Source organism: Micromonospora sp. DT63 (assembly GCF_049841615.1).
Lineage (GTDB): Bacteria > Actinomycetota > Actinomycetes > Mycobacteriales > Micromonosporaceae > Micromonospora.
In genome coordinates, this window is the sequence record NZ_JBNCKQ010000012.1 from 57672 (window position 1) to 114619 (window position 56948).

Consider the following 56948-nt stretch of genomic DNA (forward strand, 5'->3'; position numbering starts at 1 on the left):
TACCGGGAGCCAGAACGTCGCGAGGCGGTAGATCAGGGTGCCCGCGACGGCGGTGTCCAGCGGCAGCCCGTAGAGCAGCAGACCGGAGACAAGCGCGGCTTCGGTGGCGCCGAGCCCGCCGGGGGTGGGCGCGGCGGATGCGACGCCCTCGCCGACGACACAGACCAGGATCACCGGCGGCAGGTGCACCAGCGGGACTGGCCCGGTAGCGAGCAGCCCGAAGTAGAGACAGAGGCCGTACGTGAGGGTGAGCGCCGTCGACGCGGCGACGAGCCACCGCAGCCCGTGCTGGTGACGCAGTTCGCGCAACGCGGTCACGATCTGGCTGGCCATCGAGCGTCCGCGCCGGCGGATCCGGGGTACGGCGAGCACCGCGGCGAGGACCAGCAGCACGGCCAGGGCGCCCAGCAGCAGCGGCAACGCCCTGGTCGCATCGTGGGTGAGGATACGGGCCGGCTGTCGGGCGAACGGCAGCAGCACCGGCAGGAGCAGGACCACCGAGAACACGCCAGCGGCGCGGGAGACGGCCACGGCGGTGCCCGCGTCGGCGGCGGCGAGTCCCTTCTGATGCAGGTACCGCAGACTGAGGGCGGCGCCGCCGAGGCTACCGGGAGCCAGCCGGTTGGCGAACGACGCGGCGACCTGAACCAGGGTGGCCTCGCCCAGCGGGACCCGGTCGGCTGCGGCCAGCCGGAGCACGACGCCGCTGAGCAGGTAGGTCAAGGCGGAGCCGAGCAGCGTCGCGGCGACCGCGACCGGGTTGGCGTGCACAATCAGACGCACGGCGGTGCGGATTTCGCCGATCTGGGGAAGCAGCAGGTGCACGATCAACCCCAGGACCAGCACTTCCAGGACCGTGCGGCGGCTGATCCGGACCACCTTTGCCGCCGGGCGGTCACGGCCGGAGCTGCGCCGCAGGATCTCCTGACGTAGGCAGGTCAGCATGTCTGGCCGGCCGCGCAGGGCAGCCCGGCCGGCGCGGGACAGCACCGCAGGTTGCAGGTACGGCAGGCCGTCCGCGACCGACGCGACGCCCAGGCGGTCGGCCGCGGCGGCGACCACGCTGGCCGGGTCGACCCGGGTGGACAGGGCGACCATCAGCTCGACGACGTCGCGGGCCCGCTGCTCGGCCGAGGCGTCGTCGGCGCCGAAGCCCAGGTCCACCAGGTGGGTGCGATCCCGGCCGACGAGCACGTTCGCGGCGCGCAGATCGCGGTGTGCGATGCCCGCCCGGTGCAGGCGCGCCACCTGTTCCCAGGCGTCGCGTACGGCGGCGAGCGGGACCGGCCCGACGAGGGCGTGCAGCGGTTCGGCGTCGATGAAATCCTGCACCAGGACGGCGTCGCCGCCGGACATGGCGGCGGTCGTGACAACGGCCGGCATCCGGACGCCGGCGCGCTCGGCCAGCAGGGTCAGACAGGTTTCGTGTTCGCTCTGCTGGCGAGCGCTCAGGTAGGGCGGCGCGTCGGCCACGTGCCGGTAGCGCATCCGCCGGTAGAGCTTGTAGACCCAGTCCGCGTCCCGTTGCTCGCCGCCGGTCACCTTGACGAACAGCCGCCGCCCGTCGGTGGTGACCGCCTGCCACGGCTGCGAACCACGGGCGTCGCCGTGGATCGGCGCCAAACGTGCCACCTCGAATCCGCGCCGCCGCAACGCCGCCCGTAGCGCGGGCACCGACCGCTGCGGCCCGACCTCGCCGACCAGGAGCCGGGTCAGACACACCGCGAGCCAGCCGACGAGGAAGCCGCCGACCACGTCGACCGGCAGGTGCGCGCCGACATGAATCCGTGCGACGGCGACCAGCGCGATCACCGTCCAGGCCGCGTGGCGCCAACGGGGGCCGCCGGTCCGCGCGGCGACGAGCGCCAGGGCGGTGGCGACCGCGACGTGTCCCGACGGGTATCCGTACCGCCCGGTAATGGTCTCTCGGAGGAGGACGTCGGTGAGCAGCGCTGCGGGCCGCTGCCGGGCGACCGCCGCCTTGGCGGCGACCGCGAGCCAGTACGCCAGGTTCCCGGCCAACAGGAGGCTCCACGCCGTGCCGATCCGGCGCGCGACGACGGCTGCCGCGGCGGCGACGAACACCGCTGGGTACGAGCCGAGCTGCATGACCAGAACCAGGACCGGAGTCAGCCCGCTGGGAAGGTGGTTGAGTAGGGCGAACAGGTCCCGCTCCCAGGACGGTACCCGGCGGCTGCGCACGGCCGCGCTCAGCGTCGCCAGCAGGCCGGCCGAGGTGCCCAGGCTGACCAGTAGGGCGGGCGACGGGCGATGTGTGCGCGCTGCCACCGGTCCTTGACAACCCCTCTAGTCCGCGCAGATGCCTGCTGTCGACCCGAACCCTACGGATCGCCGACGCACCGGATGGTGCTATTCGCCACTGGTCAACCTGCCGAGGGCGACAATCGGCGGGTGGCGGACAGGGTGGTGGAGACGCTCGTCGGGCTGCCGCCGATCCTCGTCCTGACCCTGGTGATCGTCCTGCCGGCCCTGGAGTCCTCGACGCTGCTCGGGTTGGTCGTGCCCGGCGAGACGGCGATCCTGCTCGGCGGGCTGGTGGCCCACAGTGGTTCGCTGCCGCTGTGGGCGGTGGTCGCCGCCGGGACCGCCGGGGCATGCCTCGGTGACCAGGCCGGGTACGCCCTGGGCCGCCGGTACGGCCCAAGCGTGCTCGCTCGCGCCCCGCGCGTGCTGCGGCGGCGCCTCGACCTCGCGCGGGCCCGCCGCCTGGTCGCTCGCCGCGGCGCGTGGGCGGTGGTCACCGGACGCTGGGTGGCGGTGTTGCGGACCGTGGTCCCCTTGATCGCGGGCGCCGGTGGGATGCGGTGGCCTGTCTTCCTCCGGGCGAACCTGACCGGCGGGCTGGCCTGGGCGACAGCCGTGGCGCTGCTGGGCTACGTGGGTGCGGCCTCCTACCGCTATCTGGAGCGGGAACTGGGCATCGGGGAGTGGGCCCTGCTGGCCCTGGTCAGCGCAGTCGTGGCGCTGCGGGTGTGGCGGCGGCGCGGCGTTGACCGGTCGACCGGTGAGCGGCACCGCCAATCGTCCGCGCGCGGTAGGGCGGATCGGTAGCGTCACTCGCGGGGGTGGCCGGCGACCGCGGAGTGCGCAGTGGGGCGAGCAGAGGGTGAGCGCGCGGCCTTTTGGGCCGGCCCGCTGCCGGAGGCCATGGCCGCTGTCGGGGCGTCCGCAGCCGGCCTCACCGGCGAACGCGCCGCCGACCTGCTGCGTGAGCACGGACCCAACCAGGTCGATGCGGGCGCCAGGCGGGGGTGGCGACTCCTGCTGTCGCAGTTCACCAGCCCGATCATCCTGATCCTGATCGCGGCGACCGTGCTGTCGATGGCCGTCGGGGACCTGATCGACGGTGCGATCATCCTGGTCATCGTCGCCGCCAGCGGCGGCCTCGGTTTCTGGCAGGAACACGCCGCCGGGCGGGCCGTCGACGCGTTGCAGGCCCGGGTGCGGGTGAACACCGAGGTGATCCGCGACGGGCGTGAGGTGTCCGTACCGGTCGAGGAGGTCGTCGTCGGTGACCTCGTGGTGCTGCGCGCCGGGAACGTCGTCCCCGCGGACTGCCGGATCGTTGAGGCCGGACGTCTGCAGGTCGACCAGGCGGTGCTCACCGGAGAGTCGTTCCCGGCGGCGAAGTCGAGTGACCCGTCCCCGCCGGGAGCGGAGCTGACCGCACGCGGCAACGCGTTGTGGATGGGCACGCACGTGGCCAGTGGCACCGCCCGCGCGGTGGTGATGCGCACCGGCCGCGACAGCACCTTCGGGGCGGTGTCCCGCCGGGTCGCCGCCCGCCCGGCCAGCACCGGCTTCCAGCGCGGGCTGACCCGCTTCGGGCTGCTGCTCGTACGGATCATGGTGGTCCTGCTGGTCGGTATCTTCGTCGCCAACCTGCTGATGCACCGCCCGGTCATCGACTCCCTGCTGTTCTCCCTCGCCCTGGCCGTCGGGTTGACCCCGCAGATGCTGCCGGCGATCGTCGCGGTCAGCCTCTCTGCCGGCGCCCGCGCGATGGCCGCGCATCGGGTGATCGTCAAACGCCTCGATGTCATCGAGGACTTCGGCGCCATGACCGTGCTCCTGACCGACAAGACCGGCACCCTCACCGCTGGCACGATCACCCTCACCGGGTGCCTCTCGGTCGACGGCGAACCGAACGCGGAGGTGGCGCGGTTCGCCCGGCTCAACGCCGGCCTCCAACGAGGGTTCCCCAACCCCATCGACGCGGCGATCATGGCGGGGCAACCGGCGGCCGATCCGCAGGCGCGCGTCGCCGAGGCACCCTACGATTTCACCCGCCAACGCCTGTCCCTGCTGGTGCGCGACGGCGGCGGGCCGATCCTGGTCACCAAGGGTGCCCTGCACGCGGTGCTCGACGTCTGCACCACCGCACGCACCGCCGCCGGCGTGGTGCCGCTGGATGAGGTGCGCGACCGCGTTCTGCACCGGTTCACCGAGCTCAGCGACCAGGGAAACCGGGTGCTCGGCCTCGCCGTGCGGCCCATGCCCGGCGCCACCAGCGTCGCCGTCAGCGACGAACGGGAGATGACCCTCGTCGGGCTGCTCGCCTTCCAGGACCCGGCACGCGGCGACGCCGCCGCCGCGATCCGACGGCTCGCCGACATGGGCATCACGGTCCGCCTGGTCACCGGCGACAACCGGCACGCGGCCCGACACGTCGCCGCCGAAGTCGGCCTCGGCGGCGAACCGCTCGTCGGCGCCGACCTCGCCGCCTTTCCCGACGACCAGCTAGCGGACCGGATCGCTGACGTCAACGTCTTCGCCGAGGTGGACCCGTTGCAGAAGGAACGGATCCTGACCGCGCTACGACACCGCGGCGACGTCGTCGGGTTTCTCGGCGACGGCATCAACGACGCCCCCGCACTGCACACCGCCGACGTCGGGATCTCCGTCGACACCGCCGTCGACGTCGCCAAACAAGCCGCGGCGATCGTGCTGCTCGACAAGAACCTCGACGTGATCGCCGACGGCGTCCAACTTGGTCGCCGTACGTTCACCAACACGCTGAAATACATCCGGGTCAACACCAGCGCGTCCTTCGGCAACGTCGTCAGCATGAGCATCGCCACCCTCATGCTGCCCTTCCTGCCGTTGCTGCCCCGTCAGGTCCTGCTACTCAACTTCCTCTCCGACATCCCGTACATCACCCTCTCCACCGATCACGCCGACCCGGAGCAGCTCCAGCACCCCCGCACCGTCGACGTCCGCACCATCCGCGGGTTCATGCTGGTGTATGGGTCGATCAGCATCGCGGTGGACCTCCTCGTGCTCGTCGCCCTGCACTGGTGGTGGCACGTGCCCACCGACGTGTTCCGTGCCGCCTGGTTCGTCCAGTTCACCGCCACCGAGATCATCGTGCTGCTGGTGCTGCGCTCCAACCGGAGCGTCCTGCGCAGCCGCCCCTCCGCGGCGTTGGCCGGCACCGGGCTGCTGCTCATCGCGGTCACCGTCGCGCTGCCGTTCAGCCCCCTCGCCGCGCCACTCGGCCTCGCCCCACTCCCACCGGTCGTGCTGGCGACCCTCGCCGCGCTCACGGCCGTCAACGTCGCCGCCAACGAGACCGCCAAACACCTCGTCCCGCCCGACCCGACCGGTACACGGCGGATGCCCGGGTCGCACTGAAAGACCAGACCGGACGTAGGAAGCGGCCCGAGCCGTCGGCGGGGCAAAGGCCGCCGCGCACCTGGTCCGGGCCGCGAAGGAACAGAGCCTGTCGTTGACAGGCGCCAAGCAGACGATCGTACGCTGCGGTTCACCCCCGGGAGTTGGCCCTAGGCGTGCAGATGCGTCCCGCCGCGGCCGAGTACCAGCAGCAGGTCGCGACCCAGTTGGATCTCGACCTGTCCGTCGCCGAGGGCACCAGGCAGAGCTTCGGTCACCGGCGCCCCCTCGGCCCAGCTGCCGCCCGTGAAGTTCGCTCGCGCCGCAACGCCGCCGCCAGCCGCTACCCGGACGGCTGGTGCCCAAGGTTCGCGGTGGCCCGAGCGCGAACCCTGGCCTGGTGACGGGTGGTGGGGCCGCGCCCCCCGTTCGACAGTGGTGACCTCCTCCACTTCACGCAGGCGGCAAGCGTCCAATTCTCCCGCCCGTTCCTCTTCCGGCTCATCCGCGTCCTGGCCGACCGAATCACGTACGACGGGTGGCTCTGGATCGAGGGGTACGAGTTGGACGCCCGGGGCGATGTGGTGGTCCGGCGGCAACTCTTCCTCCAGCCGGCCGGTCTCCGGAAGCTCTCGACGGGCCGGAAGCCTGCCTCCCGCTCTTAACGGATCTCGATAATCCAGATCATCGCAGGGTGGGCGGCAGACGCGCCGCCGGCAACCTTGCCCATTGATCCATGTCCATCTATCCTTTGGCAACCCATCGAATGCCAACGCAGGCAATCGAAATATCGTCGAAGCGCTTCGACAACCCAGCGTGACGGTTGGCTCGAAGACAGGAGATTCTGGTGAAATCCATACTCAGGAAGGTTCAGCTTGCCCTGGTCTCCGGCGTACTGGCGCTGGCCGCATCCGCGACCATGCTGACAGGTTCCGCGTCGGCCGACAGCATGGCCCAATTGAACGCCACCCAGCTCGTCGCCGACATGGGGGCGGGCTGGAATCTGGGGAACGCCCTGGAGGCCAACATCAACGGAATCCCCAGCGAGACGGCATGGGGCAACCCGGTCGTGACGCAGGCGTTCATCGATCGGGTGAAGGCGGCGGGATTCAAGACGATCCGTATCCCGGTCTCCTACCTGGGAAACATCGGGTCGGCACCGGACTACACGATCAACCCCGCCTGGCTGAATCGGATCCAGGAGATCGTCGACTACGCCTACGGTCGCGGCCTGTATGTGCTGATCAACATCCACGGTGACGGCTTCAAGACCGTCACCGGCTCGTGGTTGATCTGCGACTCGTCGAATCAGACGACGATCAGGGACAAGTACCAGAAGGTCTGGCAGCAGATCGCGACCAGGTTCCAGAGCTACGGCGAGCGCCTCATCTTCGAGGCCATGAACGAGGAGTTCGACGGGCAGTACGGCAATCCCACCCAGCCGTGTTACTCGAACATCAACGCGTACAACCAGATCTTCGTTGACACGGTCCGGCGGACCGGCGGGAACAACACCTCGCGTTGGCTGCTCGTCGCCGGCTGGAACACCAACATCGACTACACCGCAGGTAATTACGGCTTCGTGCTGCCGACGGACCAGTACCGATCGCCGTCAGTTCCCGCCGACGAGCAGCGGCTCATGATTTCCGTGCACTACTACGACCCCTGGGACTTCGCCGGCGAGGAGAACGGCACCATCACGCAGTGGGGACCGGCCGCCACCAATCCGGCCCGGAAGTCGACCTGGGGACAGCAGGACCACATGGACGCGCAGCTCAAGAAGATGCGAGACACCTTCGTCTCGCGTGGATACCCGGTGTTCGTCGGTGAGTACGGTTCGGTCGACAAGATGTCGGCCGACTCAACGAACAACAGGTACCGCGCGGACTACGCACGCACGCTGGTGTCCACCGCCAAGAAGTACGGCGCGGCCACCGCCTACTGGGACAACGGCTACAACGGGGCGTACGGGTTCGGGCTGTTTAACCGCAGCAGCGTCACCGTCACCCAGCAGGGCATCATCGACGCCATCATCAGCGCCGTGGGCGGCACCACCCCGACGCCGCCGCCAACCACCGCCCCGCCAACCACCGCCCCGCCAACCACCGCCCCGCCGACCACCCGGCCACCGACGACTCCGCCGCCGTCGAATGGGCGGTCCTGTTCGGCATCGTACTCGGTGACCGGTCAGTGGCAGGGCGGCTTCCAGGCCGAGGTGCGGGTGACCGCCGGTGGCTCGGCGATCAACGGTTGGACGGTAACCTGGACGTTCGCGAACGGGCAGCAGGTGACGCAGGCGTGGAGCGCGACGGTGACCAGCAGCGGCACGACGGTCACCGCCCGCAACGTCAGCTACAACGGTTCGATGAGCGCCGGCGGTAGCACGACCTTCGGTTTCCTGGGTTCGTCGAGCGGCACCAACGGCGTACCGTCGTTGTCCTGCGCCGCGAGCTGAGCAGGCCGTGAGCCGACGGGCCGGGCGTCACGGACGCCCGGCCCGACTCGTGCGGGTCGCCAGCCAGCCGAGCGCAGCGGCCCAGCGTTCGGCGAATCGTCAGAAATATGCGGCTTGATCAATTTGAGCGAACCGCGCGGCGATCCTCGCCAACCCTCGCTACACCGGCCGGCAGGTCTGGAACCGGCAATTCGCGCACAACCACACCGATGCCAGCCGCTCGCAGCGAGAACCCATCCGGCGGAACCCGACCGCGGACTGGGTGGTCTCCACGCAACAGGCCCACACCGCGCTGGTCAGTGAGCAGGACTTCGTCGCCGTCCAGGCCGTCCGCTCCCACCGGAGCGCCCACGACGGCACCACCCGCCGCTACCTGTTCACCGGTCTACTGCGCTGCGGACCCTGCGGACGACGATTGGAATCCCGGTGGATCAATCAACGCCCCGGCTACCGATGCCGCCACGGGCACACCAGCACGCAACCAGCCCTCTAATCACCGGCGCAAGATCCTCTATCTCAGAGAAGACCACATCATCGCAAGACTCGCCGACCATCCCCGCCTCGCCAGCGCCATCCAGAGCACACGACCTGGTCACGCTCCTGCGCAGCAGCAAGATCACCATCGTCTGCGACCAGGAACACTGCACGCCAATCACAGAAAAATCCGCGCAGGGCACCCAGCGCGGATCATGATCTATATGTGCCAATGATGTGTCCGAGGGCAACACGACCCACTGCCCCACCGACGTTGACGCTCGGCGCAACTCTCCAGCTCGCGCAAGCCCAACCGTGGAGGTGACCTCTTCGGGTTCGCCGAGGAGGTCACCAGGCTGCAGGCTGGACAGGCGTTGCCCGTGGGACCGCTGTCCCAGATCACGCCTTCAGCAGGCCTCCACGGGTTCTCGACCGGACCTGGTGACCATCGGGGTATGCCGACACTTTTCGAGCCGGTTCAGCTGGGTCGCCTGCGGCTACCCAGCCGGATCGTGATGGCGCCGATGGGCCGCGGGCGAGCCGACCAGCGAGGGACGCCACTGCCCTACGTTGCCGAGTACTACGCCCAGCGTGCTGCGGCCGGCCTCATCGTCAGCGAGGCCACCAGTCCGGCTCCACGCGCGGCCGGTCACGCGTACGGGGTGCAGTGGCACTCCGCCGCGGACACCGAGGCCTGGACCGCGGTGTCCGCGGCCGTGCAGGCAGCCGGCGGACGTATGGTGCTGCAGATCATGCACGCCGGCAGGATCGGTCATCCCGGCCTCTACGGTCACCAACCGCTGGGCCCCTCTCCGGTGGGCGCTGCCGGCATGGCTCGGACGTACGACGGTCCGCGCCCATACCCTGTACCCAGAGAGATGTCGCCGGCCGACATCGCGGACGCGATCGAGGACGTCGTCCGGTGCGCCCGCGCGGCGATCGCGGCCGGCTTCGAGGGCGTCGAGCTGCACGGCGCCAACGGGTACCTGGTCCATCAGTTCCTCTCCGCCACGGTGAATCGACGCACCGACGGCTACGGCGGTCCCCCGCATCACCGGGTACGGTTCGCCGTCGAGCTGCTGGAGGCGGTCGCCGCCGCGATCGGCGCGGACCGGGTCGGACTGCGGCTGTCCCCCGGGTTCGGCCTCAACGACATGAGCGAACCTGATGCCGAGGTCGTCTACCCGGCCCTGCTCGACGCGCTTCGGCCAATCGATCCGGCGTACCTGCACCTGGTCCATGGCTCTGATCCCGCCCTGGTCCGGGCGGTTCGGGCGGGGTGGGCCGGACCGATCATCGTGAACCCGGGCACGGGTGACCTCGATCCGGACGCCACCGCGAGCGTCGTGGCGGACGCGCTGGCCGCCGGGTTCGACGCGGTCTCCTTCGGCAAACAGTTCCTCGCGAACCCCGACCTGCCGCGCCGCCTGGCCGACGGCACGGGCCTGAACCGGCCGGACCCGACGACCTTCTACCAGGGCGGCCGGCAGGGCTACGTCGACTACCCGACCGCCGACATCACCCAAGGAGAGGCGACACCATGGTCGTTTTCGTCAACAAGCTCACGCTGATCGGTGCCGCGGAGGATCTGGAGAGTCGCTACGCCAAGGTCGCCGAGTACATGCGGACCCGCCCTGGGCTGGTGAGTTACGTCTTGAGCCGTTCCCAGAAGGATCCGTCGACGTACTACAACATTGCCGAGTGGACCGACGAGGAGTCGTTCCGCAAGGCGCTGCAGGAGCCGGAGTTCCGCAGTCGGCTGGACCGGCTGACCGGCATCATCAAGGGTGAACCGCACCTGACCGAGCCCGTCCTGCGTTACGACGCGACCAACTGACAGCACACGCGGCGGCCGTCCGGGGCACCTTTCCCGGACGGCCGCCGCGTGCGGACGGTCGACGATCAGTAGTTGCCCAGACCACCACAAACGTTGACCGCCTGGGCGGTCATCGAGGCTGCCGTGTCGGTGACCAGGTAACCGACGAGCCCGGCAACCTCCTCGGGCGTCGAGTAGCGCCCGAGCGGGATCTTTGCCTGGAAACGTTCCAGCACCGCGCCCTCGGTCACACCCCAGTGCGCGGCGTATCCCTGACGGACCCGGACGGCCATCGGCGTCTCCACATAGCCCGGGCACACCGCGTTGACGGTGATCCCGCTACCAGCCAGTTCGAACCCGAGCGCCTTGGTGAACCCGACCACGCCGTGCTTGGCGGCGGTGTACGGAGCGGCGAGCGCCACGCCCTGTTTGCCGGCGGTGGAGGCGACGTTGATGATGCGTCCCCAGCCCTGCTCCCGGATGCCACCGGCTCGAAGCACTTCGCGGGTCACCCGGAAGGTGGCGGTGAGGTTGGTGGCGAGCACGTCGTCCCAGAGCGCGTCGTCGAGGTCGGCCGTGACTCCGCCGCCGGATCGGCCGGCGTTGTTGACCAGTACGGTGATCGGTCCGAATCGGTCCACGGCGGCGGCGACGAGCCGGCTGACGTCTTCGGTGGATCGGACGTCGGCCACGGCGCCGTCGACGTCCAGGCCACGGCCGCGGAGTTTGTCGGTGATCGTGGCGACCTGCTCGGCGTCGCGGGCGCAGAAGAAGGTCGGGCGGCCGCTCTCGGCCAGGGTCTCGACCACGGCCAGGCCGATACCGCTCGTGCCGCCGGTGACCAGGGCGGCGCCGTGGCTCGTCGATTGCGTCATCGTGGTGTCTGTCCTCTCTCGGGGTGGTGATGTCACAGGCCGAGTACGACCCGACCGGTGACGTGGCGCTCCAGTAGTGCCTCGATCGCTGAGTCGGCGTCCGTCCAGTCGGCGCGCAGCCCGACGTGCGGTCGTAGACGGCCGTCGGCGACGAGGCCGAACAGCGTTGCCAGGTCCTTGGCGGCTGGGCGGCGCTCGATCTCGTCTAGCAGGAAGAGGTGCTCCAGGCGTACGCCGGCGCGGGCGTGCCCCCAGTCCGGTGGCAGGATCAGGTCGGCCCGGACGGTGTTGCCGAAGACCACCGCCACGCCACCAGCGCGCAGTTTGACGAACGCGTCGCGGAAGACGGTCCCGCCGACGCTGTCGACCACCACATCGACCGTCTCGTCGGGCGGTGCCGCGTAACCCGCGTGGATCCGATGGCCCCGCTCGATCAGGTGCCGGCCGCGTTCCGGTGTGCCGGTCCACCCCAGCGCCGCCGCTCCGGCTGCGGCGGCCAGGTCCGCCACGAATCCGCCGACACCACCGCTGGCACCGGTTACCAGCACCGAGCGGCCGAGCAGCCACCCGGCCCGCTGCAGGGCGTACAGCGCCGTGAGGCCGGCTACCGGTACCGCCGCCGCGATGGCCGGCTCGATACCGTCGGGCAGTGCCGCGATGCGGTCGGTGCGAACGGCGCAGAGCTGGGCCCAGCCGGTCGAGGCCGCCAGTCCGGCGACGGGCGTGCCGGGCGGTGGGCCGGTGCCGTCCGCAGCCGCTTGGACGACCGTGCCGGCGACGTCCAGACCAAGCTGGGCTCCCGGTGGGCGGCGGGCGGCGAGCAGCAGGTCGGCCCGGTTGACCGCGACGGCCCGGACCTCGATCAGCGCTTCGCCGGGAGCGGGGCGCGGGTCGGGCAGCGATTCCAGATGGATTCCGTGGGACACGTCCGCGGACGTAACGAATGCCTTCACAAGGTCCTCCCTCTCGGTCCCTTCGTACCGGCGGGTTCTGGAGGCACGGTGGAGAACGGCCCGTGAGACCGGCATCACGGCTGACCGCGTTGCCAGGCTCGGATCGGCGCGGGCAGGATGAGCCGGGAACACAAAGGGCGATCGCGAGACAACGTTGCGCAACCGACTGTCCAACGGGGAGGACTCGGTGATCGACTTTCGCCTTCTCGGCGCGTTGGACGTCACACTCGACGGAGTCCGGTTGCCGGTACGCGCTCCGAAGCAGCGCGCTCTCCTGGTGACCTTGTTGATGCGGGCCAACGACGAGGTGCCGATGGATGAGCTCTACTGGCGCCTGTGGGATCAGCGGCCACCGGCGGTGCCGGCGGCGGCGCTCCATGTCCACGTCGCACGGTTGCGAGCAGCGATCGGCGACCGTAGCGGGACGACCGAGCGCCCGGGCTGGCCCCGGGTTCGCTCGCTCGGCGGTGGATACCTGCTGCAGACGCCACCCGAGACCGTGGATCTGTTCCGGTTCCGCAGCGCCGCTCAGGAAGCACTGCGGGCCCGGCAGCTCGGCGATACGAACAGCGAGCTGACGCACATCCGGGCAGCCCTGGAAGAGTGGCGCGACGGCCCTCCCGGAGGGACGGCGATCGCCTCACTCGCCGCCGTCCCCTCCCTCGCCACCGAAGCCGGGCCGGCACTGATCGAGGAACGGTTGCGGCTACTCGAGCGACGCTTCGAACTCGAGGCGTATCCGCCCGGCGAGCTCGTGCCGCGCCTGCGTGCTCTGGTCGCCCTGCACCCGACGCGCGAGCGGCCATGGGCCCTGCTCGTGTCCGCGCTGCGTCGAGCCGGCGACCGCCAGGCGGCGATGGCCGCGTACGAGGAGGCTGCCGCGACCCTCCGGACCCGGCTGGGCCTGGCACCGGGGCCGGAGCTCGCCGCCGAATACCGGCGGATCGCCGGCGACCACTGGCACGCGCGGACCGATGTGCCCGCACCGGCCGCCCACCGGACCCTGCACGGCGATGGATGGGCAGCGGTCATCGATGCCCTGACCAGTCGACACGACGGCACCGCGCTGCCGCTGGTCTGCCTGGCCGGGCCGGCCGGAGCGGAGCGGACCGCGGATCTCGTCGCGCTGGCCCGACAGCTCCGCGAGGAGTTTCCGGACGGCCAGTGGTACGTGCGGCTGACCGACCCCGACGGGCGGCCCCGCGATCCGGGCCGGTTGCTGGCCCGGCTACTGCGATTGTCCGGTGCGACGCCCGACGCCATTCCGGCGGGCAGGCGGCACCTGGTCAACGCCTATCGGGCCCGGCTCACCGACCGGCGCGTGCTTCTCCTGTTGGACGACGCCCGTGACGCCGAGCAGGTACGGGACCTGCTTCCGGGCTCGTCTCGGTGTGCCGTGGTCACCGTCGGCGACGACGTACGCCCCGAACTGGTGGCCCTGCACGGCGCCCGGTCGATCGACCCGGACGATAGCGTCGGAGCCGGGCCGTGCCGGCGCCGTCGCCGTCGGCGGAACTCCTTGCTCACCGTCGCAGGACAGCTCGTAGAACCTCCTCCAGCCGAGCACCGGGATCATCCACCAGGTCAGGCGTCCGCCATGCGACGAAGCGGTCGGGGCGCACCAACGAGGCGCCGGTAGGTCCAACTCCGTAGCGGGCCGGGAAGTGCTCGGCCGTGATGGTGTGCACCGTGAGGGGAACGCCGAGACGCTCGGCGGTGCGGATCGCGGGTGCGTTCCAGCCTTCGCCCGCCGCGCCGGTCAGCAGCACGAAGCCGGAGCCGAACAGCGCTGTCGTCGATGACGCGGCGCCCTCCGGGGTGACCAGCGGTAGGTAGGCAGCCCGCGACCCGGGCCGGCCCGTCGCCGAGGCAGGGTCTTCCACCAGCGCACCGTCCTCGCCGGGTTCCGTCAGCACGGCTCCCGAGGGGTAGCGGTAGCCAAAGGCCAGCACCGTCGGCGGCAGCGGTTCGGGAACGTCGTCGTCGCGTAGTTCCGGCGCTACCCGTTCGACGAGGTTGGCGAACTGCTGCTCGACCAACAGCCGGGCGTACGGTCGACGTTCGGTCTCGAAGGTGCGCAGGAGGTCGGGGCCGGCCCAGCCCTGTAGCACGGCGGCGAGCCGCCAGCCCAGGTAGAGCCCGTCCAGGATCGCGGTGTTGCCGCCCAGCCCGCCGGTCGGCGGCATCACGTGGGCGGCGTCACCGGCCAGGAGTATCCGGTCCGACTGGAACCGTTCGGCAACGCCGCAGGCGATCGACGTCTCACCGGACTCGACGATGTCCAGGGGTACGTCCTCGCCGAGCCCGAGATCCGCCGCGATCTGCCGGACGACCCCGTCCGCGGAGCTGTGCCAGCCCTCGGGAAGCTCGGGCGCCAGGTGGCGGAAGTAGCCGTACAGTCCGGGTATCTCGGTATTGAACAGCACCGCGCGGCCGATGTGGAACGCCGCGAAGCGGAAGCTGTCGGCAGCCCCCGGGGTGTGCGCGAGTGGCTCGCGGAGGTCCGCTTTGAACAGCACTCGCAGGACCTGGCCGACCACACCCCTGCCCTGCAGTGAAATGCCGAGCGCCTCGCGGACCGGGCTGCGCCAGCCGTCCGCGGCCACCACGTATCGCGCCCGGATCCGGTACCTCCTGCCGGTGTCCACCTCCTCGACATGAGCGGTGACACCGTCGGCGTCCTGGGCGAGACCGAGCAGCCTGGTGCCGAAGCGCAGCTCGGCCCCGACTTCCTGCGCACGCTCAGCCAGCGCCCGTTCCGCACCGGACTGGCTCGCGGTGCACCACTCCTCCGCGGACACGTGGCGCATGCTGAGTTCCCTGCCACTGACCAGGGTACGGATGACCGGCCCGGCCAGCCGGGGCGCGAGGACCATGCTGAACTCGCTGCGGTCCGGGCGGCTCAGCTCATGGATCCGCTCGGCCACGCCGGCGATGCGCAACGCCTCCATGGTGTGCGGGTACTGCCCGGTCGCCTTGACGGCGGTGGAGGTGCCCGGGCGGCGTTCCACGACCAGCGGACTGATGCCGTGCCGGCCCGCGAAGATCGCTGTGCTCAGGCCGGCCGGTCCGGCCCCGACCACCAGGAGGGGCCGATGCTCGACGGCGGTCACGGGACGAGCACCACGCGGCCGAGCTGACGGCGGTCCTCGATGAGCCGGTGGGCCTGGGCCGCCTCCTCCAGGGGAAGGACCGTGTGAACGGCGACCCGCAACCGGCCGTCACGCACCAGTTCGGTCAGCTCCCGTTGGTTGCGGGCTGCTTCCTCCGGTGCGGCGGCGAGCCAGGCGTCGAGGGCCGTACCGACGACGGTCCGCAGGCCGAGCAGATCGGTCAGCGTGACCCGGCCGGCCTCGCCCGAGGCACCCGCGAATCCGTAGTAGACGAGCCGGCCGAACGGGTTGAGCAGAGCGATGCTCGGCGACAGGACCGCGCCTTCCACGCTGTCGAGGACCACGTCGACGCCGGCGCCGCCGGTGGCCGCACGGACGTGGTCGGGCCAGTCCGGCCGCGAGTAGTCCACGACGGCGTCGGCGCCGTGGTCACGGACGAAATCCGCCTTTGCCGGCGAGCCGACGCCGCCGATCACCAGGCCCGCCCCGCGCAGCCGGGCCAGTTGGGTGACGAGGTGACCGATCGCGCCGGCGGCGGCGTGCACCAGCACCGTCTCACCGCGGGAAAGCCGGCCGACGCTCAGCACGCTCGCGGCGACCTGGGCCGTCGAGGCGAGAGCGGTGGCGACCGGTGCCGGAACATCGTCCGGCACCAGCACCGCCTGGGTGTCACCGACCAGCACCAGATCGGCGTACGCGTCGGTCACGCCCCAGGCGGCCAACCGGTCACCGACGGCGAAACGGTGTGCGCCGGGCCCGGCTGCGACGACCCGGCCGACCACGTCACCGTGCGGTGCCCTGGGCACCGGGGACGGGAAGGGCGCCGTACCGGAGCGCAGCTGGGTCTCGATGAAGTTGACCCCGACCGCCTCGACCTGGACCAGGAGCTGACCGTCGCCGGGCACCGGTTCCGGTGCCTTGTCGACGGTCAGCACCTCCGGACCACCGTGCTCGTAGTAACGGATGACACGCATGCGGGTATCCCTTCCGTTGCCGCGGCGGCGGAGCACCACCGCTGCCGGTTGTAGCCGGCTGTGCTCGCGGCACGGTCGAGAAAGGCCCGAGCGTTACGCCCGTTGCTGCTCCGGGGCCCGCCACGGTCCGGGTACCAGGGACGCGGCGAGCCCCGCCACCACGGCGAAGCCCGCCACCAGCCAGTACGTCCGGCCGTACGCTTCCGCGGGGAAGCCCGAGGTGCCACCGAGTCGGTCTTGCAGGGCGACCGCGACCACGGCGATGCCCAACGAGCCGCCGATTTGGTTGAGGATGAACAGGGCGCTGGTGGCCCGGGGAGCGTGGTCGGGACCGACCGCGAGGTACATGAACGCCATCAGGCCGGGCACCGTGAAGCCGATGCCGAAGCCGCCGACGCCGAACGCGATCGCGGTCAGGACCGTCGAGGTGTCATCACCGACGCCGGACAGCACCAGCGCGGCGATCGTGGCGAGCAGCATGCCGATCGGTGCGGTCACGCGGGCGGTGAGCCGGGCGCCGGCCTTGCCGACGGAGATCGCCCCGGCCGCGCCGAGGATGCCCGAGGGCACCATGAGCAGGCCCGCGTGCAGGGCTCCGAAGCCGCGTGACTGCTGGTAGTACAGCGGCGTCAGGAAGAGCAACGTGTTGGCGACCGCCCCGACGAGCAGCATGGTGACCACCGACATCGTGAAGCCGCGTTGGGTGAACAGCCGCACGTCGATCAGGGGCTCGGCCGCGCGGCGGGCGTGCAGCACGTACGCCAGCAGCAGCGCCACGCCGACGGCGAAGGCGGTGAGCGCCGCAGGATCGCCGAAGTCGCCGCGGTGGGCCGCGGTGGTGAGCCCGTAGATGAGCACCGCGAAGCCGGGTGAGAGCAGGGCCAGACCGAGGACGTCGAGGCGTGGCCGCGGCCCGGCGCGGTCCGGCGCGTCGGCCGGCAGCGTCCGAAGCGCGAGCAGCAGGGCGATGGCACCGACCGGCAGGTTGATGAGGAACATCCACCGCCAGCTGATGTCGTCGACGAAGAAGCCGCCGAGGATCGGCCCCAGCACCGGCCCGATGGTCAGCGGGATCGAAATCAGCCCCATCGCCTTGGTGACCCTGGCCGGGCCCGCGGCGCGGGCGATCGCGGCCTGCACGACCGGGAAGATCATTCCGCCGCCGAGCCCCTGGAGCAGGCGGAACGCGATCAGACTGCCGGCCGACCAGGCCAGTCCGGACAGCAGCGAACCGACGGTGAACAGGACGACCGCGAACACCCAGACCTGACGAACACCGAAGCGGTCGACGCCCCAGCCGGAGATCGGGGTCGCGACGGCGACGGCGAGCAGGTATCCGGCGGTGACCCACTGGATGGTCGGCAGGGTGGTCCCGAAGACGGTGACGAGGCGGTCCACCCCGACGTTGACGATGGTCTCGTCCAGCAGGGCCATGAGGAGCGCCAGCAGCAGGACTCCGGCCATCTTGAGGAATGCGGGATCGAGGCGGTCGGCCCCCGGGTCAGCGGGCTTGTCGCCGGGCGCGCGCTGGGGCGCGCTGGTGTCGCTGGCCATGGTCGTTACCTCCGAGCGGCAGTACGGTCCGGTATTGACGCGCACAGAATACATGTAGGTGCAGACATTTTTAAGCTCGATAACCCCTTCTCGGCAGTCATCTTTCGCTCGTAGTCCACAAGAAGTGAATGCCTATACATTGAATCCGCATGGACGTGTAAGGTGTACGGCGACGACTCGGAGGGCGGGCGGCATGGCGGAACGACGCGGCGGGCAGCCGGACGTGCTCGACCTGTGGCGGCAACTGACGGTCCTCACCGGCCGCCTGGGCCAGGCACTCGACAAGCGCCTCGTGCGAGAGTTCGACCTCACCCTCACCGAGCTGCTGGTGCTCGACGAGCTGACCCGCGGCAACCCGCGCGGCATGCGCATCCAGGACCTCAGCGACGCGGTTGCCCTCGACCAGTCCTCGATGAGCCGCCTGGTCAGTCGGCTCACCGCCAAGCAATTCGCCGCCCGGGTCAGCTGCGACCACGACCGTCGCGGCGTCTACTGCCAGATCACCGACCTGGGCGCCGAACGGCACGCCGCGGCCGCCCTGGTCAGCCGCGCCGAACTCGGTGCGGCACTGGACGCCGCCGCCTTCGACGACCGGCTGGCCTCCGTGGTGGCGCGGCTGACCCGCCCGGTCGTCATGCCCGCCGACACCTGAGACCCGAACGAGGGAGTCATCCCGTGCAGTTGTCGATCCTGGACCAGTCGATGATCCCGGAGGGGTCCACACCGACTCAGGCGCTGACCAACACGCTCGATCTGGCTCGTAAGGCCGACGCCCTCGGGTACCACCGCTACTGGCTCGCCGAACACCACGCCACGGCGTCGTTCGCGAGCCCGGCCCCCGAGATCATGATCGCGCGGCTCACCGCGGAGACGACCGGCCTGCGCATCGGCAGCGGCGGCGTGCTGCTGCCGTACTACAGTCCGTTCAAGGTGGCCGAGACGTTCCGGGTGCTCCAGGCCCTGGCCCCGGGCCGGATCGATCTGGGCATCGGCCGAGGCGCCGGAGCCTCGTCCCGGGACGCCCGGCTACTCAACCCCTCCCTGGGCGACTACTCCGACCACGCCTTCGCCGAGCAGGTCAGTGCCGTACGGGCATTCCTGGGCGAGCCAGGCGACCGGGGCGGCGTCATGCCGACGGTGGACGGCGTGCCGCAGGTCTGGCTGCTGGGCGCGAGCCCGTCGAGTGCCGTGCTCGCCGGGCGGCTCGGCCTGCCCTACTCGTTCGCGCACTTCGGCCGTCCCGAGGTCGTCACCGAAGCGGTCCGGGCGTACCGCGAAAGTTTCGACACCCGTGGCGGTGACAGCCCGCGGGTGATGGTCGGCATCGGGGTGTACTGTGCGCCGACCCGCGCCGAAGCCGAGCACGTCTTCGCCAGCCAGCGCCTGTTCCGGCAACGCATGACGCAGGGCGACCTGCGTCCGGTACCAGCGCCGGAGACCGCGCTCGCGGAACTCCACTCCCGGCCCGCGGCGGCGACCGGCGAGCGGGAGGAGTGGCCGCGATACGCGGTCGGCTCCCCCACCGACGTCGCCGAGCAGCTCACCGCGATGGCCGCCGCGGTGGGTGTGGACGAGTTCGTGGTGTTGTCCACCATTCACGGACACAGCGACCGCGTGCGCTCGTACGCGCTGCTGGCCGAGGCTCTGGGCCTACGACCGCGTACGACCCCGGCCCTGCAACGCGCATGACACTTGTCAACCTTCGCGATCCCGGCTCGCAACATCGACGAGCGATGATGGAAGGGGTTGTTCGCGAAGGAGGACCGTGTGAGCGTGCAAGCCGGCGGCGAGGACGCCACCCCGACGGAGGAGTACCGCGTCCTCGGGCCGCTGACGGTGGTTCTCGCCGGCCGCTCCGCGCCGGTGACCGCACCGAAGCAGCGCATCATCCTGGCAACCCTGCTGCTGCGGGCCGGCACCTGGGTCACCGCCGCGGAACTGGCGAACGCCCTCTGGGACGACCGCGCACCGAAGAACCCTCGCAGCGCCCTTCAGGTGCACCTCACCCGCCTGCGGGCCCTGATCGCCGCCGTCCACCCCGAGAGACCGGATCTGATCGAGACCCGTCCCGGCGCGTACCGGATCGTGGTGCCGCCGGGATCGCTCGACCTTGACCGCTACCGGGACGCGATCGCGCAGGCCCGCGCCGCCCGACGCGCCGGGTCCGCCGATGTCGAGCTGGCCTGGTTGCAGCAGGCCCTGGCCCAGTGGCGTGGCGACCCGCTCGCGCTGGTGCCGTCGGCCCGTATCCAGCGGGAGGTGGTCACCGCCCTCCAGGATGACCGACTGCGCTGGATGGAGCGCCGATTCGAGCTGGCGTTGGCCACGGGCCGGCACGCGCAGGTCATCGGCGAGCTGCGCGCCGCGACCCTCGCCCATCCAGAGCGCGAGCGCCTGTGGGGCCAACTCATGGACGCCCTCGCCGAGACCGGCGACCGGGCTGCGGCGATAGCGGCGTACCACCAGGCACGCGGCACGCTGCGCAACGATCTGGGCGCCACACCAGACACGGAGCTGCGGCCCCGCTACCGCCGGCTGATCGCCGCGACAGGTCAGAGGCGCCGCAACGTGGCGATCTCGAGGGCGGGCGTCGACGTATGGCGGGCACAATGCCAACTGCCACCGGACATCGCCGACTTCGTCGGGCGGGTGGAGATCGTCCGCGACCTGTGTACGACACTGGAGTCGGGCGACACACCGGTGGTCTGCCTCACCGGGGTGCCAGGGGTGGGGAAGTCGGCGCTCGCCGTGCGGGTGGCGCACCATCTCCGGACCCGGTTTCCCGACGGTCAGTGGTACCTGTGCGGTTCCGAACGGACCTGGCCCGACATCCTCGCGGAGATGTTGGCCACCTCCGGAGTGGAGCAACCGCCGACCAGCACCACGGCCGCGGTGGCCCTGCTCCGCCGGCGGCTCGCCGGACGGCGACTGTTGGTGACGATCGACGACGCCCCGGAAGGCCTCCCACCCCGCGGGCTGCTTCCCCTTCCCGCCGGATGCGTGGCCCTGGCCGTACGGCGCGGTGACCCACCGGCCCTGGGCTGCGACGTCGCCCACGTGGTCACCCTCGACGTGCTCTCCCCCGCCGAGGCCGCGGCACTGGTGACCGACATGGTCGGCCAGGCCCGGGTCGGCCGCACGCCCGCCGCGCTGGAGGCGCTGGTCGAACGCTGTGACCGGCTGCCCCTGGCACTCCGGATCGCCGGCGCGCATCTGGTCACCCATCCGACCCGCGACATCGGCGAGTTCGCCGAACTGCTCGGCGCTGACCCGCTCGGCACGCTCAGCCTGCCCGGCAGCCGGCGGGCAGCGGTCCGCACGGCCTTCGAACTCGCCTACTCCGCACTGCCCCAAGCCGTCCGGCGGGTCTTCCGGTTCCTCGAACTCGTACCCGGGTTCGCGCACCGCGTCGAGACGATCGCGGAGCTGACCGGAATGTCACCGTCCGACGCGGCCGGAACCGTGGCGGACCTGGTCCGCGCCCGGATCGCCGAGCTCGGGCCCGACGGGGTCATCCGGCTGCACAGCCTGGTGGCCCGGTTCGCCGCCGAGCGGGGTCTCGACGAGGATCCCCCGGCGGATCGGCAGGCCGCGCTGGTTCGGCTGGGAACGCGGTTGCTGACCGTCGCCGACGAGGCGGTGCGGCTGTGTCACCCAGACGTGGTCCGGGTCGGTGCCGGCATCGGGACGGCGACCTTCGGCAGCCACCGGGCGGCCCGGACGTGGCTGCAACGGGAGCGCCGCAACCTCGTTGCTGTCGCGGTGCACGCCGCAGCCGCCGGGCTGACCCCGCTCGCCGTGGGCCTGACCGACGCGCTGCGCGGCCCTTGCGGCGCCGACCGGCACCACGGCGACTGGCGGATCGCCGCTGAAGCCGCTGTTGCGGCCACCGACCGGCTACGCGAGCCCGCGTACGCCGCCGTCGCCCGGCTCAACCTGGGACTGGCCTTGCAGGGGCTGAACGACCTCGGGCCCGCCGAGATCCATCTGCGGCATGCCTGCGACCAACTACGGCGACGAGGTCCGGCCGAGTTGGAGGTCGTCGCCGTGACCGCTCTGGCCATGCATCGCCTGCAACAGCCGACCAAGCGGTTCCACGACGCCATCGGGCTGCTCCACCGTGGCCTGCGACAGTGCCGACAACTGGGGCTGCGGCACGCCCAGGCACGGTGCCTGCTGTACCTCGGGATGGCCCACCACGCGCGCGGGGAACTGCGCCTGGCGTACCGCCACTTCAGCGCCGCGACGCGGATCGACGAACGGGCTGGTGACTACTCCGCCAAGGCGGAGATCCTGGCACGGCTCGGTGACGTCTGCGTTGATCTCGGCGCGCACCGCGAGGCGGTTCGGCGGTTACGGACGGCGTTGCGGCTCGGCCGGTCAGCCCGCTCGGCGCACTCGGTCGCGCTCGCCTCCTACGGGCTGGCCCGGGTACGCCGCGCCACCGGCCGACCGAAACCCGCCCACTCGCACGTGGCCCGAGCCATCGCTTTCGCCGAATCCGGCGGTTACCTCGCCGTGCTGGTCAACGCCCGCAACCTGCTCGCCGGCCTTTATCGGGACGAGGGCCTGAACAGGCGTGCGGAGCTGGAGTACCGGCGCGCACTGCGCGAGGCCGAGCGGATCGGTCATCCGGGCGCGCGGTGCGAGGCGCTGACCGGCCTCGCGCTGCTGGCCCACGAGCGCGGCCGCGACCATCAGGTCCCGGTGATGGCCCGGCAGGCGAGCGGCGCCGCCCGGGCCGCCGGGTCACCCCGGCTGCTCTCGCAGGTCCGGGAGCTGCTCGCCCCACTCCAGCCGGCTTCAAGCAGGCGCTGAGACGCTGCCCAGCGGCGACGCGCACGGGCAGCGGAGGACAAACGATGGTGGCGATAAGAGCACGGCGGCTCTTCGACGGCCGAAGCGCGATCCGGGCCGAACGGCCGACCGTGCTCGTCGACGGCGGCGTGATCCGAGCGGTGTTCGACGGGCCACCACCGCCCGGGGACGAGGTGATCGACCTGGGTTCGGCCACGCTGATGCCGGGTCTCGTCGACGCTCACGTCCATCTCGCGTTCGACGCCACGGCGGACACCGTGGCCGGACTCGTCACCGCCGACGACGACGTCGTACTGGACCGGATGCGGTCGGCCGCGGCCGCGACCCTCGACGCCGGCGTCACCACCGCCCGCGACCTCGGCGACCGCGGCTACCTGAGCCTGCGGGTACGAGCCGAGACGGCGGCCGACGTCCGTCTCGGTCCACGGTTGCTGCTGGCCGGGCCGCCGATCACCTCGGTCGGCGGCCACTGCTGGTTTCTCGGCGGTGAGGTCGAGGGCGTCGAGGCGATCCGCGCGGCAGTCCAGGACCGGGCGGCGCGGGGCGTCGACGTGGTCAAGGTCATCGTCACGGGCGGTCGGCTCACCGCCGGGTCCCACCCGCACGAGGTGCAGTTCGGGCCGGCCGAGCTGTCCGCCGTCGTGAAGGAGGCGAAGCGGCACGGTTTGCCGGTCACCGGGCACTGTCATGCCGCAGACGGTATCGCCGATGCGGTGGCGGCGGGATTCGACGGAGTCGAGCACTGCACGTTCGTCACCGCCGACGGCACCGCCGTCGACCCGGCACTGCTGGACCGGATGGCGGCCGTGGGCACCCGGGTCACCCTCACCCTGGGATCGGTCCCGCAGCCCGCCGAGCACACCGGCGCGGATGGGACCGATCCCCGGCGGCAAGCTGTGCACGACGCGTTGTGGCGCGTCGCCACCTCGGGGGTGCCCGTCGCCTGCGCCAGCGACGCCGGCTGCGGGCCCGGTAAGCCACACGGATCACTGGCCTATGCGGTGCAGGCGATGGTAGGTCTCGGTTTCTCGCCGACGGAGGCATTACGAGCCGTCACCTCCGGTGCCGCCCAGGTCTGCGGGATCGCCGACCAGGTGGGCCGGATAGCACCCGGGTACCGGGGCGACCTGCTCGCGGTCGACGGTGATCCGGCCGTCGACCCGGGGGCGCTGCGGCACGTCGCCGCGGTGTTCCGTGCCGGGCTGCGCGTGCGATAGCTCTCCAACGGCGCTCCACCGGACGTCGATCGGTACCCGGAACGCTCGGGTCGTACCCGATCCGACCAGTAGGAGGCCCGCCGTGCCCGAACCCGAAGTCCACATCACCCGGCACAGCATCGACGTCAACGCACCCGTCGACGCGGTGTATCCGGTCATCGCGGACGTCACGAGGTGGCCGTACACCTTCGGGCCGACGGTCCACGTCGACCTCCTCGAACGTCACACCGAGGGACCGGAGCAGACCGAACGGCTCCGGTTGTGGGCCACCGCGAACGACGTCGTCCGGTCGTGGACCTCGCGGCGCACCCTGTACCCGGCCGCCGGTCGTGTCGTCTTCCGGCAAGAGGTGTCGGCGGCCCCGGTGGCGTCCATGGGCGGCGAGTGGCACCTCGAGACGCTCGACGGCGGCCGCACCCGGGTGGTGCTCCTGCACGACTTCACGGTCGTGGACGACGAGCCCGGCTCGGCAGCGTGGGTGAGACGTGCCGTCGACGCCAACAGCATGGCGGAGCTGGCTGCGCTGCGCGCCGCGGCACGTTCCGCGAATGCCCGCACCCTGCTCTCGTTCGAGGATTCCGTCACCGTCCCGGCCCCGGCGGCCGACGTGTACGACTTCCTGTACCGCGCCGACCGGTGGGTCGAACGGCTGCCGCACGTCGCCCGCGTCGGACTCACCGAGGACGAGCCGAACGTCCAGATCCTGGAGATGGACACCCTGGCCCCGAACGGTCCGGTACACACGACCACGTCGGTCCGGGTCGGGTTTCCCGCCGAGCGGATCGTCTACAAGCAGACCACGCTGCCGCCGCTGCTGGCGGCGCACACCGGCGCCTGGACGCTGCGCGCGGAGGGCGGCGGGGTGACGGTGACCTCGCGCCACACCGTGGTGCTGCGACCCGAGCGCATCGAGGAGCTTCTGGGACCGGGAGCCACCCTCGCCGGAGCCCGCGAACTGGTCCAGCACAACCTCAGTACCAACAGCATCCACACCCTGGAACAGGCCCGCCTGCATCTACAGCCGGTCAGCGACTGACCGGCGACGGACACGGCGATGCGCGGCGACCAGACGGTCCGCCGCGCATCGCCGTACGATCACACGTCGCTCAACGTACGGTTGACGTCTTCCAGGAACGCCCGGGGCGTGTCGCAGCGCTCGACCACCTCGTCCGGCAGTGCCACCGCGAACTCGCGGGACACCCGTGAGACGGTCTCCAGGATGGCGAGTGAGTCGAAGCCGAGTTCGACGAACGGGGTGTCGAGGATGTCCCCGTCGATGTCGACGGTGTCGTCGTCGCCGGCCGCCTCCCGCAGGATGCGCCGCAGGTCGTCGAGGCTGAGCAGTTCGCGAGTGGTCATGGCAATTGATCCCTTCGGTTGTCGGGTCGCTCGGACGTCACTGCTGCGCCCGGCGGAGCACCGCGGCGGCGTTGAAACCGCCCCTGCCCCGGGCCAGCACCAGCACGCAGCTCAGCGGCAGCGGCCGGGGCACGCCGGTCACGAGGTCGATCGGGCAGTCCGGGGCGGGCGCGTCCACGCCTTCGGTATGCGGGGCGACACCATCGCGCAGAGCCAACAGAGCGGTGGCCAGATCCAGTGCCGCCGCCCCCGCCTGCAACCGTCCGACCATGCTCTTGGGCGCGGTGACGGGCACCGCCCGGGGCCCGAAGACCGCGGCCAGCGCGGCCGCCTCGGCCCGGTCGGCGGCCCGGTCGGCCGTGCCGTCGGCGAAGACGAGACCGACGTCGGCCGGTACCACCTGCGCGTCATGCAGGGCCCCGTTGATCGCCCGCTGCAGGCCCGTCGTCGGTGCGCCGGCAGGATCGAACGTCGCGGCGTATCCCGCCAGTTCGCCGTACACCTTCGCGCCCCGGGCACGCGCTGCGTCCCGGTCCTCCAGCAACAGGTGGGCGCCGCCCTCTCCCGGCACGGCACCGTCCGCGTCGGCGGCGAACGGCCGGTAGGCCCCGTCCGGGTCGGTCCGGGTGGTGTACCCGCCCGTGCTCACCAACCCGGCGACCCCGAGCGGACAGAGGGCGCCGTCCACCCCGCCGGTCAGTATCGCCGGTGTGCCGCGACGAATCTGCCGGCGCGCGTGCCCCACCGCGTCCAGACCGCCCGCGTGGTCAGTGACCAGGGCCGCACCGGGTCCCCGCAGGTTGTGACGGATCGAGATCTGCCCTGAGTTGACCGCGTAGAACCAGGCGAACGACTGGTAGGCGCTGACGTGACTGCCGCCCTTGCTCCACAGGTTCTCCAACTCGCGCTGGCCGAACTCGAAGCCACCCATCGAGGACGCCGTGGCGACGCCGATGTCGTAGCGAAGCCCGCCGGCGTCCGGCACCCCCGCATCGGTCAGAGCCTGCCCGGCCGCGTAGAGACTGAGCCGGGTCATCCGGTCGGTCTGCGGCAGCAGCCGCCCCGGCAGGTGCTCCTCGGCGGCGAAGCCGGACACCTCACCGGCCAGGCGCACCGGGTAACCGCTCGGATCGAAGCGGCTGATCTTCCGGATGCCGGGCCGTCCGTCCAGAATCGCCCGCCAGTACGCCTCGGTGCCCAGCCCGTTGGCCGCGGCCACCCCCAGGCCGGTTACGACGGCGGTGCTCATGCCGTCCTCCGATCCGGACGAGCCAGCACGACGGCGCTCTGGAAGCCGCCGAAGCCGCTGCCGACGCTCAGCACGGTGTCGACCCGCTGTTCCCGAGCGGTCAGCGGAACGTAGTCCAGGTCGCACTCCGGGTCGGAGACGTACAGGTTCGCGGTCGGTGGAACCACGCCGTACTCCATGGCCAGCGCGCAGGCGACCAGCTCGAGCGCGCCGATCGCACCGAGGGAATGCCCGATCATGGATTTGATCGAGCTCACCGGTACCCGGTAGGCATGGTCGCCGAGGCTGCGTTTGAACGCCGCCGTCTCGTGGCGGTCGTTCTGCTTGGTGCTCGACCCGTGCGCGTTGACGTAGTCGACGCCCTCCGGGGCGATCCGTGCCTCGTTCAAAGCCACCCGGACCGCCTCGGCCATCTCCACACCGTCGGGCCGCAGCCCGGTCATGTGGTACGCGTTGCTACGGCTACCGAACCCGGCGACCTCCGCGTACACGTGTGCGCCACGGCGTCTGGCGTGTTCCAGCTCCTCCAGCACGAGCACGGCTCCACCTTCGCCGAGTACCAGCCCGTTGCGGGTGGCGTCGAAGGGGCGCGACGCGTGCGCCGCGTCGTCGTTGCGGGGGCTGGTCGCCTTGATGGCGTCGAAGCAGGCGAGCGTGATCGGTGAGATCGGCGCGTCGGTGCCGCCGGCGACGACCACGTCGGCGCTGCCCTCGCGGATCAGTTCCGCGCCGTGCCCGACGGCGTCCAGCCCGGACGTGCAGCCGTCGGAGATCAGCGCCACGGGTCCCTGCGCACCAACGGTGTGGGCTACTTCGGCTGCGGCCGAGCTGGGCACGAACCAGTCGTACAGGTGCGGCACCGCGTACTCCGGGTCGACCAGCCAGGACCGGCCGCCGTCGCTCAGCACGACGTACTCGCGTTCCATGCTGGTGGTGCAGCCGACCGCGCAGCCCAGCGACACGGCCAGCCGTTCACCGTCCGTGCCGGGCAGGTCGAGGCCACTGCCCGCGACCGCCTCCCGGGCCGCGGCCACCGCGAACTGGGTGGCCCGGTCCATCCGCCGCGCCTCCTGCGGGCTGAGCCCGGCCTCGACCGGATCGAAGTCACACTCGGCGGCGATCCTCGACCGGTAGGGCGACGGGTCGAAGGCGGTGATGGGCCGGGTCGCGGTGCGGCCCGAGCTGAGCAGATCCCAGTACTGCTTGAGGTTGATACCACCCGGAGCGACGGCTCCGAGCCCGGTGACGACCACACGACGACTCATGGTGCGACCGTCACACTCGCGGCTCAAGTGCCGGTCGAGGCGTCCTGGAAGCGGGGGCGGTGACGGCGGACAGTGCCGCGGCGAAGGTGGCGAGGTCGTCCTCGCGGCTCCCGGCTCGGACGGGCAGCGCGGCAAGGGCCGTTGACTCGCCTCGTCGTACCGTTGGATGACGTCTGGCGAGCACGGTGAGCCCGTGCGGCGCGCCGGCCTCGAGAAGCACGCCCGGCCCGGTGGCGCAGACCGCGTCGAGGGCGGCGGCGAATTCGACCGGCGCGACAGGCTGCCGGGCCCAGTATTGCGGGTCGGTTGCCACCGCCGCAGTCATCCGGGTGCCGGTGTAACAGGAGTACACGGGCAGCCGTGGAGGCCGCAACGGCACCGTGCGCAGCAGCGGTACGGAGCGGGCGGCCTCCGCAGCGACGGCAGGACTGTGGAACGCCACCGTGGAACGGGCCGACTGGCAGGTGATGCCCGCTTCCCGCAGGCGCTGCGCGGCTCGGGCGAGGGGTTCGTCGGGACCGGCGAGCAGCACCTGGCGCGGACCGTTGATGGCGGCGAGCGCCACTGCTCCGCTGAGGTAGGGCTGCACCTGCTCGGGTGTCGCGGCCACCGCGAGCATGCCACCGGGCGGCGCATCGGCGAGATGGGTTAGCCGGTCCCTGAGGACGCGGACGGCGTCCGACAGGATCAGCACACCGGCGAGGGTCGCTGCGACGACCTCGCCGACGCTGTGCCCAAGCAGAGCCGTCGGCACCACGCCACGGTCGAGCACGCTCCGACCGAGCCCCCAGCCGACCGCGAACAGCAACGGCTGGGAGCGGCGGAAGTCGTCAAGCGGCACGACCGGATCGGCGGCGAGCCAATCCGCCCGGATGGCGGGGCCCTCGGGTCCCCACAGGGCGAACACCTCGTCCACGTGGCGACGGAAATCGGGGTCGCCGCGGTACAGACCGGTGGCCATGCCGGGTCGCTGGGCGCCCTGGCCGGGGAACAGGAGCGCCACCCCTACTGCTCTTCTCAGCTTAGACATGCACGGCAACGTCGCACCGGTCGCTTGAGACCGGCTCCAGACGTACGCGCTCGACGGCTTCTCGACCCCGCGCCGAGCGCGACACGCGACGGTGGCGACACCACGACGCGACCTCGCGGCCAACCCGCGGGAGCGTCCGTTTCCGAAAGCCTGCCCCGCCCCGGGCGGGCGACCGCCGCCGGCCCGGTGTCACGAGCATCGGGTCGGCGGCTCCACGGCACGTGAGGATGAGGGCGGCAAGCAGATGCGGATCGGTGGAATTCACGTGGCCGGCGTGGCCGCGCACATTCCGGGCCGGCTGGCGACGGCCGAGGCGGTCAGGGCCGGCAGTTGCGCGGCCCGACTGGCCGCGCAGACCGGGGTACACACAGTCGCCGTGTCGGCCGACGAGTCCGCCCCGGACCTGGCGGTCCGGGCCGCCGAGCTGGCGTTGAAGCGCTCCGGGCACACCGCGCACGAGGTGGCGTTGCTGTTGCACGCCTGCGTCTACCACCAGGGGCACGACATCTGGGCGCCGGCGTCGTACGTGCAGCGGATGGCCGTCGGTAACCGCTGCCCGGCGCTGGAGGTGCGGCAACTGTCGAACGGCGGGCTCGGCGCCCTCGACCTGGCGGTGGCGTATCTGCGCGCGGCGCCGGACCGGACAGCGGCGCTGATCACCACCGGGGACCGGTTCGGGGCACCCGGTTTCGACCGCTGGAACAGTGACCCCGGCACGGTCTACGGCGACGCGGGCACCGCCCTGCTGCTGTCCCGCTACGGCGGTTTCGCGCGGCTGTTGAGTCTGGCCACCGTCTCCGAGCCCGAGTTGGAGGGGCTGCACCGCGGCGACGATCCGTTCGGGGCCGCGCCACTGGCCCAGCGACAGCCAGTGGACCTTGACGTGGTCAAGAAGGCGTTCGTCGCGCGGACCGGAGTGTCGTACAGCATCAGTCGGGTGGTGGCCGGGCAGGCGGAGGCGCTGAGCCGGGCTCTCGCGCAGGCGGGACTGGAGTTCGCGGACGTGGATCGGTTCGTGTTGCCGCACTTCGGGTTGCGCAGGTTGACCTCGTCGTACCTGCGGCCCTGGGGTCTGACGCCGGAGAAGACCACCTGGTCCTGGGCTCGGACCGTCGGCCACCTCGGCGCGGGTGACCAGTTCAGCGGTCTGGCACACCTGGTGGAGTCCCGGCAGGTCCACCCCGGCGAGCACGTGCTGCTCGCCGGGGTGGGGGCAGGGTACTCGTGGACCTGCGCGCTGCTGCGGATCGACGAGGTCCCGGACTGGGCGGTGTGAGGCTCGTCAGGCCGCCGGCGGATTGACCGCTGAGCGCGGGATCGCGGCCGCCTCCAGGTGCCACTTGGCCAGGATCTTCTGGTAGGTGCCCTCGGCGACGAGTTCGTCGATCGCGGCGCGCAACGGTTCCGCCAGTCCGGCGCCCTTGTTCGTGGCGAGTCCGACGTCGCGGCGGCTGAGTTGCCCGGCGAGGCGCAGGCCCGGCTGTTGGGCGGCGGCGTACCGCAGCACGCTCGCGGAGCTGACCAGAACGTCGACGTGGCCCTCGCGTAGCGCGAGGAAGTGGGCGGCGGCGTCGCTGTAGGTGCTGACCCGGTAGGGCGGCTTACCGGCCTGGGCGCACCGGTCCTGCTGCTGACGTAGGTCGTTTTCGAAAGTACTGCCCACCCCGGTGCCGATCGAGGATCCGCAGAGCTGCCCGAGGTCGGTGACCTCGGTGAGCGGACTGTCGTCGCGGACCAGGATGCCCGTGCCGTCGGTCAGGTACGTGGTGAAGTCGAGGACCTTCTTGCGCTCCTCGGTGACGGAGAAATTGGCCGTACCGACAGCGAAGCGGCCGGCGCTGAGACCGGTCAGCAGCGATGCGCCACTGACCTGGTCACGCTTGACGGTCAGGCCGAGTTTCCGGGCGACCGCGTCGGCGACGTCGATGTCGATGCCGCGCGGCGGCCCGCCGTCCTGCGGGTGGAAGGCGATCGGCGGGGTCCCGACGGCCGAACCCACGGTCAGGACCCCGGATTGTCGGATGTCCGCCGGAAGCAGCGCCTTCAGTGCCGGGTCGGCCTGGACGGCGGAGACGACGTCCTCGGCGCCGAGGTCTTTCGGTGCTTCCTGGATGCTGCTGGCTGGTGCCGCGTGCAGGCATCCCGACAGCAGGACCAGTCCGACGGCGCCGACGGCCGCCAGGCGAATACGGCGATAGGGCACGGTGACTCCTCAGCGTTGCTGGATGGTGGCGAAGAATCGGGCAGTCCGCTCCTCCCGCGGGCTGCCGAGCATCGTGGCGGGCGGTCCCTGTTCGACGATCCGGCCGCCGTCCATGAAGACGATCTCGTCGGCGACCTCGGCGGCGAAGCGCAGCTCGTGGGTGACGATGAGCATCGTCATGCCGCCGGCGGCGAGGTCGCGTACGACCGCCAGCACCTCGCCGACCAGTTCCGGGTCGAGCGCGCTGGTCGGCTCGTCGAAGAGCATCACCTTCGGACGCAGGGCGAGCGCCCTGGCGATGGCGACGCGCTGTTGTTCGCCGCCGGACAACTCCCGGGGGTACGACCGCTCCTTGTGGGCCAGACCGACTCGTTGCAGGAGTTCCCGGGCCCGGGTTCGGGCGTCGGCACGGCTCGCCCCCTGCACCGCGACCGGCGCTTCGACGATGTTCTGCAGGACCGTGAGGTGCGGAAAGAGGTTCAGCGCCTGGAACACCATCCCCACGGCTGTTCGGTGCCGGGCGAGCAGCCGCGGTGGGGCCTCGATCACCCGGTTGCCGCGCCGGATCAGCCCGACCGGCTGCCCGTCGATGAGGACGGCTCCGGAGTCGGGCCGCTCGAGGCGGTTGACGCAGCGCAGCAGGGTGCTCTTGCCCGAGCCGGACGGTCCGACCACACAGGTGACCGTTCCGGCAGGGACGGTCAGGTCCACCCGATCGAGGACGACCACGTCCCCGAACGCCTTGCTGATCTGGATGAGCCGGACCATGCTGCGCGGTTCGCCGGTGGCCACGGTCAGTTCCTCGGCGGCAGTGCTCACCGGTCCTCCCCGGCGAGGAGCGACAGGCGTGGTCCCACCGGGCCAGCCCGACCGCTGCCCCGCCCGAAGAACTGCTCCAGGAGGTACTGGACCGCGCTGAGGAGGGTGGTGAAGAACAGGTACCAGAGGGTCGCCACGAGCAGCAGCGGAATCACGAGGTAGTTGCGGTTGTAGATGAGCTGGACGGAGAAGAGCAGGTCCTGTCCGGCGATGACGCTGACCACCGAGGTTCCCTTCAGCAGCGCCGCGGCCTGGTTGGCGGCCGGCGGAACGATGGCCCGCATCGCCTGCGGCAGCACGATGCGCCGCAGGGTGCGCGAACGTGAGAGGCCGAGGGCCTGAGCCGCTTCGGTCTGCGACCTCTCGACCGACAGCAGTCCGGCCCGGACGATCTCGGCGGCGTGTGCGGCCTCGTGCAGGGTGAGGCCGATGACCGCCGCCGCGAACCCGTTGATCAGACCGCGGGTGGGCAGGTCCAGGATCGTCGGGCCGAAGGGCACCCCGACCGTCAGCCGTGGGTAGACCAGCGAGATGTTGTACCAGAACAGCAGCTGGACCAGGATCGGCACGGACCGGAACAGCCACGTGTAACCCCAGCTGATCGCCTGCAGCAGGCGGCTGCCGGACAGCCGCATGACGGCCAGGACCGTTCCGAGGGCGAACCCCCCGACCAGGGCGATAGCGGTCAGCAACAGGGTGACCCGCAGGCCGTCGAGGACGACGTCGGCGGTGAGGTACTGGCCGACGACGTCCCACTCGAAAGCCGGGTTGCCCGCCATGCTCACCAGCGTGAGCAGGAGCACCACCAGCCCGGCCAGGCCCGCGACCCACCGCAGGGGACGTCGCGCGGGCCGGGCGTCGGCATAACTGTCGGCCATGACGGCCGTCGGGGTGGACACGGCGCGCTTCCGTCAGAACCTGGGCAGCACGTGCTCGGCGAACAGGCGCAGCGATGTGGCCGCCCGCTCGTACGGCACGTTGCCGGAGACCACCTGAAGGCTCAGGGTGACCTCACCGAACCAGTCGCGGATGGTCTCCACCGCCGCGACGACCTGCTCGGGTGAGCCGACCAGGGCTTTAAGGTCAGCCACCTGCCGGTCGAAGTTGCCCTTGCCGACCCGTTCCACGATCTTTTCGTAGCCGGGATAGTCGCTGCTTCGGGTGTGCGCCCACGACGATACGGCCGCGGCGAGCGCGCCGTGCGACTGATCGGCGTACTGGCGGCCGAGCCGCTGTGCCTCGTCGGCGTCGTCGGCCAGGAACGCGTTGTAACTCATGTGCACGTCCTCGTCGGTCGGCGTGAAGCCGCCGGCTGCCGCAGCCTTTCGGTACAGCGCGAGGACCTCCTGCACCTGCTCCCGGGAGTTGATCGAGGGAACGAGCATGACGCCGTACCCGTTGCGGCCGGCCGCCTCGGCTGATTCCGGCGACTTGGCGGTGGCCACCAGGATCCGCGGGTGCGGCTGCTGGACCGGCCGCGGCAACAGCGTGACGGGACCGAACCGGTAGAACCGGCCGTCCCACACCGCCTGCTCGGCGGACCAGAGCAGCCTGCACGCGTCCACGCCCTCGTCGAAGCGGGCCCGGCTCTCGTCCAACGGAATGCCGAAGGCCTGGAACTCGTCGGGCAGGAACGCCCGCCCGAACCCGACGTCGAGCCGGCCGCCGGAGATGGCGTCGAGCATCGCGAGCTTCCCGGCGAGTTTCACCGGGTGGGTGAACGCGGGCAGTACCGCGCCGGTGACCAGACGAATCTGCCTGGTCCGGGCCGCCGCTGCCGCCAGGAAGGTGACCGGGTCGGGGCTGTACCCGCCATACGGGGAGAAGTAGTGCTCAACCGTCTTGACGTGGTGAAAGCCCAGCTCGTCCGCCAGTTCCGCCAGGCGCAGGCTCTCCTCGAAGTACTGGACGGCGGGCTTGTCCTGCGGACCGACGGTCGGGAAGAGGTTGATGCCGAACTTCATTCCAGCTCCCTCGGATTCGGGCGGACCGCTGCTGGCCCCGTACGGTGCCGACCATGGCGGGGGTCCCTAGAGGCCCGCTACACCCGTACTGGAGAGATCGACACCGCTCTCGGCGAGCCGGCGGCGCAACAGCGCGGTCGCGTTGCGGTGCAGCGGAAAGTCCGACCCCGGCGGCAGGACGCCGGTCTCCTCCAGCAGCCGCACGACCCGGGCCGTGACGACACAGAACCGGAAGGCGGCGTCGACCTCGTGGTAGGCAAGATGGGCCAGGGGTCGGCCGAGAAGCCGGGCGTAGAACTCCTCGGTCTCGACGCGGGTCGGCAGACCGGGCAGCCGGGGGGCGCCGATCCCGTCGCTGAGAAACCGGTCCATGTGCAGGAACCAGGCCAGGTCGCTCTCCGGGCGGCCGACGTCGGTCATCTCCCAGTCCAGGAGGGCGGCCGGACGGTCGCCGGCGAATACGATGTTGCCGAGCCGGGCGTCGCCCCACAGCGGGCGAGGCGTCTGCGGCGCCGGCGGGCGGTGGGCCTGCAGCCAGGTCAGCGCGGTTCGGGCGGCGTCGTTGCGCGCGGCGCCGAAATACTCCAACTGCTCGGCGTAGAACGCCAGGTCGCCGGAGGGCGCGGGGGTCGCCCCCAGGGCCGCCGGATCCAGGCGGTGCAACCGCCCCATCGCGGACAGGGCGGCGAACCACGCCGCCCGCTGCCGCTGCGGCGAGGCCGAGGCCAGCCAGCCCTCCCGGTGGTACGACGGCAGGTCGGCGGGCACCTCACCGGCTACCCGGCTCATCACGACGAACGGCGCCCCGAGTACGCCCGGGTCGGGTTCGAACCCGAGTACGGGCGCGACCGGGACGTCGGTCCGGGCCAGCGCGATCTGCACACCGACCTGTTCCGGCCAGCGCAGGTCAGGAAAGATCCGGTGCCCGACCGGCGCGATCCGGACGGCGAGCGGCGCGACCTGATGTCGTCCGTCCTGGGCCCAACTGGCGTCGCAAAGCAGAATCTCGGCGGAGAATCCGGCAGTCCTCGGGACGGTCAACGGCCCCACGGCGACGTCACGGACGCCGCGCTGGTCGCGGAGCCAGTCGGCCAATCGGGCCCGGGTCAGGTCGGGGTCGCGTTGCACGGGTACGGGCACGGAAGGCTCCGATCAGGACACGCCGCAGGACGGCGCGGGGACGAGAGTGGGGCGGCGGAGCGCGGGGGCCAGCGGCTCCGTGGCCGGGCCGGCGGGCGGTTCGAGCCAGGCCGCGCCGACTCGCACAGCGCGCTGCAACCGCTGCACCGCCGTCGAGGGCTCGACTCCGAGTTCGCGCCGCAGCGCGGCGGACAGCCGCTGGTAGACCAGGACGGCGTCAGCCTGCCGCCCACTGCGGTACAGCGCGACCATCAGGCTGGCGTGAATCGGCTCGCGCAGTGGATGCCGACGTGCGAGCGTCGTCGCCACGGCCACCACCTGGCGGTGCCGGCCACACCGCAGCTCGGCGTCGAGGTATCGGTCGATCAGCAGCAGCCGCCACTGGTCGAGGTGTCCGATGATCTCCTCCGCCACCGGACCGATCCGTACATCGGCGAGGGCCGGGCCCCGCCACAGCGTCAGCGCCTGCTGCCAGTCCCGCGCGGCGTGCGCCGGCCTCCCGGCCGCGGCGTGCTGGTCGCCCCGGCGAGCCCACTCGCGGACCATCCCCAGATCGGTCTGCTCCGGGTCGATCCTCAGCAGATAGCCACGCCCGTCGGTCAGCAGCAGCGCCGGCGCCGCCGTCCGGGTCAGCACCCGGCGCAGATGCATGACGTACGTCTGCAGCGTGGTGGCGGCGCTACGGGGCGGGTGGTCGTTCCACAACTCCCGCACGCAGGTCGTCACCGGCACGGTCGCACCCACCCGTAACGCGAGCAGACCGAGGAGTTGCCGTTGCTTGGGTGCCGTCGGGCCCGCGTCACCGCCGGCTGGACCGATCCGCAGTCCACCGAGCACGTCGAGGTACATCAGCACACCCTCCGATCGAGACGCCGCCTCCAGCCGGAGCCGAGCGTGGTCGGGCCCACTGGGGTCCGGACCCACGCCGTCGTACCGGAGGAGACATGACCAGCACACCGTTCGGCCGGCTTGTGCCGTTGGCCCCCGCGGTGTTCGCCTACATCCAGCCGCCGGGCGGTTGGTGCGTCGGCAACGCCGGCATCATCGTCGGCGCCGAGCGGGTCGTGGTGGTGGACACCGCTGCCACCCGGCCCCGCGCGGAGGCGCTGCTGGCGTGCGTGCAGCGCCTGGCGCCGGATCGTCCGCACATCGTGGTGAACACCCATCACCACGGCGACCACGTCTTCGGCAACTGCGTCTTTCCGCGCGCGACCGAGATCGTGTCTCACGAGACCGCCCGTTCCGAGATGGCCCGGACAGGGCTGGCGATGCGCGACCTGTGGCCGCAGGCCGACTTCTCCGGCATCGAGCTGAGGCTGCCGACCCGCACGCTGCGGGATCGGCTGACTCTGGACCCCGGCGGGGTACGTGTCGAGCTGTTCCACGTCGGGCCGGCCCACACGACGAACGACGTGGTGGTGTGGTTGCCGCGACCGCGAGTGCTGTTCGTCGGCGACGTGGTCTTCTCCGGGCGTACGCCGTTCGTGCTCATGGGTTCGGTCGCCGGATCCCTGCGCGCGCTGGCTTCGCTGCGCGACCTGCGCCCTCGGGTGGTGGTGTCCGGGCACGGCGCGGTCGCAGGGCCGGAGGTTCTCGACGCCACCGAGGCATACCTGCGGTGGCTGCGCCGGGAGGCGGCGCACGGTGTCAGCGCGGGGATACCTCCGCTGGAGGCCGCTCGGCGGGCCGACAACCCCTTCCGGAGCCTGCCGGATCCGGAACGGCTGGTGGCCAACCTGCATCGGGCGTACGCGGAGGAACGCGGTGAGCCGGCCGGTCTGTATCTCCCGTCCCGGCCAATCACCGACGAGATGGTCCAGTTCCACGGCGGTCCGCTCAGCACATCGGTTTGACGGCACGCGGGCAGCGTTCCGGCCGGCACTCAAGGCCGGCTCGAGTACGGCCGGACCCCTGGTCCGGAAGCCGACAACGAAGGAGTTCTCATGGTCCTCAAAGGCAAGGTCGCGGTCGTGACCGGCGGCACCGCCGGCCTGGGACAGGTCGTCGCGCGAGTCCTCGCCGACGCCGGCGCCACCGTCGTGTCAGCGGCACGTGGGGCGTCGGACATCGTCGGGCAGTTTCCAGTCGACGTCACCGACGAAGCCTCGGTCGGCGCGCTCTTCTCCGCTGTGAAGGAGCGTCACGGCGGACTTGACATCCTGGTCGCGAACGCTGGTATCAACCGCCCCGGGCCCCTGGCGACGCTGCCACCGGAGCACTGGGACGAGGTGCTGGCCACCAATCTCACCGGTGTGCTGAACTGCGTGCGGGCCGCAGTTCCGCTGCTCCGGGCCGCCGGCGACGGGCGGATCATCACGGTGTCCTCGCTGCTGGGGCGTCGGCCGATCGCCGGCGGCGGAGCGTACGGCGTCTCCAAGGCCGCCCTGGAGACACTGACCCGGGTGCTCGCCGCGGAACTGGCCGTCGACGGCATCACCGTCAACGCTGTCGCTCCGGGGGTGGTCGACGAAGGCATGGGACGCGCGATCCTCGACAACGACCGGCTGTGGAACCGCCTCCGCGGCTCGCTCGCGAGCGCGCGGCCCGGAACCGGCGCCGAGGTCGCCCGGGCGATCCTTTTCCTGGCCTCACCGGACAGCTCCTACGTCAGCGGTCATGTCCTGAATGTCGACGGAGGCCTGAACTTCTAGGTCCCGTCGTGCACGATGTGCCGGCGGCGGACGAACCATTCGCCGCCCTGTCGTTGCAGCAGGTCCTCGGCGGTGGTGCTCAGATAGACCCGGGCAGCACCACCGCCGGGCGGCGTCTCGAAGACTGTCGCGTAGTAGCGGGTCCGCACCGCGTCCTCGCCGTCCGGCTCGGCGATCACGTTGCCGTACCAGTGCCGCCGGGTGAGCCCCGACTCGGCAAGGCGGTCGATGCCGCGCCGCATCGACACGGCGATCGCGGCGCGGCCCCGACGCGGCTCGGGTTTGACGTTCTGTCCGAACTCGCCGTCCTCGGTGAACTGCTGAGACCACTGTTCGGCCTCGCCATCGTCCAGAAGCTGGAAGTGGCGGGCGTAGAACTGCAGGATTTCGGCGTACGTTTCCGCGTCGACAGAGTGCGCGGTGCTGCCGGTCGGCTGAGTCGTCGTCATGACGCGTTCCTTCGGTCGGTGGGGGTCGTTTCGGTGTGGTCAGCTGACGAGCAGGTGGCTCGAACCACTGTCGACGGCCAGGTCCAGGGCCGGATCGGCTCGCAGGATGGCTTGCTCCAGGCCCCGCAGCCGCCGGGACGGCTCCAGCCCGAACCGCTCGGCGAGCGTGCTGCGGATCTGCCGTAGAGCAGCCAGCGCCTCGGTGGTCCGGCCGCTTCGGTACAGCGCGAGCGCGAGCTGCGCGCGCAGGTTCTCGTGGGTCGGATACCGGCGCACCAGGACTCGCAGTTCACTGAGCAGCTCCCGGTGCCGCCCGAGACGCAGATCGGCCTCCACCCGCTCCTCGTGTACGGCGAGACGGACTTCGTGCAGCCCTTCCAACCGGGCCCGCACGATCGAGCCCACCTGGACGTCGACCAGGGCCGGTCCGCGCCACATGTCCAGAGCCGACCGCAGCAGCCGCGCCGCTTCCGGGTACCGGCCGGCGGCGAAGGCCTCACCTCCGGTGGTCGCGATCCGGTGAAAGTCATCAAGATCGAGCTCACCGAGATCCACGTGCAGGGCGTACCCACGCTCGCGGGTGCTGATCCGGTTGTCGCCCTTGGCGGTGCGCAGGACTTTCCGGAGGTTCATGACGTACGTCTGTAACGTCGAGTGTGCGCTCATCGGTGGTTGCTCACCCCACAGCTCGTCCACACAATCGTCGACGGTGACGACGGTGTCGGCGTGCAGAAGCAGCAGGGCCAACAGTTGCCGCTGCTTCGGAGCGCTGGGCAGTTGCCCCGGCTCCATCCCCAAGGGACCCAGCACTGTGAACCGCATGATTCCCCTTCGTCGCTCGGTAACGCCAACGAACGGAACTATGCCGGCGGACGCTTTCGCTCTCCTTACCGGCAAATCGCCCGCATCGCTTTGACCTGCGGCGATCAGGCGAGAACCACGAGTGCGCACGGTCCTGAGTTCTCCATGGAGTCGGTAGGTTTGAGCGGAAATCCCACCTCTGCGCCGGTCTCGCGGTCACGGGCCGACGGCTCCTTGCCTCCAGGCGCGTCGCCGCCTCCCATCCTTCGATCCCACCCTTGCTCATTTCCTATCTACACGATAGGAAAAGTGGGTGACTACCACGGTCCCCGCGCCGCCTGCCGCGGAAACCTCGATCGGCGCGTCAGCGGTGACCCCCGACGCACTGGCACCGCACGGTGGACGCCGCCGCCGGGTCCTGCTCCGGCTACTCGCCCTCGTCGTGCTCTACGCGCTGTGGGAGATCGCCGCCCGAGCCACCAGCAACCCGACCTTCATCCCCTCGCCCGGTGCGGTGTGGCACCAACTCGTCCAGACCTCGACCACCCACGACGGCATCCGTGGATACAGCGGACACCTGCTCATCGAGCACCTCGGGGTGAGCCTGCGCCGCATCCTGATCGGATCTGTCATCGGTGTCGCCGGCGGAGTGCTCCTCGGCGTCGTCATGGGAACCGTCGGCTGGATCCGGGTGGTCGTCGAACCGGTCGTCACCTTCATCCGGGCGCTCCCGCCCCTGGCCTATTTCAGCCTCTTCATCATCTGGTTCGGCATCGACGAGACGCCCAAGCTCTGGCTGCTCTCCATCGCCGCGCTGCCTCCGGTCGCGGTCGCCACCGCGGCAGCCGTCCACTCCGCACCGACCGGTCTGGTGGAGGCCGCGCGGGCGCTGGGTGCCAGCCGCGCACGCGTGATCCGCGACGTGGTGCTGCCCCACGCGCTACCGGAAATCTTCACCGGGATTCGGATCGCCGTCGGGGTCGCGTACTCCTCGGTGGTCGCCGCGGAGACGATCAACGGCGTCCCCGGCATCGGCGGCATGATCCGCGACGCCCAACGCTACTCACAGACCGACGTGGTCGTCCTCGGTCTCTTCGCCATCGGCCTGTCGGGCCTGCTCATCGACGCCCTGCTGCGGACCGCCGAAGGACGGCTGATCCCGTGGCGCGGCCAAATATAGGAGAACAGCACATGCGCAAAATTCTGGGCCTGCTGGCCGCCGCCACCCTACTGCTGCCCACCGCCTGCGGGGACGGTGCCGCCAGCGGCGGCGGCGACCCGGACCGCAAGAGCATCCGGATCGCCTACCAGGCATTCCCGAGCGGTGACCTCATCGTCAAGCACCAGGGTCTGCTGGAGAAAGCCCTGCCCGATTACCAGATCACCTGGACCAAGTTCGATTCCGGCGCCAGCATCAACACCGCGTTCGTCGCCGGTAGCGTCGACATCGCGGCAATCGGGTCCAGCCCGGTCGCCCGCGGGCTCTCCGCACCCCTGAACATCCCGTACCAGGTCGCCTTCGTGCTCGACGTCGCGGGCGACAACGAGGCACTTGTCGCCCGCAAGGGCTCCGGGATTGCCGACGTGAGCGGCCTGCGCGGCAAGAAGGTGGCGACGCCGTTCGCCTCCACCGCCCACTACAGTCTGCTGGCCGCGCTGGACCGCGCCGGTGTCAAGGAATCCGACGTCACCATCGTCGACCTGGAACCGCAGGACATCCTGGCCGCCTGGACCCGCGGCGACCTGGACGCCGCCTACTCCTGGCTGCCGTCGCTCGACGAACTCAGGAAGACCGGCACGGTGCTGGTCACCAGTCGCGAACTGGCCACCGCAGGCAAGCCCACCCTGGACCTCGGTGTCGTCGCCACCGCCTTCGTCAAGGCACACCCGGACGCCGTGGACGCCTGGCGTAAAGCTGAGTCCCAGGCACTGAACCTGATCCACAGCGACCCGGCCGCAGCCGCCAAATCGGTGGGCATCGAGCTCAACCTCAGCCCGGAGGAAGCGCAGCGGCAGCTCTCGCAGGGTGTCTTCCTCAAGCCCGCGGACCTGGCCAGCCCTGCATGGCTTGGCACCTCGGCAGCCAAGGGCCAGCTCGCCGACAACCTCGTCAGCGCGGCACAGTTCCTCAAGGACCAGCAGAAGATCGAGGCCGTGCCGGACCTGGCGACCGTCCAGGCCGCCATCTACACCGAAGGGCTACCGGATGTCCTCGGCTGACCCGGGCGGAACGGCCGCGATCGCCGTCGACGACGTCGAGCACGCGTACGGCGACGTCGTCGCCCTCGGTCCGATCGACCTGACCGTACCGACGGGTGAGTTCCTCGTCCTGGTCGGCGCCTCGGGCTGCGGCAAGAGCACCCTGCTGCGGCTGATCGCCGGTTTCGAGCGGCCCACCAGCGGCGCGGTCCGGACCGCTGGTGGGCCCCCGGTCCCCGGGCGCGGCGCCGGCCTGGTCTTTCAGCAGCCCCGCCTGTTTCCGTGGATGACCGTCGGCGGCAACATCGAGGTGGCCCTGCGCTACGCCGGACGGCCCACCGATGGTGTCGATCGGCTCCTCACCCGGGTCGGCCTACCCGATGTGGCCAAGCGCCGTACCTGGCAGATCTCCGGCGGCCAGCAGCAGCGGGTCGCGATCGCCCGCGCCCTCGCCGCGGACCGCCCACTGCTGCTGCTCGACGAACCGTTCGCCGCGCTCGACGCGCTCACCCGGGAGCGCCTCCAGGAGGACCTGCGCGAAGTAAGCACGGCAACCGGCCGGACCTCGGTGTTCGTCACCCACAGCGTCGACGAGGCCGTCTTCCTGGCCAGCCGGGTCGTGGTGCTCAGCCCACGCCCCGGCCGGATCGTCCTGGACCTGCCCATCGACCTGCCGCGCACCGACGCCACGCCGGACGACCTGCGGGGCCTGCCCGAGTACGCCGCGCTGCGCGCCGAGATCGCGCACGCCGTCCGAAACGAAGGAGCATCCACATGACCACCGTGCTCGTGCAGCTCGACCTCGAACCGCTGGGGCCGCACTTCGGCGCCCTGGTGCACGGGATGAACCTGGCCACCGCCAGCGACGACGAGATCGTCGCTCTCCGCGCCGCCCTGGTCGACCGCAAGGTGCTGTTCCTCCGCGACCAGCGCCTCGACGACGACGCTCAGGTGCGCCTGGGCCGCCGGATCGGCGAACTGACCGCCTCGCATCCGGTCGTCCGCGGCGTCGACGAAGCCCACCCGGAGGTGTACGCCCTGGACAGCACCGACAACGGCTTCGCCGACGTGTGGCACACCGACGTCACCTTCATGAAGCGGCCACCACTCGGCTCGATCCTGCGCGCGGTCACCCTCCCGCCGACCGGCGGAGACACGAACTGGGCCGACGCGCAACTGGCGTACGACTCGCTCAGCGAGCCCGTACGACGACTTGTCGATCAGCTCACCGCCGTCCACGACGGCACCCGCGAGTTCGGCTACTACCTGGCCCAACGCGGAGGCAACGCGTGGGAGGGCCAGCCGGTGTCCCGGCTCGACCCGGTCGAGCACCCGGTGGTCCGGGTACATCCCGAGACCGGCCGTAGGGGAATCTTCGTGAACCCCGGTTTCACCTCACGCATCGTCGGAGTCTCCGACGCCGAGAGCCGGGCCATCCTGGACCTGCTCTACGCCCACCTCACCAAGCCGGAGCACATCGTGCGACACCGCTGGCGCCCGGGCGACGTGGCACTCTGGGACAACCGCAGCACGGCCCACTACGCCAACCGCGACTACGGGTCCGAACGGCGGGTCATGCATCGCATCACCCTGCGCGGGGACACTCCGCGCGGACCGCAGGACCAGCCGCATTCCGCCGATAGTTGACGATCCCTCACCGGCGCAGGCGTCGTCAGTTCCCCCACTCCTTGGCGAGCAGCTCGTACGAGCTGACCCGGTCGCTGTGCGCGTGGGTGATCGTGGTGATCAGCAGTTCGTCGGCGGCGGTGACGTTACGCAGGACGCGCAGCCGCTCGACGACGGTGCCGGGCGACCCGACGAACTGGGTGTCCACCCGGTCGGCGACGAGTTCCCGGTCCTCGTCGGTCCACGGCAGCGCGGCGGCCTGCTCCGGGCGCGGGAACGGGATCGCGCCGTCACCGCTGCGGATGCTGCGTACCCAGACCCCGTACGGCGCGGCGAGCCGGCGTGCCGTCTCGTCGGTGTCGGTGTCGGCGACGACGACGTCCGCGGAGACCACCACGTACGGCTGGGCCAGTACCGCCGAGGGCCGGAACGCGGCCCGGTAGGCGGTCACGGCATCGAGCACCGAGGACGGGCTGACGTGGTAGTTGGCAGCGAAGGGCAGGCCCAACGCCCCCGGCGAGGTGGGCGCTCTCCCCGCCGCTGCTGCCCAACAGCCACACCTGCAGATCGGTGGCCTCCCCCGGAACGGCGTGCGCGTCCAGCCCGTCGGCGTCGGTGTAGTCCCCGCGCAGCAGGGCCAGCACGTCGGCCACCTGTTCGGCGAAGGGCGGTGGCTGGGCGCCCGGTTGGTGCAGCAGGGCGCTGCTCAGGGCGAAACGCGGTGAGGCGAGCACCTGGGCGTAGGAGAACGGCGGCGGAATGAGCAGCCCGTCGACCACCCGGGCCTGGACCGGTGGCGGGGTGGGCGCGGCGATCTCCCGGGCGGCTTCGACCCGCCGCTGCCCGGAGCGACCGAGCCCGAGGTCGATGCGGCCGGGGTGCAGCGCGGCGAGGGTGCCGAACTCCTCGACGACCGACAGGGCGGTGCGGTGACCGACCTGGACGGCGCCGGAGCCGACGCGGATGGCGCTGGTGGCCGCGGCGACCTGCCCGATCAGCACGGCCGGCGCGGAGCTGGCCACCCCGGCGGCGAGGTGATGCTCGGCCAGCCAGTAACGGTGGCAGCCGGACTGCTCGGCCCGACGGGCCAGGTCGACGGTGTTGCGCAGGGCGTCCGTGACGGTGCCGCCGGCGGGTACCGGCGAGAGGTCGAGGATGGACAGAGGCGTGGAGGGCATGGTTGTCCCCGTTTCTGGTCAGGCCGTAGCGGCGGCGGTCACCGGCGGATGGAAGGGGCGGCTGGGAATATCCCGGCGCAGCACCGGTGCCACCTCGGACTGGAACAGCTCCAGGCTCTCCCGGTGCTGCTTGTCGGTGAGCCCGTCGTGGTCGGCCTGGAGGTGGATGACCTCGTGGCCGAACTGCTCGTGATAGCGCAGCACCTTGTCGACGAGCTGCTGTGGGCTGCCGACCAGGATCGAGCTGCGGTCGATGGCGTCCTCCAGGGTGCCGAAGACCGGTGGCACGCCGAGCCGCCGGAACGCGGCAACCCGGGCATCGAAGATCGCCCGATACCGTTCGATCGCCTCCTGGGAGGTGCGGGCCACGTAGTGTCGCGTGTCTGAAATAGTTTGACAGTTGGGATGTCGTACCCGAGTGCCAAGATGCGGACGTGGATGACGCGTTGATTGTGCTGAGGCAGGAGTTCGAGGCGGCGGAGGGCAGCTTCCTGCTGAGCCTGCGAGGCGCTGACCTCGTCTGGGATCGGGCGGCCTTCAGCCGGTTGGAGCAGGCGATGCGGATGGTCTGCAAGCAGTACGAAGGCCATGACGATCTGCCGCGCTGGATGGCGGAGGGCTTCTACTACGTTTCACACTTTGTAGCGGAGTGGACCAGTCACCCGAACTTTCCTCGGCCGGAGCCGGCGCCCTACTACCAGGACTGCCTGGAGCGGCTGCGGGACCTCGCGGACTGGTTCTTCCACGGCTGGCACGCCTACCAGGAACCGCACGTATGGCGTGATCTTTGAGATCAGGCCGAAGGCCTGTGGTGAGCCTGGGCGAGAATCTGGTCGGCGGTCTTGGCCCAGCGGAACGGCTGGCAGCGTTCGTTGTAGCCGTCAATGAACGCGCGGATCGCGCCGATCAGGTCGGTGACGCTGGTGAAGCTGCCCCGGCGGATGGCTTGTCGGCTGATGATCCCGAAGAAGATCTCGACCATGTTCATCCAGGACGCGCTGGTCGGAGTGAAGTGCAGCGTGATCCGTGGGTGCTTGGCCAGCCAGGCTTTGACGTTCGGATGGTTGTGGGTGGCGTAGTTGTCGCACACGACATGCAGCTTGACTCGCGGATGCGTCTTGGCGACCTGTTTCAGGAAGGCCAGGAACTCGGTGTTGGAGTGCCGCTCGTAGCAGGCATCCGCGGTGATCTTCCCGGTAGCCACCTCCAGGGCGGCGAACAGGGCGGTGGTGCCGTGCCGCCGGTAGTCGTGGGTGCGACGTTCGGCGGCGTCGAAGCGCATCGGCAGCAGCGGCGCGGTCCGGTCCAACGCCTGGATCTGCGACTTCTCGTCGACGCAGACCACGACCGCGTTGGCCGGCGGGTCCAGATACAAGCCGACCACATCACGGATCTTGGCTTCCAGCTGCGGGTCGGTGGAGAACTTGAACGTCTCGATCCGGTGCGGCTGCAGTCCCCAGGTGCGCCAGATCCGGGCCACCTCGGCGAAGCTGACCGGCATCCCGGCCCGGCTCAACTGGTCGGCAAGCAGCCGTGCCGACCACTGCGTCACCGCCAGCTCGGACGGCGGCGGGTTCAACGTCGACGCGATCACCGCGGCCTCGTCGATACTGCCCGGTCGGCCCGAGCGCGGCAGGTCGGCCAGCGCGGCGATCCCGCCGGCCTCATACCGCGCCCGCCAGGCGATCACCGTCTGCCGAGTCATCCCAACCCGTCGGCCGATCTCCGCGTTCGGCAGCCCCTCAGCGGCTAGCAATACCATCCGAGCCCGCTGCACATGCCCGGCCGGCGCGGCGGACGAGCGCGTCAGCTCCCGCAGTCGCGCACCATCGCCGGGACGAAGAACCAGCGCAGCCGCGACAGACATGCCCCATTGTCGCCCACCACAACCGTCAAATCACTTCAGACACGCGACAGTAGAAGCCCTCGGTGCCGCACCGACGAGGGCGTGGGCCGGGTCGTGTCCGTAGTGGACCCACCGTTCCCGGTAGTGGCGGATGAGTTCGGCGTAGGGCTCGATTTGGTTGGCACCAGCGCTGGCTCTGCAGCCGCATCGGTCGACCGGGGGAGCACGCCGACGATTGCCGCGCCTTGACAGCGGCATGACAGTAAGGCGTTGGGTGCCAGCCAGCCGTGGCGAGGGCCGTATGGATACTGTCACCGTGCAAACGTCCTGGACCCACATTGGGCGGCTCTGGACGAACGGCGAACCGTACCTCGCTGTCGACGCCGCCGCCCGCCGTTTCTGGCGCGGTATGAGCAACGACGAGTACGACCGGATTGTTGGCATGACCCCCGAGGAGACCAGCATCGCCGTTGCCGGCTCTACCGCTCTTCTTGTCGGCGCTGACGGCGTCGTTCGTGACGACAGCTGGATGGAGGTGTTCGAGTCTGCGGAGGGAACCTTGGCGATAGTCCAGGCCTCGGGTACGGACTATCGCAGAACCCTCGAATCGGCGCTGAACTATCCATCGGCAATCGGAGATGTCGGTGACGCCCTCAACATTCCCAGCGGTGACCTCGCAATCTTCAGCGCCGCCCTCGACGGAACAGGCGAGCACGCAATGGCGCTGTCGCCGCGTCAACCAGGCCCGCCGCCGGCTGAGCATGGACCTCCGTCACGGGAGCCGAACAAGGGACTACTCCTGCGAGCCGACAGCAACGGATACACGCTCAGAGTCAGGTGGTACACCGAAATTGACGACCAGAGCTGCTTCGCCCGGTGGCTACTCCTCCCGGCACACCACCGCCAATCCACATGACGCTCAACCAGATATACGCGCCTCGGTGCGACCGACACCGTCGTCCTGCCTCCGCCAACCGAACAGCGTGGTTGTTCACCGACGTGGCGAGGTCGGGTAGGTAGGCGTCGCGGTTGCCGTCGGCCAACTCCCGGCGCAGGTCGACGGCTTCCTGGCTGGCGGCGAGGGCCTCGGCCCGCCGCCCCACCTCCGCCAACCGAACAGCGTGCAGGAAGAGACCGGGCTGCGTTGTCTTGGGGTGGCGGGCAGTATGACGCAGTGCCGGATCTGCTGTGGGATGACGTCAGGAATTTCTTCGACCCGGACATGATGGGTTCGCTGCCGGACGTGGTCGTACCGGATACCTCGGTGGATGACTGGCAGGCGGTTCTGGATGCCGTCAGCGCGAGCGGCTGGACGTTTCAGTATTCCGAGGGCGAGACGGTGCTGCCGGCGCCTCGGGCGGAGGCGGTGTTTGCCCGCCCGGCTGATGCCGAGTGCGCGGAGCTGCGGGTCTGGCCGACTGCCGACGTGCTGGCGATCTTCCGGTTCTATGCGGTGGAGGAGATCGACTTCGATGTTGACCTGCCGGAGCTTCAGGGGCAGGAGCGACTGGATGTGTTCTGCGGCTTCCTGCGGGTGATCGGGCGGCTGTTGGGCAAGCCGGTGCTGATGGACTCCGAGGGCGGCAACCACAGCCATCCAGTGCACGGGTTCGATGTTGAGACCGATCAGGTGGTGCTGTTGGCGGATCCGGCGATCAACGCGCCCGCTGCTGGCTGTGGTTCGTAGGACGTGCCGTCACGCAGCATCGCGAAGGGGACATCGGCGCGGCGTCGGGCGAGACAGAGGAGAGCTTGGTGTGTCCCTTTCCTTGAACGACGTGTTCCGCGGCCGCTCACCCCTCGACCTGCGCTACGTCGTCGCGACCTGCCCCTGTCGTGCGGCAGGGACCCGGGACGACAGCAATTGAACCGTCCGGGATCTTGTAAAGACTTTGGTTGGCCAGCTGGTCAGGCTGGCGGATCATCTCGAAAGAGGTGTTCTTTCACGCCTGGCCTCCAGCGGGTTGCAACGAGTTCGGGACGAGGGCGGGTCGGCTTGGGGACCCAGCCGTGTTGTCTGGTGTCGAGCGCAGGGCTGTCCCAGTCGGCGATCAGCGAAAAGGGATCCGTGTCGCGGCCAGGCTCATCGTCACACGGCTCCCGGACAACCATCGCAGGGTAGAAGCGCGTCTCCTGGGCCACCTCGCAGTCATCCGTCCGGGAGGCGACCAAGGCACCACAGTCTTCACAAGCCACGGAGGGGTTCCACCCGACCATGGACCAGCAGCCCGTGCGAACAAGGTCATGGATGAAGCTTGTCCCGCGTACGTCGCCGGGTGAGAGGACGAAGGTGCCGGCGACCTGATCACGGCCATACGCGGCCTCGTCGATTGCATAGGTGCCGGGGTCGAGGAGCGGCGGGTTCACGTGATGACAATCCAGGAGCGACCAGTGCGGTCCCGCCGGTAGCTCCACCAACCGGACCGGGACGCTCAGCGTGTTCCCGCAGCTGGCACACCGAAAGCCCTCCACTGCCGCAGTCTGACATTCGGGCCAGGCGAGGGCATCCGAGAATAAGGGACCAGGGGGCTCGCCCGGACAGGCCCCATCGAGGTCCCGCCCGGACGACTGCGAAGGCGATGCCTCGGAGGCTCCCCACCTCGTCTCGGCCACACATGTCTGGCTTCGCCCGCCGCACCGCATATCATTGCCGCGACGCGGCCCGGAGTGCGAGTCATGACGCCTGCCAGGCAGAGGCGGAAATTAGGTTTCCGCCGGCCAGACGAGGCATCGTCTGAGTACCGGGATTACATCCCTCCGGGCCGTGCATGCCGCGCCGGCTCCTGCTCCAGGCCGAGTACCGTCAGCGCGTGCTCGATCCCACCATCGTCTTCGACACCTCCGGTCCGCTGGAAAGCCCGCTCACGGAAGAGGTTCTGCGGGAGGTGGAAGCGCAGCTTGGACGCAAGCTACCCGCCGCGTACGTCGACCTGGTTCAGCGACACAACGGCGGGGGGTTAGCCCGTGACGCCCACCCCGCACCCAACCGAACATCCTGGTCCACAGACCACGTCGCGGTATACACCGATCGCCGTCGCGAGCACCCTGACCCTTCGCGCTTTCACAGAATCCTCCAAGTGTTGGACGCCACAATCTGCCGCGTCAATATTGACGCGGCCGAGGCTATTCAAGGGAAGGTCAGGGAATCAAGCGTTCCGAACAGCTCCGAACAACCTCGGACAGACCGCGGCCTCATGCGAGGTCTTGGGCGCGGTGTTGATGCAGGCAGTCGAGGGCGGGCGCAGCGGTGAACGGTGCCACGAAACAGGCCGAGTCGTCGGGCGATCTTCTGGGGGGCACCCCTCGACGACCAAGGCGTGAATCTATATTCTTTACCTCATTTTATAGGACATGATGGGTAAAGTCGGGAGGCGGGCTTGTGTCGCTTCGTGGAGGTACCCGTCCGATGGATTCCAGCAAACCCGTCAAGGCCGTGAAGGATGCCGTGGAGGCGGCCACGGAGAAGGTGGCGGATGTTCGCGCCCCGGATGTTCCCGGCGCACCGGACAGCGCCTCACCGCCCGTCGACGAGCCGATCCGCCCGGAGGATCCGTTGCCGCCGCAGTCGACCGGTTGACCGAAACCGTCAACACCATCATCCTGCCACCGGCTGGCGAGGCATACCCACGGCACGGCGCACCTCAACCCCGCAGCGTGGCGCACGAAGACCCCAGCGTTCAGCACTCTCGCGAAGTTGATGATTAACGCCAGCCACGAACCAAGCCGAACAGATCGCTGAGCGCGACGTGTACCTCATCGAGATGCTCGACGCTCCGTGCCATACCCGACCGTACTTCATCATCGCCAGATCACCGACTAATCGCAGCGCAAGGATCCAAGAGCCCTGCCTACTTCAATAATTTCCGAATCGCCTCCGCAACGACGGCCCAAGACATAGTGGCGAGAACATTGGCCGGCAAGCCGGGCTGCGGGAATTCCGATGTCGCGGCGGAGGATTGCCTTGGCAGCCCGTTGGACAGGAATCCGGCCGTTAACTCCTGTCGATGGTTCACCTCCGTATTCGGAACTCGGCTGGCTTCCTCGGCCGTAAGCGCACGGGGCGGCTTGCATCGCAGCACCGACGGGCGTGCGCCAGTCTCGTCCTGAGTGACGAGTACGCGGGCCTCCAGAACGTTCGCCGCAGGGATCAGGTTTGGTCCGGGCAGCACCATCAAGCCGGAGGCGATCAACCGGACCGTGCCCATGTACCAGTCCTGTCCGCCGATACTGTGGGCCGTCACGTCCGAGACACCATCGACGTTGAGCGAAGGCGACAAGAACCACCTCGACCCGGACCCGGAGGGACTTTCCCCCAAATTTCGCCGTCTCCGAGTCGGGTGTGGGCAAGACCTGCATTCAGCCATACCGAGTCGTTCTTGTAGGAGAACGTCGGCAGATGTTCGGACAGCGCGTCCGTGAGTAGCTCGATCGAACCCTTTCCTGCCGGGACCGCAGGGAGGAAATCCGGGTCGACCTTGGCCAGCTTTGCGAAGCGCTCCACCACGGTGTCCAGCGCTGTGAGGTGATAGAAGTGGTCCTCTATGCTCGCGAGGTCGCTCTTCATCGGCTCCAGGTACCCCGTGCCGTCGCCGAAGTCGTTCGTGTTCTCACTAACACGAAGTAGACCGCTTCGTCCTCGTGGTCACGCGCGTACTCCTGGCCCCATACGTGAATCAGACGTCCTCTGAGACTGGACACCTCCTGACTTGGCATCCTGCCGAGGAGGAGGGAACCGCTGTGGCTCGACAGCGCAAGTAGCGCGACGAGAGGTAGTCGACGAGCTGGCACGCCCTCTGGCCCCGTGAGCGTGGACGGTGTTCTCGCCATCCGCGCCGTGATTGCCGCCGTGTCGCGCTCGAGGGCTTCCCCCGATGTCGCGCACGCTACTGCACTGCTGGCCCTGCTCAGCGATCAGCACCGCAGGTTCGACACCTGCTCGCGCTGCGCCGATGGGTCGGGGGCTCACCACAGCGGCGAGCCCCCGACCTGGAGGCGGTCAGGCCGGGTGCACTGCGATGTTCGTCGCCCGTAGCAGCCCGACGACGCCCTTCACTGCCGCCAGGCCCTCCTGGTGTGCGCCGGCTTTGATCCGGCCGGACCAGTAGCCGTACCGGTCGGCGAGGACGCCGATGCCGGCCGACCCGGCCTGGACGACGCACGAGCCGAGCGGATCGTGCGGCGCCTGCGGGGCCGGGGCCGGGGCGCATCCCACACCGAACCGCTCCTGCTGCACCAGCGGATTCAGCCCGGAAACGTCACCCTGGCACGGGTCCCATTCCAGTTGCTGCTTGCAGCTGTCGTAGTTCGACAACGCCCGTTGGTAGGCGTTGAACAGGTGCAACGAGCCGCTGTTGTAACTGTCCTGGCTGCGCGGTAGGCGGTAGTCCGCCGGCAGCGCCCGGTCGCCGAAGAGCTGGCCGCGCAGCACGTCGTCCCGTTCCAGCGCCGACGACCAGCCCAGGTCCGAGAAGATCTGCAGCATCCGTACCGTGTCGGAGACCTTCTTGCCGGCGTCCCAGAGCTGTTGGGAGCTCGACCAGGTGCCCGCCGGCGGCCGGTCCACGCCGGTGCCGAGCGCCGCCGCCCGGTAGAAGTAGCGCTGCTTGCCGGTCAGCATGGCCTGGGCCTTCGTACGCGCCAGCGCCAGCGCGGCGGCGTTGTCCACCACGACGCCGCTGCTGTCCAGTGCCGGTCGGTACGTCGAGTTCCACTTGCTGTTGATGTAGTAGTCGGGTTCCCGGCAGTACCCGGTCGGCGGATTGGCCCGCTGGTCCCACAGGCAGACGTCGGTCAGGCGCGTCTTCCAGGTCACCGTCCGCACGTCCTGCCAGTCACCCCCGAACCACTTCACCTGCTGCCGGACGACCAGCCGCAGATCCGCGTTGGTCTGCTGGTAGCGCGGGAGGTCGTTCACCACCACGTTGACGAACTCCGCGTCGAGGCAGGAACGCAGCTCCGGCCGGTAGGCCGGCGCCATCGCGTAGTTGGCGAGGTGGTAGACGCTCGGCAGGGCCGAACGGTTGACCCGGCTCGGCATGTCGAGGGTCGCCCCCGTCGGCCCCTCGCAGAACGCGATGTGGGGCACGTCCGCGATCCGGCCGGCGGCCGGGATGTCCTGGTCGACGCTCCCCCACATGTTGTAGTCGCGGTCGCCCTCCGCCCAGCGCACCGCCCGGCCGACCTCGTCGAGGGCGAACTTCCACTGGCCCATCGCCGCTCGGTAGTCGGCGATCAGCCGCTGGAACAAGGCATTGGTGGCACCGTCCGCAGCCGGCGCGCTGAACTGCCGCACCCGACGGTTGACCGCGTCGCCCGCGGCGATCGTGCTCTCCGTCTCGGCTGCGGCGACCTGGGCGGCGTACTGCGGGTTCTGTAGTTGCAGGATCAGGTTCGCCCGAGCGCCGAGCAGCCACGCCGACGGGTTGGCCACCCCGGAGGCCGGCTGGTCGCCGGGGGCGGGGGTGAGCGCGATGCCCCGGGCACCCGCCCACTGGGCGAGGTAGTCGATCGCGCCGGCCGGCAGGTAGAGGCCGACCGTACCCACCGGGTCGGACAACGACGTGCCGGTCGGGACGACGTACGGCGCCTGCCGGGCGCTGTCGGCCGCGAAGGTGCGCGTCGGCGAGTCGGCCTGGTCGAAGTAGGTGGCGAGCGACTCGATCTTCGTGCCGGTGCGTGCCTCACGGTGCACGTACCGGTCGACGCTGGTCTTCAGCGGCTGCTGGGCGATCTGCTCGAAGGCCGCCTGGCTCGCCAGCGCGAGGGTGTCCACGCGCTGGTCGAGGACGATCAGCTGGCCGGCGATCACGGTGAGTTGGGCACGCACCTCGGTGAGGTCCCGGGACAGCGCGGTCAGTTGGGCGCTCAACCCGTCGTACATCGTGCCGAGCATCTTCTCGATCCGGTCGAACCGCCTGTCCATCCCGGCGGCCAGCCGGTTGATCTGGTCACGCAGCGCCGCGATCTGGGCGCCGGTGGTCTCGTCGGCGCCGCCGCCGGAGGTGAACAGCGGGAGCAGGATCATCGCCGCGCCGACCAGGCCACCGACCAGGGTGAAGGTCGACATCGCCAGCGCCGCCGTGGTGATGCCGGCCGCCGAGATCGCCGCGGTGTAAGTGGTGATCGCCGAGATCGCCCCCACCACGGCCTTGGCGATGGTCTCGATCTGCTTGCCGAACTGCTTGTCCACCATCCCGGCGAGCTTGCCGAGGACGGTGACGGCCTGGCCGAGCTTCTCGTTGAGCTTGCGGTCGGCCTCCGCCTTCGCCTTGGCCGCCGCCTCCTCCGCGCTGGTCGGCTTGTTCGGCCCGTCGATCGGGAACCGGTCGGACGCAGCGACCACGTCGGTCACCGCGGTCGCGGTCCGCTCGCGGAGCGCGGCGAGCGCCACGTCGAGCTGCGACTGGATCTCCGCCCGATAGGCGTCCCTGTCGTAGCGCTTCGCGGTGATCGCCGACAGGTTGAGGTTGCCGCTCAGGTCGGGCAGCTGCGCGAGCTCGTCCGCCGGGGTGTCCAGGCGTACGCCGAGCCGGGCGCCGACCGCCGTGTTCCACACCTCGGCGAGGGCCGGATCGGTGGCGGCCCGGGCGTGCAGCGTGCCCCACACCTCGGTGAGCGCGCCCCGGGAAATCATCTCCCACAGGTACTCCTGGGTGCCGCTGCGGATCTGTTCGATCGGCGGCACGATGCCGGCCAGCTCCTCGCCGGTGGTGCTGCGCAGCAGCCCCTTGACCGCCGGGCCGCCGAGCTGGGCCTCGCCGCTGCCCGCGAGCTTTTCCATCGCCGCGCCCAGCAGGTGCAGCTTCCCGGGTGACTCGTCGGACGCCGGGACGGCCTGTCCGACGAGGGTGGTGACGGCGTTCAGGTGGGCGTTGAGCGCCGCAGTGTCGGACGTCGGGTGCGCGCCGCGCCAGTCGCTCAGCTCGGCGGCGAGCACGGCGTCCACCAGGCCGCGGGTGCCGCCGTCACGAACTTGGACGACCGCCGCGAACAGGCTGTGGTGCACGGCCTGCTCGTCGTACGGGACGGGGTCGGCGGCGACCGCCGGCCCCGCCAACGCGACGACCAGGCTCGCGCCGGTCACGGCCGCGAGCCACCGGCGTGGGTGGCTCAGGCCCTTCGTGGTTCTCAATGGATGTCCTTCCTCCGGGTCCCTCTGGTACGGGACGAGGTGCGGCCTCCATGAGGCCGCAGTGGAGTTGGCGTGCCCTTAACGTCGTCTTGGCGGGCTGGTGGGCGCCGGCTGCAGGGGCGGCGGGCGTCCGACCACGACCGGCTCGTGCAGGGACGCCGGAGCCCGGGTGCGGTCCGAACGGTTGGTCAACGAACAGTCGGATACCGGATCTCCACCGCGACGTCGGCTTACTACGGTGGCAGCGTGACGACGGTCGGTGTGCTCGGTCCCATGTGGGCGATGCGGAACGGCACCCCCATCGAACTCGGGGCACCGCGACAGCGCGCGGTGCTGGCCCGGCTTGTCGCCGGAGGCGGTCATGTGGTTTCGGTCGACCGGCTCATCGAGGACCTCTGGTCGGGAGACCCGCCGCCGCGCGCCCAGGCCGCCCTGCAGGTGTACGTGTCGAACCTGCGCCGGGCGCTGGAGCCGGACCGTCCGCCCCGCCGTCCCGCCCGGATCCTCGTCACCGCGGCCCCGGGGTACGCCCTGCGACTATCGGCGCCCGACGTGGACGCCTGGCGGTTCGAGGCGGCGCTGCGGACGGCGACGCGGGTCACCGAGACGCAGCCGCGGGCGGCGCTCGCCGGGCTGGACGAAGTCCTCGCCAATTGGGGCGCGGCCACGCCGTACGCCGAGTTCGTCGGGGAGCTGTGGGCGGACCGGGAGAGCGAACGGCTGGCCCGGCTACGACTGACCGCCGTCGAGCAGCGCGCAAAGCTGCTGCTCGACTTGGACCGCGCGAACGAGGTGGTCCTCGACCTCGATCTGCACGTTCGGGACCATCCGCTGCGGGAGCAGGCCGCGATGCTGCTCGCGGTCGCGCTGTATCGCCTCGGAAGGCAGGCCGATGCCCTCGACGTGCTGCGATCGGTGCGCGCCGCGCTGCTCGAACAGTTAGGCATCGAACCCGGCCCCGAGCTGCGGAGCCTGGAGACGGATCTGCTTCGGCAGCACCCTCGCCTGGGGTCGCCAGCCTCCCAGGTCGCCCGATCCTCGGCCGTGGTCGGGCCGGCCGACCCGCCGGCTGTCGTACCCGATCGACCGCCCGCGGCGCAGCCAATTCTCGGCCGCGCGACCGAGCTGGCCCGGATGCGCTCGGCGGCCGCCCGCGCCACCGCAGCCGGAATCGGCATCTGCTGGGTCGGTGCCGAAGCGGGTGGGGGGAAGTCGACGCTGGCCCGGCACCTCGCCGGGTCCCTGACCGGCGACGGCTGGACGACGGCGATCGGCACCTGCCCGCAGGTGGATGGCGCACCGCCGGCCTGGGCGTGGCACGAGGTCGTCACCGCCGCGTGCCGACGCCTCCCGCTCGACGAGCCGGAGGCCCGCGGCCTACAGCTACTACTGGGCACCGGCACCGCAACGCCTGCCGGCACCCGCGGGCAGTACGACGAGTTCCACCTACGCGAGGCGCTGGGTGCCTACCTGTCCCGGCTGGCCGGCCACGGCCCGCTGCTCGTCGTGATCGAGGACCTCCACCGGGCCGACGGTGAGACCCTACGCATCCTGCGCCACGTCGCGGCCGCCCTGGCTGAGGCGCCCGTCCTGGTGGTGGCGACCTTCCGCCCCGACGAGGTGACCGACGACTTCGTGGTGGCCCGGGCCGCACTCACCGGCGTACCGGCGGTAGAACTGGACCTCGGCGGCCTCGACGACGCGGCCGTCACCGAACTGCTGAGTCGCCATAGCGTCGACACCACCGACTCCGAACTGCTGCGCACCGTACGGGAACGCTCGGCGGGCAACCCCCTGTTCACGATCGAGCTGGCCAAACTGATCGCGGCCGAAGGCCCCGGGTCAGCGCTCGACGGCATCCCCGCCGCGCTGGGTCACGTGCTGACCCGGCGGCTGGCACGGCTGCCGGCCAGCACCCAGACGGTGCTACGGCACGCCGCCGTCTTGGGCTCGGACGCCGAGGTCGACATCCTGATCGCCGTCGACGGCGGCCCCGAGGAGCCGGTCCTCGACGGCCTGGAGGCCGGCGTGACCGCGGGTCTGCTCGTCGAGCCCGAGCCGGGGCGGATCCGGTTCGCGCATGCCCTGATGCGGGACGCGCTCTACCACAGCGTTCCGCTGCTACGACGCACCCGGATGCACAGCCGAATCCTCACTGTGCTGCGAGAGCAGCGCGTCGACGACGTGGCGCTGCTGGGGAGGCACGCACTCGCCGCCCTCACCCCGGCCACCGCGCAGGACGCCATCGGGTACCTGGCCGCCGCCGCCCGCCGGGCCGGTGACCTCGGCGCGCCTCGGGAAGCTGCCGCGTACTGGACCGGCGCGCTGCGCGCGGCCGACCTCGCGCCAGCGGTACCCGCCCGCGCACGTCTCGACCTGCTCTGCGATCTGGCCACCGCGGGCGCACTCGCCGGTGACGTGCTGAGCGCCCGCGCCGCACGCGCCGAGGCGGTGCGGCTGGCCACCGCGATCGGCGACCCGCAGGCCGTCCACTCCGCACTGACCTGCTTCGACGCCCCGGTGACCTGGACCATCCGGCCCGACCGCGCCGTCGACGAACCGCTGGTCCGGCTGCTGGAGCGGGAGCTGTCCCGCGTGGGCGACGACGGCTTGGCGCTGCGGTCCCGGCTGTTGAGCACTCTCGCCTTCGAGATCGAGGGCGCCGATCTGCAGCGCGCCGACGAGGTCACCCGGGAAGCTCTCGCGCTAGCCCGTCGGCAGGACGATCCGGCGGTGCTCTGCCGTGCGCTCAACGCCCGCTACTTCGTCACCGTCGCCCCGGCGCACCGGGCCGAACTGCCCGACGTCGGGCGGGAGCTGCTGGCGGTCGCCGAGGCCGCGGGGCTTACCGCGTACCAGTGCGAGGCCCACCACATCCTCTACCAGGCCGCCCTCACCGACGCTGACTTCGACCGGGCACGCCACCACGTCGACCGGGCGATCGAAAAGGCCACGACCGGTCAGCTCGGCCTGATCCTCGCCGTCATGGGGTGGTTCACCGGCCTGCGCGCGCTCTTCGCCGGTGATCTCGGTGAGGCGTCGCGCCGGTACGCGGAGATCAGCGATCGGATGAGCCGCATCGGTGGTCCCAACGCGGCGGCGATGGGACTGATGGGCCGGTTCACCGTGCTGAGCACCGTCGGGCGCGGGCACGA

The 56948-nt window shown here is 70.6% G+C and carries 52 protein-coding genes (2 of these 52 cut by a window edge); 26 read left to right on the plus strand and 26 right to left on the minus strand.

Annotation, left to right across the window (positions count from 1 at the left end; translation table 11 throughout):
- A protein-coding gene (locus tag ACLQ27_RS30320; RefSeq protein ID WP_425869937.1) for a lysylphosphatidylglycerol synthase domain-containing protein crosses the window boundary here: on the minus strand, positions 1 to 2289 show its 5' portion. The gene continues 51 nt to the left of window position 1, outside the view; only the first 2289 of its 2340 coding nucleotides appear in the window; the start codon lies at positions 2287 to 2289; its stop codon lies off the left edge, out of view.
- 123 nt (positions 2290 to 2412) lie between these two features.
- Between ACLQ27_RS30320 and ACLQ27_RS30325 the strand changes: the two genes are divergently transcribed.
- From ACLQ27_RS30325 to ACLQ27_RS30355, 7 genes are all read left to right on the plus strand, one after another.
- Complete coding sequence (locus tag ACLQ27_RS30325) at positions 2413 to 3072, plus strand: DedA family protein (RefSeq protein ID WP_425869939.1); 660 nt, start codon at positions 2413 to 2415, stop codon at positions 3070 to 3072.
- A gap of 39 nt (positions 3073 to 3111) precedes the next feature.
- Positions 3112 to 5655 (plus strand): magnesium-translocating P-type ATPase, encoded by a 2544-nt coding sequence (mgtA, locus tag ACLQ27_RS30330; RefSeq protein ID WP_425869940.1) that lies wholly within the window; start codon positions 3112 to 3114, stop codon positions 5653 to 5655.
- A 155-nt stretch (positions 5656 to 5810) separates the two neighbouring features.
- A complete protein-coding gene (locus ACLQ27_RS30335) occupies positions 5811 to 6038 on the plus strand; it encodes a hypothetical protein (RefSeq protein ID WP_425869942.1) in 228 nt (75 codons plus the stop codon).
- 443 nt (positions 6039 to 6481) lie between these two features.
- Positions 6482 to 8089: a cellulase family glycosylhydrolase gene (locus ACLQ27_RS30340; protein ID WP_425869944.1), complete on the plus strand. Its 1608-nt coding sequence runs from the start codon at positions 6482 to 6484 to the stop codon at positions 8087 to 8089.
- A gap of 142 nt (positions 8090 to 8231) precedes the next feature.
- On the plus strand, positions 8232 to 8582 hold the full coding sequence (locus ACLQ27_RS30345; protein ID WP_425870012.1) for a recombinase family protein: 351 nt from the start codon (positions 8232 to 8234) through the stop codon (positions 8580 to 8582).
- A gap of 436 nt (positions 8583 to 9018) precedes the next feature.
- Positions 9019 to 10134, plus strand: coding sequence for an alkene reductase (locus tag ACLQ27_RS30350; protein ID WP_425869946.1), 1116 nt, complete (start codon positions 9019 to 9021; stop codon positions 10132 to 10134).
- Positions 10104 to 10400 carry an antibiotic biosynthesis monooxygenase family protein gene (locus ACLQ27_RS30355; protein WP_357489405.1) on the plus strand — a complete coding sequence of 99 codons (297 nt, stop codon included), beginning with the start codon at positions 10104 to 10106 and terminating at the stop codon, positions 10398 to 10400. The genes ACLQ27_RS30350 and ACLQ27_RS30355 overlap by 31 nt, the downstream gene beginning before the upstream one ends.
- A 65-nt stretch (positions 10401 to 10465) precedes the next feature.
- Here the strand turns inward: ACLQ27_RS30355 and ACLQ27_RS30360 are convergent, their stop codons facing one another.
- Positions 10466 to 11254 (minus strand): SDR family NAD(P)-dependent oxidoreductase, encoded by a 789-nt coding sequence (locus ACLQ27_RS30360; RefSeq protein ID WP_357489403.1) that lies wholly within the window; start codon positions 11252 to 11254, stop codon positions 10466 to 10468.
- A gap of 32 nt (positions 11255 to 11286) precedes the next feature.
- Entirely contained in the window at positions 11287 to 12207 is a 921-nt protein-coding gene (locus tag ACLQ27_RS30365; RefSeq protein WP_425869948.1) for a zinc-binding dehydrogenase, read from the minus strand.
- 187 nt (positions 12208 to 12394) lie between these two features.
- Here ACLQ27_RS30365 and ACLQ27_RS30370 point away from each other — a divergent pair, with 187 nt between their 5' ends.
- Positions 12395 to 13846: a BTAD domain-containing putative transcriptional regulator gene (locus tag ACLQ27_RS30370; protein WP_425869950.1), complete on the plus strand. Its 1452-nt coding sequence runs from the start codon at positions 12395 to 12397 to the stop codon at positions 13844 to 13846.
- Here the strand turns inward: ACLQ27_RS30370 and ACLQ27_RS30375 are convergent.
- The 3 genes from ACLQ27_RS30375 to ACLQ27_RS30385 all read right to left on the minus strand — a co-directional run bounded on the left by ACLQ27_RS30375 (position 13731) and on the right by ACLQ27_RS30385 (position 17848).
- The gene (locus ACLQ27_RS30375) at positions 13731 to 15320 is read right to left on the minus strand and encodes an FAD-dependent monooxygenase (protein ID WP_425869952.1); all 1590 of its coding nucleotides are present in this window, start codon (positions 15318 to 15320) and stop codon (positions 13731 to 13733) included. The two genes, ACLQ27_RS30370 and ACLQ27_RS30375, sit on opposite strands and share 116 nt — an antisense overlap.
- Positions 15317 to 16294, minus strand: a complete 978-nt coding sequence (locus ACLQ27_RS30380; protein ID WP_425869954.1) for a quinone oxidoreductase family protein — start codon at positions 16292 to 16294, stop codon at positions 15317 to 15319. The genes ACLQ27_RS30375 and ACLQ27_RS30380 overlap by 4 nt, the downstream gene beginning before the upstream one ends.
- A 93-nt stretch (positions 16295 to 16387) precedes the next feature.
- Positions 16388 to 17848 carry a DHA2 family efflux MFS transporter permease subunit gene (locus ACLQ27_RS30385; RefSeq protein ID WP_357489393.1) on the minus strand — a complete coding sequence of 487 codons (1461 nt, stop codon included), beginning with the start codon at positions 17846 to 17848 and terminating at the stop codon, positions 16388 to 16390.
- A gap of 193 nt (positions 17849 to 18041) precedes the next feature.
- Between ACLQ27_RS30385 and ACLQ27_RS30390 the strand changes: the two genes are divergently transcribed.
- The 5 genes from ACLQ27_RS30390 (at position 18042) to ACLQ27_RS30410 (ending at position 24919) form a co-directional block, all read left to right on the plus strand.
- Positions 18042 to 18500, plus strand: a complete 459-nt coding sequence (locus tag ACLQ27_RS30390; RefSeq protein WP_425869956.1) for a MarR family winged helix-turn-helix transcriptional regulator — start codon at positions 18042 to 18044, stop codon at positions 18498 to 18500.
- A gap of 23 nt (positions 18501 to 18523) precedes the next feature.
- Positions 18524 to 19537 carry an LLM class flavin-dependent oxidoreductase gene (locus ACLQ27_RS30395; protein ID WP_357489389.1) on the plus strand — a complete coding sequence of 338 codons (1014 nt, stop codon included), beginning with the start codon at positions 18524 to 18526 and terminating at the stop codon, positions 19535 to 19537.
- Between the two features lie 78 nt (positions 19538 to 19615).
- Positions 19616 to 22666, plus strand: coding sequence for a BTAD domain-containing putative transcriptional regulator (locus ACLQ27_RS30400; RefSeq protein WP_425869958.1), 3051 nt, complete (start codon positions 19616 to 19618; stop codon positions 22664 to 22666).
- Positions 22667 to 22710: 44 nt separating this feature from the next.
- Entirely contained in the window at positions 22711 to 23883 is a 1173-nt protein-coding gene (locus ACLQ27_RS30405) for an amidohydrolase family protein (protein ID WP_425869960.1), read from the plus strand.
- Positions 23884 to 23965: 82 nt separating this feature from the next.
- Positions 23966 to 24919: an aromatase/cyclase gene (locus ACLQ27_RS30410; protein ID WP_425869962.1), complete on the plus strand. Its 954-nt coding sequence runs from the start codon at positions 23966 to 23968 to the stop codon at positions 24917 to 24919.
- Between the two features lie 59 nt (positions 24920 to 24978).
- On the opposite strand, the gene ACLQ27_RS30415 is transcribed toward ACLQ27_RS30410, so the two are convergent.
- From ACLQ27_RS30415 to ACLQ27_RS30430, 4 genes are read right to left on the minus strand one after another with little or no spacing between them, the layout of a single operon-like run.
- Positions 24979 to 25242, minus strand: coding sequence for an acyl carrier protein (locus tag ACLQ27_RS30415; protein ID WP_357489381.1), 264 nt, complete (start codon positions 25240 to 25242; stop codon positions 24979 to 24981).
- Positions 25243 to 25279: 37 nt separating this feature from the next.
- The gene (locus ACLQ27_RS30420) at positions 25280 to 26491 is read right to left on the minus strand and encodes a beta-ketoacyl synthase N-terminal-like domain-containing protein (protein ID WP_425869964.1); all 1212 of its coding nucleotides are present in this window, start codon (positions 26489 to 26491) and stop codon (positions 25280 to 25282) included.
- Entirely contained in the window at positions 26488 to 27756 is a 1269-nt protein-coding gene (locus ACLQ27_RS30425) for a beta-ketoacyl-[acyl-carrier-protein] synthase family protein (RefSeq protein ID WP_357489377.1), read from the minus strand. Before ACLQ27_RS30425 ends, ACLQ27_RS30420 begins: the two co-directional genes overlap by 4 nt.
- A gap of 10 nt (positions 27757 to 27766) precedes the next feature.
- The gene (locus ACLQ27_RS30430) at positions 27767 to 28759 is read right to left on the minus strand and encodes an acyltransferase domain-containing protein (RefSeq protein ID WP_357489375.1); all 993 of its coding nucleotides are present in this window, start codon (positions 28757 to 28759) and stop codon (positions 27767 to 27769) included.
- 271 nt (positions 28760 to 29030) lie between these two features.
- Between ACLQ27_RS30430 and ACLQ27_RS30435 the strand changes: the two genes are divergently transcribed.
- Positions 29031 to 30062 carry a ketoacyl-ACP synthase III family protein gene (locus ACLQ27_RS30435; protein ID WP_357489373.1) on the plus strand — a complete coding sequence of 344 codons (1032 nt, stop codon included), beginning with the start codon at positions 29031 to 29033 and terminating at the stop codon, positions 30060 to 30062.
- 6 nt (positions 30063 to 30068) lie between these two features.
- On the opposite strand, the gene ACLQ27_RS30440 is transcribed toward ACLQ27_RS30435, so the two are convergent.
- The 6 genes from ACLQ27_RS30440 to ACLQ27_RS30465 form a co-directional block, all read right to left on the minus strand.
- Positions 30069 to 30989 (minus strand): ABC transporter substrate-binding protein, encoded by a 921-nt coding sequence (locus ACLQ27_RS30440; RefSeq protein ID WP_357489371.1) that lies wholly within the window; start codon positions 30987 to 30989, stop codon positions 30069 to 30071.
- A gap of 9 nt (positions 30990 to 30998) precedes the next feature.
- Positions 30999 to 31808, minus strand: coding sequence for an amino acid ABC transporter ATP-binding protein (locus ACLQ27_RS30445; protein ID WP_425869968.1), 810 nt, complete (start codon positions 31806 to 31808; stop codon positions 30999 to 31001).
- Positions 31805 to 32707, minus strand: coding sequence for an amino acid ABC transporter permease (locus tag ACLQ27_RS30450; protein ID WP_357489369.1), 903 nt, complete (start codon positions 32705 to 32707; stop codon positions 31805 to 31807). The genes ACLQ27_RS30445 and ACLQ27_RS30450 overlap by 4 nt, the downstream gene beginning before the upstream one ends.
- A 12-nt stretch (positions 32708 to 32719) precedes the next feature.
- Positions 32720 to 33772 (minus strand): LLM class flavin-dependent oxidoreductase, encoded by a 1053-nt coding sequence (locus ACLQ27_RS30455; protein WP_357489367.1) that lies wholly within the window; start codon positions 33770 to 33772, stop codon positions 32720 to 32722.
- A 66-nt stretch (positions 33773 to 33838) separates the two neighbouring features.
- Entirely contained in the window at positions 33839 to 34912 is a 1074-nt protein-coding gene (locus tag ACLQ27_RS30460) for a phosphotransferase family protein (RefSeq protein WP_357489365.1), read from the minus strand.
- Between the two features lie 12 nt (positions 34913 to 34924).
- On the minus strand, positions 34925 to 35761 hold the full coding sequence (locus ACLQ27_RS30465) for an AfsR/SARP family transcriptional regulator (protein ID WP_357574778.1): 837 nt from the start codon (positions 35759 to 35761) through the stop codon (positions 34925 to 34927).
- 95 nt (positions 35762 to 35856) lie between these two features.
- On the opposite strand from ACLQ27_RS30465, the gene ACLQ27_RS30470 reads away from it, so the two are divergent.
- Together ACLQ27_RS30470 and ACLQ27_RS30475 are read left to right on the plus strand one after the other, a co-directional pair.
- Positions 35857 to 36765 (plus strand): MBL fold metallo-hydrolase, encoded by a 909-nt coding sequence (locus ACLQ27_RS30470; protein ID WP_357489361.1) that lies wholly within the window; start codon positions 35857 to 35859, stop codon positions 36763 to 36765.
- A gap of 90 nt (positions 36766 to 36855) precedes the next feature.
- Positions 36856 to 37563: an SDR family NAD(P)-dependent oxidoreductase gene (locus tag ACLQ27_RS30475; protein WP_357489359.1), complete on the plus strand. Its 708-nt coding sequence runs from the start codon at positions 36856 to 36858 to the stop codon at positions 37561 to 37563.
- On the opposite strand, the gene ACLQ27_RS30480 is transcribed toward ACLQ27_RS30475, so the two are convergent.
- Both ACLQ27_RS30480 and ACLQ27_RS30485 read right to left on the minus strand, forming a co-directional pair.
- The gene (locus tag ACLQ27_RS30480; RefSeq protein ID WP_357489357.1) at positions 37560 to 38012 is read right to left on the minus strand and encodes a nuclear transport factor 2 family protein; all 453 of its coding nucleotides are present in this window, start codon (positions 38010 to 38012) and stop codon (positions 37560 to 37562) included. The two genes, ACLQ27_RS30475 and ACLQ27_RS30480, sit on opposite strands and share 4 nt — an antisense overlap.
- 39 nt (positions 38013 to 38051) lie before the next feature.
- A complete protein-coding gene (locus ACLQ27_RS30485; RefSeq protein ID WP_425869971.1) occupies positions 38052 to 38834 on the minus strand; it encodes an AfsR/SARP family transcriptional regulator in 783 nt (260 codons plus the stop codon).
- Positions 38835 to 39126: 292 nt separating this feature from the next.
- Between ACLQ27_RS30485 and ACLQ27_RS30490 the strand changes: the two genes are divergently transcribed.
- From ACLQ27_RS30490 to ACLQ27_RS30505, 4 genes are read left to right on the plus strand one after another with little or no spacing between them, the layout of a single operon-like run.
- Complete coding sequence (locus ACLQ27_RS30490) at positions 39127 to 39993, plus strand: ABC transporter permease (protein WP_357489353.1); 867 nt, start codon at positions 39127 to 39129, stop codon at positions 39991 to 39993.
- 11 nt (positions 39994 to 40004) lie between these two features.
- The gene (locus ACLQ27_RS30495) at positions 40005 to 41033 is read left to right on the plus strand and encodes an ABC transporter substrate-binding protein (protein WP_357489351.1); all 1029 of its coding nucleotides are present in this window, start codon (positions 40005 to 40007) and stop codon (positions 41031 to 41033) included.
- Positions 41020 to 41790 (plus strand): ABC transporter ATP-binding protein, encoded by a 771-nt coding sequence (locus ACLQ27_RS30500; RefSeq protein WP_425869974.1) that lies wholly within the window; start codon positions 41020 to 41022, stop codon positions 41788 to 41790. The genes ACLQ27_RS30495 and ACLQ27_RS30500 overlap by 14 nt, the downstream gene beginning before the upstream one ends.
- Complete coding sequence (locus ACLQ27_RS30505) at positions 41787 to 42659, plus strand: TauD/TfdA dioxygenase family protein (RefSeq protein ID WP_357489347.1); 873 nt, start codon at positions 41787 to 41789, stop codon at positions 42657 to 42659. The genes ACLQ27_RS30500 and ACLQ27_RS30505 overlap by 4 nt, the downstream gene beginning before the upstream one ends.
- Positions 42660 to 42684: 25 nt before the next feature.
- Here ACLQ27_RS30505 and ACLQ27_RS30510 read toward each other — a convergent pair whose 3' ends face one another.
- From ACLQ27_RS30510 to ACLQ27_RS30520, 3 genes are read right to left on the minus strand one after another with little or no spacing between them, the layout of a single operon-like run.
- Complete coding sequence (locus ACLQ27_RS30510; RefSeq protein WP_357574777.1) at positions 42685 to 43032, minus strand: hypothetical protein; 348 nt, start codon at positions 43030 to 43032, stop codon at positions 42685 to 42687.
- Positions 42929 to 43816, minus strand: coding sequence for an LLM class flavin-dependent oxidoreductase (locus ACLQ27_RS30515; RefSeq protein ID WP_357489343.1), 888 nt, complete (start codon positions 43814 to 43816; stop codon positions 42929 to 42931). Before ACLQ27_RS30515 ends, ACLQ27_RS30510 begins: the two co-directional genes overlap by 104 nt.
- Positions 43817 to 43834: 18 nt before the next feature.
- On the minus strand, positions 43835 to 44185 hold the full coding sequence (locus tag ACLQ27_RS30520; RefSeq protein WP_357489342.1) for a hypothetical protein: 351 nt from the start codon (positions 44183 to 44185) through the stop codon (positions 43835 to 43837).
- Positions 44186 to 44250: 65 nt separating this feature from the next.
- Here ACLQ27_RS30520 and ACLQ27_RS30525 point away from each other — a divergent pair, with 65 nt between their 5' ends.
- Entirely contained in the window at positions 44251 to 44607 is a 357-nt protein-coding gene (locus ACLQ27_RS30525) for a hypothetical protein (RefSeq protein WP_425869977.1), read from the plus strand.
- 2 nt (positions 44608 to 44609) lie between these two features.
- Here ACLQ27_RS30525 and ACLQ27_RS30530 read toward each other — a convergent pair whose 3' ends face one another.
- Positions 44610 to 45683: an IS630 family transposase gene (locus tag ACLQ27_RS30530; RefSeq protein WP_425869978.1), complete on the minus strand. Its 1074-nt coding sequence runs from the start codon at positions 45681 to 45683 to the stop codon at positions 44610 to 44612.
- Between the two features lie 280 nt (positions 45684 to 45963).
- On the opposite strand from ACLQ27_RS30530, the gene ACLQ27_RS30535 reads away from it, so the two are divergent.
- On the plus strand, positions 45964 to 46578 hold the full coding sequence (locus ACLQ27_RS30535) for a hypothetical protein (RefSeq protein WP_425869980.1): 615 nt from the start codon (positions 45964 to 45966) through the stop codon (positions 46576 to 46578).
- A 258-nt stretch (positions 46579 to 46836) separates the two neighbouring features.
- Complete coding sequence (locus ACLQ27_RS30540) at positions 46837 to 47349, plus strand: hypothetical protein (protein ID WP_425869982.1); 513 nt, start codon at positions 46837 to 46839, stop codon at positions 47347 to 47349.
- A 221-nt stretch (positions 47350 to 47570) separates the two neighbouring features.
- On the opposite strand, the gene ACLQ27_RS30545 is transcribed toward ACLQ27_RS30540, so the two are convergent.
- The gene (locus tag ACLQ27_RS30545) at positions 47571 to 48029 is read right to left on the minus strand and encodes a hypothetical protein (protein ID WP_425869985.1); all 459 of its coding nucleotides are present in this window, start codon (positions 48027 to 48029) and stop codon (positions 47571 to 47573) included.
- A gap of 443 nt (positions 48030 to 48472) precedes the next feature.
- On the opposite strand from ACLQ27_RS30545, the gene ACLQ27_RS30550 reads away from it, so the two are divergent.
- Together ACLQ27_RS30550 and ACLQ27_RS30555 are read left to right on the plus strand one after the other, a co-directional pair.
- On the plus strand, positions 48473 to 48913 hold the full coding sequence (locus ACLQ27_RS30550; protein ID WP_425869987.1) for an SMI1/KNR4 family protein: 441 nt from the start codon (positions 48473 to 48475) through the stop codon (positions 48911 to 48913).
- A gap of 155 nt (positions 48914 to 49068) precedes the next feature.
- Positions 49069 to 49239, plus strand: coding sequence for a hypothetical protein (locus ACLQ27_RS30555; protein WP_425869989.1), 171 nt, complete (start codon positions 49069 to 49071; stop codon positions 49237 to 49239).
- A 271-nt stretch (positions 49240 to 49510) separates the two neighbouring features.
- On the opposite strand, the gene ACLQ27_RS30560 is transcribed toward ACLQ27_RS30555, so the two are convergent.
- From ACLQ27_RS30560 to ACLQ27_RS30570, 3 genes are all read right to left on the minus strand, one after another.
- Positions 49511 to 49903, minus strand: a complete 393-nt coding sequence (locus ACLQ27_RS30560; RefSeq protein WP_425869991.1) for a hypothetical protein — start codon at positions 49901 to 49903, stop codon at positions 49511 to 49513.
- Complete coding sequence (locus ACLQ27_RS30565; protein WP_425869993.1) at positions 49900 to 50226, minus strand: hypothetical protein; 327 nt, start codon at positions 50224 to 50226, stop codon at positions 49900 to 49902. Before ACLQ27_RS30565 ends, ACLQ27_RS30560 begins: the two co-directional genes overlap by 4 nt.
- A gap of 432 nt (positions 50227 to 50658) precedes the next feature.
- Complete coding sequence (locus ACLQ27_RS30570) at positions 50659 to 53793, minus strand: hypothetical protein (protein WP_425869994.1); 3135 nt, start codon at positions 53791 to 53793, stop codon at positions 50659 to 50661.
- A 246-nt stretch (positions 53794 to 54039) separates the two neighbouring features.
- On the opposite strand from ACLQ27_RS30570, the gene ACLQ27_RS30575 reads away from it, so the two are divergent.
- Positions 54040 to 56948, plus strand: partial view of a BTAD domain-containing putative transcriptional regulator gene (locus ACLQ27_RS30575; protein WP_357489337.1) — the 5' portion only. The gene runs 433 nt beyond the window's last position; only the first 2909 of its 3342 coding nucleotides appear in the window; the start codon lies at positions 54040 to 54042; its stop codon lies off the right edge, out of view.

Excerpts from the sequence above, each read along its gene's own strand:
- ACLQ27_RS30405 (WP_425869960.1), top strand. The coding sequence starts at position 22,711 with ATGGTGGCGATAAGAGCACGGCGGCTCTTCGACGGCCGAAGCGCGATC.
- ACLQ27_RS30390 (WP_425869956.1), top strand. The coding sequence starts at position 18,042 with ATGGCGGAACGACGCGGCGGGCAGCCGGACGTGCTCGACCTGTGGCGG.
- ACLQ27_RS30380 (WP_425869954.1), bottom strand. The coding sequence starts at position 16,294 with ATGCGTGTCATCCGTTACTACGAGCACGGTGGTCCGGAGGTGCTGACC.
- ACLQ27_RS30385 (WP_357489393.1), bottom strand. The coding sequence starts at position 17,848 with ATGGCCAGCGACACCAGCGCGCCCCAGCGCGCGCCCGGCGACAAGCCC.
- ACLQ27_RS30350 (WP_425869946.1), top strand. The coding sequence starts at position 9,019 with ATGCCGACACTTTTCGAGCCGGTTCAGCTGGGTCGCCTGCGGCTACCC.
- ACLQ27_RS30535 (WP_425869980.1), top strand. The coding sequence starts at position 45,964 with ATGGATACTGTCACCGTGCAAACGTCCTGGACCCACATTGGGCGGCTC.
- ACLQ27_RS30415 (WP_357489381.1), bottom strand. The coding sequence starts at position 25,242 with ATGACCACTCGCGAACTGCTCAGCCTCGACGACCTGCGGCGCATCCTG.
- ACLQ27_RS30475 (WP_357489359.1), top strand. The coding sequence starts at position 36,856 with ATGGTCCTCAAAGGCAAGGTCGCGGTCGTGACCGGCGGCACCGCCGGC.
- ACLQ27_RS30495 (WP_357489351.1), top strand. The coding sequence starts at position 40,005 with ATGCGCAAAATTCTGGGCCTGCTGGCCGCCGCCACCCTACTGCTGCCC.
- ACLQ27_RS30455 (WP_357489367.1), bottom strand. The coding sequence starts at position 33,772 with ATGAAGTTCGGCATCAACCTCTTCCCGACCGTCGGTCCGCAGGACAAG.
- ACLQ27_RS30500 (WP_425869974.1), top strand. The coding sequence starts at position 41,020 with ATGTCCTCGGCTGACCCGGGCGGAACGGCCGCGATCGCCGTCGACGAC.
- ACLQ27_RS30555 (WP_425869989.1), top strand. The coding sequence starts at position 49,069 with ATGGATTCCAGCAAACCCGTCAAGGCCGTGAAGGATGCCGTGGAGGCG.
- ACLQ27_RS30465 (WP_357574778.1), bottom strand. The coding sequence starts at position 35,761 with ATGTACCTCGACGTGCTCGGTGGACTGCGGATCGGTCCAGCCGGCGGT.
- ACLQ27_RS30505 (WP_357489347.1), top strand. The coding sequence starts at position 41,787 with ATGACCACCGTGCTCGTGCAGCTCGACCTCGAACCGCTGGGGCCGCAC.
- ACLQ27_RS30565 (WP_425869993.1), bottom strand. The coding sequence starts at position 50,226 with ATGAAGAGCGACCTCGCGAGCATAGAGGACCACTTCTATCACCTCACA.
- ACLQ27_RS30480 (WP_357489357.1), bottom strand. The coding sequence starts at position 38,012 with ATGACGACGACTCAGCCGACCGGCAGCACCGCGCACTCTGTCGACGCG.
- ACLQ27_RS30355 (WP_357489405.1), top strand. The coding sequence starts at position 10,104 with ATGGTCGTTTTCGTCAACAAGCTCACGCTGATCGGTGCCGCGGAGGAT.
- ACLQ27_RS30420 (WP_425869964.1), bottom strand. The coding sequence starts at position 26,491 with ATGAGCACCGCCGTCGTAACCGGCCTGGGGGTGGCCGCGGCCAACGGG.
- ACLQ27_RS30425 (WP_357489377.1), bottom strand. The coding sequence starts at position 27,756 with ATGAGTCGTCGTGTGGTCGTCACCGGGCTCGGAGCCGTCGCTCCGGGT.
- ACLQ27_RS30470 (WP_357489361.1), top strand. The coding sequence starts at position 35,857 with ATGACCAGCACACCGTTCGGCCGGCTTGTGCCGTTGGCCCCCGCGGTG.
- ACLQ27_RS30485 (WP_425869971.1), bottom strand. The coding sequence starts at position 38,834 with ATGCGGTTCACAGTGCTGGGTCCCTTGGGGATGGAGCCGGGGCAACTG.
- ACLQ27_RS30515 (WP_357489343.1), bottom strand. The coding sequence starts at position 43,816 with ATGCCCTCCACGCCTCTGTCCATCCTCGACCTCTCGCCGGTACCCGCC.
- ACLQ27_RS30530 (WP_425869978.1), bottom strand. The coding sequence starts at position 45,683 with ATGTCTGTCGCGGCTGCGCTGGTTCTTCGTCCCGGCGATGGTGCGCGA.
- ACLQ27_RS30435 (WP_357489373.1), top strand. The coding sequence starts at position 29,031 with ATGCGGATCGGTGGAATTCACGTGGCCGGCGTGGCCGCGCACATTCCG.
- ACLQ27_RS30360 (WP_357489403.1), bottom strand. The coding sequence starts at position 11,254 with ATGACGCAATCGACGAGCCACGGCGCCGCCCTGGTCACCGGCGGCACG.